Origin of the sequence: Sphingobacterium rhinopitheci, assembly GCF_022627575.1 — a bacterium.
Taxonomy (GTDB): Bacteria; Bacteroidota; Bacteroidia; order Sphingobacteriales; family Sphingobacteriaceae; genus Sphingobacterium; species Sphingobacterium rhinopitheci.
Window position 1 is genome coordinate 1 of record NZ_JADEYQ010000008.1, and the last position, 57,671, is coordinate 57,671.

The window sequence follows — 57,671 nt, forward strand, 5'->3', positions numbered from 1 at the left end:
GACGCCAACAGAATTCCTGTTGAAATATGGAAAACTCTCTGAGTTTCCAACATTCCAACAGGATAACAATAGCAATTCTGATTGGAATTCTTTAGTTTTGAATGTAGCTAGTTAGGGTAAGATTACACATCAAAGAGTTGATAGTTTAAAGGAGCAGATTGCTACAGAAGAAGCTACAAAGAACGCATTTAAAAACTACGAATAAATATTGAATTGTCGTTTAGAGAAATGCTACCGAATAGATGTACAAAAGGGAACAATTTGTCAATTGTTCCCTTTTGTTTATGATAAAAAAGAATCAATGCAATACTATAATTGGTCTAGAAATCAGTATAATCACCAGAACCTAAGCCTCCCGTGTTGATGCCAAAAAATTCCGCATTGATAACTGCCCAGGACATGATATTTGCAAATACCACTGAATTCCAAACTAATGTTGTATTTGCTACAATTCCATTCCCAGCATATCCATATAGCTTTGGTATTGGGTAGTTGGTATAATTTAAAGCAGGATTCGTGTTATTTGATCCGCTAGCAGTATTTACCGTTGCAAAAGGTTCTATTAGATAATTGTTATAAATCCCTGCCGTCAATTGATTAGATAAAAAACCACCGTCACCAATCCAAAAGAAGTGTCTAGTGTTGTGCTTAAACATCGTGATGCCATTCGGAGCTACTGTTCCATTTGCAGCTTTTGAATCACTATAGGTCGTTATCATAGACTCCGGTACATTTGTTAATGATGTAGTAGCTGAAGCATCTTCTCCCCAGTATTTTTGTCGGATATCACCAAATGGACCATTTAGTATTTCATCATCAATATTTCCCATTTGATACAAAGCACCTGAACTATAACCATTATTTTGTAAAGTTATTGCAGGTGTCGGGTTCCCAAATAGCAAGTTGAAAAATGGCTGTTGAGCTATTCTGTCGTTAGCATCTATACCGTCAGTCATTAGCAGTACCACTCCACCATTATCTATATAAGTTTTCAAGGATGTTATATCATCATTATTCATTCTGTAATAAACAGAAATGATTACAATATCTGGTTTTGAGGCCGCATCGAGGAATGTGTTTAACGTTCCATTTAAATAACATCGTTGATGGCTAAATCCACCACTTCGTACTATGCTCGTGGATAGTAAGCCATAATTTTTTTGCTCAGATATCATATTATAAGAAGCACGATTGTTTGTTCCTCCAGGGAAACTAGTGCCATTAGAAGACCAAGGTTGGGCCGCATATCCGTAATTATCAGCACCTATTCGTGTAACATGAAGGATTTTCCTTTCTTTAAATTTGTACCACAGCTTAAATTTTGCTATTAATTTTTTTCCGGGCTCTGTGGGTACAGGTCCAAAAATCCTACTAACAGTTGTAGCAGGTACTAATTCTACCACTGTACCTGTAGGTGTATTGGGATAGACAATATTTAATTTTTCAATTTCTACTCCAAAAGTTTTATTTGTAGAGTTGTTATTTGCTGGTTGAACTATATAACATCGTGCTATTTTTATTTTTTTAATAGTAGGATGATCTTGTATAATATCATTCAGATTAACGCTATAAGGTTGTGGATTAGTGATTGTGCCAGTAGTCAACGAAAGTGTCCCCTTATACAGAAAGTCTGGATTGGATGTGAATTTCCAGCTAAAGTTATTGGATATTGATTGCTCTGTTGGGTTACTTGGGTTGTTGGTTGGTATTTTTGCAAATAACCGATCATAATCTAACTCTATGGATACTAAAGCTAATTTGTGCTCAAATAAAATCGCAATAGGGTTGTTGCCTGCTACTGCTGTAAATATTTCGCTTCCTTTAGCATACATCAGGCTCTTGTTTGTCGGAGTTTCTAGTGTTTGTGCTGCCGTTGGCACAGGTATATCTTCCGTATCATCATATGAATAGGCATACCAGTTATATTTTTGGCCTTTTACTAAATCTATCGTAATAGGTGAGCCTGCTACTGCTTGGACTGTATTTATCACTTGGCCAGATTCATTTAATAGTACTACTCTGTACTTGTGGCCTGTTGTCATCCCAATATTAGCAGCTAGTTTGTTATGTATTTTTGTATTCCAATTCTCTACAGCATTTGGGTCATCAAATGATGATTCCATCAATTCGGTAATTGAAGACATTTCTATATCATTATTTGCATCTAGTATTTTATGTTCAATGGAAGGATTCTCTGATACTTTATTACCTACTATTGTGGGATTAGTAGACGCAATTTTACTATCGTCAGATTTAACACCTTTTATGGTAAAGGTGATTTGTGCAGCACTTGTATCATTTGTGGTTGTATTTATTTCTTTTTTACATGCTGTAAAGAGTAATAAGAGTAAAAGTAAGCAAGTAGGATAGGTTGGCTGAGTTGTTGGCATATTCTTTTTCATGAGCGTTAGTCTTTAATCGAATGAGTATTAATTAAATTCTATATTAATGCTGTCTACTGTAGATTCCCAATCTTTAATTTGAAGTGTGCTTTCTGAAGAATCATTCAAAATAATGAAGGATGAGCTTTGCGCTAAGCATTCTTCAATTTCTATCTTCTGTACCTCAATGATGGGTTTAGTATAAATTGATTTTTTCATATATTTTTTATTTCTAACATTGATGATTGTCGCTTTTTTTTTATTAAGTACTTCTTTACTGTAGTGATTGTTAACTAAACAATTATTTTTAACAATTGTTTCTTTAGGATTAATTTTTTTGTCATCCAGTGATTAGTATTGTTGCTTTATTATCGTTCTGATGTTTATTTTTGAATCACATGGTTGCATTATTTCTTTGAAAAGAAAATTTATTTAACAATCGTTTGATTGGCGCTTCAATGAAGTTAATTGGTTAATAGTCAATTGAGCTGCTTATTGCTGTTTTTAAGTTTGTTTAAGTTTTATTGATTGTAATAATTGTTAACTAAACAATTTTATTAAACAATTGTGTGTTTATTGTTTAATAGTTGATTATGCTGTTGATCGTCATTTTTATGTTTTCTTTATACTTTTTAATGTAGCTCTTTCGTACTTCATTCACTTAGAGTGCTGCTAATCTGTTGTTTAAGCAAGTAGTGAAAAATATTTATTTCTGCTATAATTTACCGTTAGGTCTTGAATAGGGGATTTATGAATATGGACAAGCCTATTCTCTTAGGAAGAGAATTTGGTTATTTCAAAGTTTATTAATGCTTTGGTTTTGACCTTCTCTATAATAATCCTTATGCTTAAAAATGTAGTTTTATTAAATTAGGATGCTGAAAAAGAGTAAACTCAGCGAGGCTTATATCACGAAGATTTTAACCCAACAAGGCTAATGCTAATCTGTTTCGGTTTCCTGCCGAGAACATGATTTCAGCCTATGAATGTTTTATGGTTGGAAGAGTAAGTATTTTGATAAGGCATCAATATTTGTTTTCTTCTATTGTATAGCTTATGCGCTATTTTAGTGTAAAGGCTCGAGGGGAGCTTTCACAAAAGGTTGTTCTCACTATTAATACGCTAATATTCCGCTGTCATACGAAGGCTGATGACCTCAAGGTCGATGATAGCAGGAGATCAGCGCGGAAAGGGTAATAGCCTATCTGTTGTTATTTTCTAAAGACCTCCAATGTTCATTGGTAATATGCTCTTAAGTTGTTCATTTTAAAGTGTTTTGTTGTAAATGTAATTTATTGATTAATAAGGGAGTGAATAACTTATCCTTTGCTTTTTTATTCCTAAATCATAATGCAGAACATGTTATTGTATTAATAAATCAATAATTCTATTTCTTTGGGCTGTATGCACTACGTATACCTGATGATTTATTCCTGTGGAATACGGTATTGTTAATCTATCATTTAATAATTTTTTGCAATAATAAAGGAGCTTCAATTTATGGAAGCTCCTTCGTATTTTAATTAGTTTTTTGATCCTTTACATGGGTACATATACGACATATTTTGTGTCGAAGAAATCTTCTTTAAAATAAGAAGATAATGGGTGTAGCTCTGCTTTCAATTTTGACTCTTTGATCTCTTCTTTTAGATCGCCTCCTTTGAGGTATAGAATTCCATTTGGGATAGCATTTTTATCCTTTTTCTCAAATTTATTTCTTATCCAAGGGGTAAAGTCCGCTAATCTTGTGACAGCTCTAGATACCACAAAATCATATTTGTAATCTATCTGCTCCGCACGCATATGATCAGCCTCCACATTGGTAAGACCTATAGCTGCTGCTACTTCACGTACTACCTTTATCTTCTTGCCGATAGAATCTACTAAATGGAAATGTACTTCTGGAAATATAATCGCCAATGGAATACCCGGAAATCCTCCGCCTGTACCTACATCCAATATACGTGTGCCTGGCGTGAATTCAGTAACGAATTTAGCAATGCCTAAAGAATGTAGTATATGTTTTAAGTATAAGCTCTCAATGTCTTTACGAGAGATTACATTGATCTGATCATTCCAAAAAGGATAAACCTCTGCCAGCTTAGCGAATTGCTCTTTTTGCTTTTCGCTAAGTTTCGGGAAATATTTATAAATGATATCTACTGATGGATTCACGATGTTTTGATGTTATAGTAAATAATAAATGGAAACTACTTCCATGTTTTGATCTTCTTTTTTCTATTGAAAAGACCATTTAAGCAGATGTAAAAATAAAAAAATACATCCAAAATTGGTAGCCATATTAATAAGTCTTTGACGGCTAGCTTTATAAATATAGGTCTGAATACTAAAAGTTGAATGATATAGCGTACGAAGTATAGGATAGCTGTGATATACCAAACCTGAGGGAATACAGCTATATTGATTCCCAAAAAGATGTAGAATAAAATGGAGGTAATCAATTGTGTAGCTAGCATCCATTGATGCGGTCTTTTATAGATGACAGAGGCACCAGCATGCCTGCCTTTTTGTTTGTAATAACTCTGCCACGTTTTCTTAGGTACCGAATATACGTGTGCATTAGGGTGAATGGCAATATTGACATTACTTGCTGTCGCATTTTGGTTGACAAAAAGATCATCATCACCAGATTTGATATGCATGTGTGAATTGAAGCCTTTTCCTTTAAAAAATAAGGTTTTAAGGTAGGAAAGATTTCTTCCCACTCCCATATATGCATCTCCTTTGATAGCATAAGATAGGTAGCTCATAGCAGTATGGGTCGTTTCAAATCGGATCAGTTTGTTGAGAAATCCTTTTTCTTTGAAATATGGGGAGTAACCCAGTACGATCTCTGTCCCTTGTTTATAGGCGCCGACCATTTCACGCAACCAAAGATTACTTTCTGGTTGACAGTCTGCATCAGTCATTACTAGCTGCTCATATTTGGCGGCTTTGATGCCTAATGTCAGTGCAAATTTCTTTGAGTTTTTTATGCGTAGATGTGCCTTTATTTCTACAACATGAATATTGTTGTATTCACTTTTGTATTTTTCTAAAACCCATTTCGTATCATCTGTAGAATTGTCATTGACAACAATAACCTCAAATTGTGGATAATCTTGCTGTAATATGGTGGATAGGAAGCTTTTAAGATTATCTTCTTCATTGCTTGCACAAATGATAACACTTACCGGTGGTAAATCATCTTGTTCTTGGAAAGAATGAACTTTGAAACGTGATAATTTGCCATATACGAAGAGTATATAATACAACTGGAATAGGAATAGTATTCCTAATATTCCATAAAGTATAAATATAGAATCAGTTGTGATGTTGAAATTTAGTTGCATAAGAATACTCAAAGATAAGGTGTTATTTTAATAATATGTCTTTTGGGTGTTAATTATTGCTAATATAGGAATGGAAATGCAGTAGGCTCAAAATTTTGTCGTATTTTTGCGCTGAATTTATTACATTATGAAATTTACGCTTACAGCACAAGATAAACATTCTAGCGCCCGCGCTGGGGTTATGGAGACTGCTCACGGTACGATTGAGACTCCAATTTTTATGCCCGTTGGTACAGCAGGTACAGTAAAGGCTGTTCATCAACATGAGTTGGTTAACGATATTCAAGCTCAGATTATATTGGGTAATACATACCATCTATATTTAAGACCAGGGCTTGATGTCTTGCACAAAGCAGGTGGTTTACACAAATTTAACGGTTGGGATAAGCCCCTTCTTACAGATTCGGGTGGCTATCAAGTATATTCTTTGACAGAGGTACGCAAAATTAGAGAAGAAGGTGTGACGTTTCGTTCGCATGTTGATGGTTCTAAACACTTGTTTACACCAGAGAATGTAATGGATACACAGCGTATCATTGGTGCTGATATCATTATGGCATTTGATGAATGTACGCCTTATCCATGTGATTATAACTACGCTAGACGTTCGATGGATATGACGCATCGTTGGTTGAAAAGATGTTGTGATAGATTTGATAGTACTGAGCCATTGTATGGTTATGATCAGACTTTATTCCCTATTGTCCAAGGATCCGTTTATAAAGATTTGCGTGCAAAATCTGCCGAGACGATAGCATCATTTGAACGTGAAGGTAATGCAATCGGTGGACTTTCGGTAGGAGAGCCTGCAGAAGAGATGTATGCTATGACCGAAGTGGTTACGAATATTCTTCCGAAGGAAAAACCGCGTTATTTGATGGGCGTTGGTACACCGATTAATATTCTAGAAAATATCGCTTTAGGTATTGATATGTTTGACTGTGTGATGCCTACGCGTAATGCGCGTAATGGTATGTTATTCACGCGTAATGGTACAATCAATATCAAGAATGAAAAATGGAAAGATGATTTCTCTCCTATTGAAGCAGAAAGTGACTTGATGATGGACCAAATCTACTCGAAAGCATATTTGCGTCATTTAATCCGTTCAGAAGAAATACTAGGGGCTCAAATTGCGTCTTTACATAATTTACACTTCTATCTGTGGTTGACCAAAGAAGCACGTGCAAAAATTATCGATGGTACATTTTATGATTGGAAAGAAAAAATGGTAAAAGTATTAGGACAACGTCTATAATATTTTGACATTTGATAAATTCCCATTTAATTTGATTCTATGAATATTATAGACCGTTATATCTTTAAAAAATACATGACAACATTCCTATTTACCGTAGGAGTGTTTATTGTTGTTATTGTGATTTTTGATATTTCGGAAAAATTAGATGATTTCTTAAAGAATAAAGCTTCTTTCACGGATGTATTATTTAAATATTATGCCTTAGGGTCCGTTCCATTTTTTCTAAATATGCTTACACCGCTGATGAATTTCATTGCGGTTATATTTTTTACCTCAAAAATGGCTGACCAGACGGAAATTGTTCCTATTCTCAATGGAGGAATGAGTTTTAACCGGATGTTAAGGCCCTATATGTATGGTGCTTTTGTCATCTTTTTATTTACATTGATTTCTAATCTATATATATTACCATTTACGAATAAGCTTAAGGTTAATTTTGAAAACGTATATGTCAAGCCGCATAAAATCACGACCGATACACGTGCTACGCATATGCAGATTGATAGTAATACATACGTCTATATTGATAATTTTGATACTAGATCGTCTATCGGATATGGTTTTGTGTTGGAAAAATTTAATGACAATGAATTAACGGAAAAATTAATGGCTGATCGTATTACCTGGGATTCCGTATCCAATAAATGGCGTATAGAAAATTATACCAATCGCCTAATTGTTGGATTAACGGAGAAGATGGAGAAGGGCGATTCTAGGGATACCACGCTTGATATGAGGCCTAAAGATTTTGAGGTTTACGAAAATATTTTTACGGCAATGACGACTAGTGAGTTGAATTCACGGATCGTTAAAGAAGAAACGCGAGGTACGGGTATGATGACGGATTTGTTGTTAGAGAAGTATAAAAGGTGGATTCATCCTTTCTCTGTGTTTATATTAACAGTGATGGCCGTTGCACTATCTTCCAAAAAGGTACGTGGTGGGATTGGCTTAAGTTTAGGAATTGGTATTGGCCTTAGCTTTGCATTTTTAGTATTCAATCAATTTTCAACTATGTTTGCGCTAAAAGGAGGGTTGTCTCCTATAATAGCGGTTTTAATACCTAGTTTAACATTTCTAATTTTAGGACTTATCTTATTAAAGAAAGCTCCAAAGTAACATTATGTCATTTTTCGAACGTAACCGTAATGTAATATTGCTACATTTTACGGTATTAATATGGGGCTTCACGGGAGTACTAGGTGAACTTATTACAGTTTCTGCATTACAATTAGTATGGTATCGCGTCTTGATTGCGGCGGTAACCTTATTTTTCTATTTAATTTTCACCAAAAAGAAAATCACTGTTCCGATTAAGGATATGGTAAATTTTTTAGGGGTAGGTGCTTTGGTAGGTTTACATTGGATATTTTTCTTCCACGGTATCAAGATAGCTACGGTCTCTGTTGTATTGGTTACACTTTCTTCATTGACTTTATTTACCGCCATATTAGAACCATTATTCTATAAGAAACGTATTTCTGCCGGGGATGTGGTTGTGGGATTATTGATTATTTTAGGGATTTACCTGATATTCAAATTTGAATTCCAATATTGGAAAGGTATTGTTTTTGGCCTGTTAGCAGCTTTGTGTGCCAGTATCTTTTCTATACTAAACGGCAAGATGGTCAAAGATAATAGTCCTACTATTATTACCTTTTACGAAATGATAGGAGCATGGGTTAGTGTTTCAGTTATCATGCTATTTGCAAATGATTTTAATAGTAGTATGATTTTATCCTATGCAGATTTGTTTTACTTATTGGTATTAGGAAGTGTATGTACAGCGTTAGCTTATGTTTTGGGGGTAGCCGTAATGAAAGAATTATCCGCCTTTACAGTTGCGCTTACTACAAACCTGGAGCCTGTATATGGGATTCTTTTAGCGATGCTTATCATTGGTCAAAAAGAAAAGATGAGTATAGGGTTTTATACTGGTGCTCTTATTATTTTAGGGGCTGTATTTGTTTATCCTGTGATACGTAAAAAGCTTCAAAATCGAAAGAGAATTGGTTAATTAACAAAGGGCTTAAATATTTTTAAGCCCTTTGTTATTACTTTGTTTCATCTTCGCTGTCTGCGATTTGTTCTTTTTCTACCGAAATGGGATCATCCGTTTGGCACTCATTTTTCAATTCATGTGTTTCTTTATCATATTTCCCTGATAATTCATCAATAATCGTTTCTTTCCACAATGGTGTTCCTGTGAAATAGGCCGCACGACCAATCATATGAGCTGCAATAGGAGACGTGATAATTAAAAAGAATATAATAGCAAATGCTTTTGTGGTAACAGATATATCAGGGAATAATATCGCTGCGCACAATAATAATAGACCTACCCCTAGGGTTGCTGCTTTGACAGTAACCGAAAGACGTAAGTAGAAATCAGGCATTCTCAAAATCCCTAAGGAAGCAAAAAATATAGCTAAAGCACCAATGGTACTTAATATTGCAATTAATAAATCAATCATCTTCTTGTTTTTCTATGTAAAAGGAAAAGGCTACCGTACCCAAAAAGGCAATTAGTGCCAAGATAATAGCTACATCCAAAAATACTTTCTGATTGGAGCGAATGGTAAAAATCGTTATAATACCGATACCAATAGTAATGATTAGATCCAGAGCAATCACACGATCTACTACACGCGGTCCCTTGATCAATCGTATGAATACCAATAATACGGATATCGTAAGTATAGGTAATATAAAATAGTCAAAATATGTTTCTAATGTCATTATCGTATGGCTTCTAATAATCTACGTTCTAAACCTGATTTTGTATCGCGTACAAATTTTTCAGGATCTTGAAGGTACATCACATGGATATACATTGTTTTTTTATCCTCACTAATATCCAGTATCAACGTACCTGGTGTAAGGGATATCATCGTCGACAATAAGTTTATCTCCATTTCTGTCTTTGCATTTAATGGATATTTTACTATACCTGGACGCATAAAATATTTTGGTGTCATTACATCATAGGCTACCTGTACATTAGCTTTAATCATTTCATAAAGAAAATAAAATATAAAACTAATGATCCGTGGTACTTTATTAAAGTATCTACGATCCGTATCATTCCTATTCATGATCCACAAGATTCCAAACCCGATCATAAAACCAAATACAAAGTTGGTATAATACATGGAACCTGTTAATGCTACCCAAATAAATGATAGCAATAAGTTCATCAAAAACTGCTTAATCATATTGCTAATTTTGTTTACCTAAGACTGCCTCAATATAGGGTTGTGTAGATATCAACTGATCTGATATCTTATCAACTAATACAATGATTGCCTCAGCATTTAATCCTACATATAATGTTACACAGCCCAAAAGTCCTATTGGTAATACCAGTAAGATCTTGCGAAATAAGGGCATGGGTTCAAATTTATTATCTACTTCAACTCCCGCAGGTACATCTTTCCAAAATACTTCAGACCACATGTTTGCGATGGTATAAAGGGTTACAAAACTTCCTAATATTAAGGCTGCCGCAAATATATATTGTCCATTGGTAAAGGATGCTTGAAACAAGTATACTTTTGGCCAAAATCCTGATAATGGAGGAATACCTACTAAAGAAAATAAAACGATAGCGATTAATAACGATATTTTTGGATATTGTGCATATAAACCACCAAGGGATTTCATGTTCATCGTCCCTCTCATTTGGCGGATTAATCCGGCTATTAAAAACATATTCGTTTTTACGAGGATATCATGAAAGAGATAGAAAATAGTACCCATTAGAGCAACTTTCGTAAACATAGCGATACCACCCACCATAAAACCAATGTGACATACGATCAAGTAGGAGAATAAGCGACGGATATTGACTTTTATTAAAGCGCCCAAACTACCCGTTACAATGGTAAGGATCGCAAGTGCCATTAATAAATTCTTAGTAAATTCATCGGGTATAAATATCAAACTAAATACGCGAATGATGGCATAGATACCTACCTTGGTCAGTAAACCTCCAAAGGTTGCAGCAACAGCTGATGGCGGCGTATGATAAGATGATGGAAGCCAATAATATAATGGAAATACCGCAGATTTGATACCAAAGCCTATCAAAAAGAAACAGGCCGTAATACCTACTAATGATTGGTTCTCTACTAGTTTTATTTTTAAGGCTAGATCGGCCATATTTAGCGTACCTGTGATACCATATAATATACCTATCCCTGTCAGGAAAAATGTAGAAGCCAATATATTCATAGCCATATATTTTACGGCTCCTTCTAATTGTGCTTTTCTTCCTCCTAAGGTCATCAATACAAATGAAGAGATAATAATAACCTCAAACCATACATATAGATTAAATATATCTCCTGTCAGAAATGCACCATTAAGACCCATTACCAAGAAATGGAAAATTGGGAAATAACCATATAGCATCCGTTGCCTACTGAGTCCGGTTGCGGAAAATAACGACACAGCCAAAGCGGCCAAAGAGGTGATTAATACTAATGTCGAACTCAGTAAATCCGCCACGAATACAATCCCAAATGGGGCATCCCAATTGGACGAATTCATCGTTAATATGCCGCTATGGTATACTTTCGTAAATAGACGTATCGCTAATAGTACACCTAAAGAGCTACCAATAACACTCATGACACGTTGGGTAACGGTCTTCCGCCAAGCCATAAGTTGGGCTATAGCAGTGAAAAGATGGATGAAAACGGGGGCTAAAATGTAATTGTCAATCATATGTCTTCTTCCTCATTCGTGTTTAAATCGTCCAAATCATCCGAATTTACAAGTGCATAAACTCTTTTAAGCAATACGATAGCAAAGGCTGTTAGTGCAAAACTGATAACAATGGCCGTTAGTATCAATGCTTGTGGAATAGGATCTGCAAAAATATCTTGAAAAAGCTTTGCTTTTTCATCTATTACAGGGGGTTTACCTTTAGTAATACCTCCCAATAGAAAGATAAGTATATTGGCACCACTGCCTAATAACATGATACCTAATAATAGTTTTACCATACTTCTGCGAAGAATAAGGTAAACGCCGGCCCCATATAATAGGCCAATAAGAATAATAAGTAGTAATTCCATTAATTTTTTTCCTCCAAATTATTCAATGATATCGTAAATAGAATAGTCAATACTACACCTATCACTACCAAGTAAACACCTAAGTCAAAAAATAAAGATGAACCTATCATGCCTATTACAGGGATTGGTTCTTCTAACCATAATCCTGTCATTGCTGGCAAGCCAAATAACATAGGTATTGTTACGCTGACCGTTGAGATGGCTAATCCAACAGGGATTAAGGATAATGGCTTATGTTTTAATATTTTCATGGTCGCTTCTGTACCATTTGCAAAGCTGTGTAGTACAAATGCAATAGATGCAACTAAGCCTCCTACAAAACCACCACCAGGATAATAATGCCCCCGTAGCAACAAGAAGAAAGAAAACAACAACAGAATAGGTAGTAAATATTTTGTCGCTGATTGTAAAATTGGACTTTTCATTATTCTTTTTCAGATGATTTTAAACGTAAACGAATCATACTATATACTCCTATAGCAGCAATACTAAGTACTACGGTCTCAAACATAGTATCAATTCCTCTGAAATCTACTAAAATAACGTTAACAACGTTTTTTCCTTTAGCCAATATGTATGCATTTTCGCCATAGAAATTTGAAATATCTTTATTGATGGGCTCTGCCCAAATTTTGAAAGCCGTTAAAGCGATTATTATACCAAAACTAATTGCAACTAAGGCATCTCTAAATAATACTTTTTTGTTTGTCAAATTGACAAAACCTGGAAGTTTGTACAGTACTAATACAAAGAGAACAGTAGACAATGTGTCAATTGTAAACTGTGTCATTGCTAAGTCGGGAGCACTGTAAATAACAAAAATTAAACAGATACAATAGCCTATAACACTCATGCTTACTACTGCAGTTAGTCTTGATGGTGTCGTCAGTATGAGAAAAAGAGCACCTATCAGGACAAATACGATAGCTACTTCATATAAGTCTGGGTATGTCAATGACCAAAAGTCAATGTAAATAGGGCCACTTACCCATAGCTTATAGGCTAAAACTGCTTCTGCAAATAAAATAATCTTCAAATGATAGGAACGAAGATAACCATTATGCATTCTGTCTGTATACCAGCTTGAAAATTGCATAATCTTTGATCCAAGCCCCATTATAATAGTTTTTGGAGAAATAACATTGAATCGCTCGATCGCAGCAAGCTTTGCCATACTAGGTTTATTGAGGATATATAGTAGGCTTCCTACAGCTAAAGTTCCTAAACTTAAGAATAATACTAATGTCCATCCATGCCATACCGCTAAATGTGAATTTGTATTTGCTCCAAATATGGTATTTGCAGTTTGATTTGTAATTAGTTCACCTACAACAGCAGGGAAGATACCTAAAATAATACCTAGTAGCGCCAATACAAGTGGTGGAATCCATAAGCCTTTGTAGGGGATATGAATTTTTTCGAATTGCTGTGGTAATTTACCTACGAATGGTGTTATACCTGCCATGAATCCTGCTGCTACTAATCCAATATTCGTAACGATCGCTAATCCAGTAAGTGTCCATATAAGTGTAGGATTTGAAAAAGTTAAGGTAGCTTCATAAATTAAGTCTTTTCCTATAAACCCAAGTGTTACCAAAGGAAAGCCTGCACTTGATAAGGCCGCTAGAATTCCTGCTAATGCTACAGGAGGTAATACTTTTCGTAAACCCGACAATACAGTAATATCTCGAGTATGGGTTTCGTGATCTATAATACCTGTAACTAGGAATAATGTTGCTTTGTAAAGTGCATGCGCTAGGATGAATACCGATACTGCTATCATAGCTTCTTTAGTTCCTAATCCTATCAAAAATGTTAAAATCCCTAGAGCCGATATGGTTGAATAGGCTAAAATACCTTTTAGATCTGTTCGAAATAGTGAATGTATAGACGCATACAACATTGTTATACCGCCAACTATTATTAATGTATAATTCCAATAATCTGTTCCTCCCAATATAGGTGAAAACCTAGCCAAAAGGTATATACCGGCTTTTACCATAGTAGCAGAATGTAAATATGCTGAAACTGGGGTAGGTGCCTTCATGGCGCCTGGAAGCCAAAAGTGAAAAGGAAATTGCGCTGATTTCGTAAATGCACCAATAAATAATAATCCAATAATTAATGGGTATAATGGATCTTTTAATAATAAATCGCGTGAATTTATTAATTCTGATATGGTATAAGTACCCGCAATATTTCCTATTAAAATTAATGATGCTAAAAGAAAAAAACCGCCTAATCCAGTTATGCTTAATGCCGTAAGGGCACTTTTTCGGGAATCTGCATTATCGTTGTTAAAGCCTATCAGAAAGAAAGAGGATATGCTCGTTAGCTCCCAAAAAATAAACAATAGTAAAATGTTATTCGAGAGTACCACACCTAACATGGCAGACATGAATAAAAAGAGGTACCCAAAGAATCGATCAAAATAGGGATGTCCTTTTAGATACTTACGTGCATAGATAAAAATTGCAGTCCCTATACCTGTTATCATTAAGGTAAATAGTAGGGAAAGACCATCTAATTTGAAGTCAAAATTTATACCTAAGGATGGTACCCAATTGATATGTTGCAATTGGATATTTCCACTGGAAATAAAGGGTATAAATGATGCGAAAAATGTAAATAGTACGGGTGGTAAAACTAAAAGTAAGGGGCTCCATTTTGCTTTTAGTCCCTTTCCAAAGAATACCATTGCAATCGAAAATAGTAACCCTGATAATACAGCTAGCAGCATTTAATGTTGTTTTGAATTTTGTGAATCCTTTAAAAATAATAAAAAAAATGTGTTTTTATGATGTTTAATTAGATTATTGTTGATTTTTGACCATTTTTCGGTATAAAGTTTTGTAATGTAAAAAAAAGGTCATTTATTATAAAGCGTTTAGTGGAGATGCTTAATGGAGTATAAAAATATATCCTTGTGCTTTTGCAGTGTATTAATATAAAAAAAACGAAGCCGTATTAGGAGTACGGCTTCGTTTTTTATAGTTGAGATTTATTATTTTCTTATTTCCTCAGCTCCTTTAACTATAGCCTCCACTACTGTGGGGTCTTGTAGGGTTGAGATATCACCTAAATTACTTAAATCATTTTCGGCTACTTTACGTAAAATACGTCTCATTATTTTGCCCGAGCGCGTTTTTGGTAAATCTGTCACAAATTGAATAATATCTGGTTTTGCGATAGCACCAATTATACGACTTACCGTTTGCATGATGTCTGCTTTTGTTTTTTCGGCGTCTAGATGATGATTAGCGATTACATAAGCATAAATACCTTGTCCTTTGACTGGATGTGGATACCCTACAATTGCTGACTCTACCACATCTGAGTGCATGTTGATCGCATTCTCTACTTCTGCAGTACCGATGCGGTGACCAGAGACGTTCAGTACATCATCTACACGTCCTGTGATTCTATAATATCCTTCAGGGCTACGATAACAGCCATCACCTGTAAAATACATATTTTCATAGGTGGAGAAGTAGGTCTGTTTACAACGCTCATGATCGCCCCATGTAGATCGTAACATTCCTGGCCAAGGGAATTTTATACATAGATTACCAGATACATCGTTACCTACTATTTCCTCGCCATTCTCATCCATCAAGCAGGGTTGAACACCAGGTAGTGGCAATAAGGCATAGCCTGGTATTTCGGGAGTTACTCCTGCAATAGGTGTGATTAAGTGACCGCCATTTTCAGTCTGCCACCACGTATCCGCGATAGGACACTTACCTTTACCTACTTTGTCGTGGTACCACTGCCATGCTTCTTCGTTGATTGGCTCTCCCACAGAACCGAGCACACGTAAAGATGAAAGATCTTTGTTATCGACAAATTCATCCCCAAATGCCATTAAAGATCGAATAGCCGTTGGTGCTGTATATAGGATATTTACTTTGTATTTATCTATTATATCCCAATATCTTCCCGCATCAGGGTAGGTTGGGATTCCTTCAAACATGAGTGATGTAGCACCTTGTGATAGCGGACCATATACAATGTAGCTATGGCCTGTTATCCAGCCAATGTCTGCTGTACAGAAATATACCTCTCCAGGTTTGTATTGAAAGGTATTGGCAAATGTATAACCTGTATATACCATATAGCCACCTGTTGAATGTACCACCCCTTTTGGTTTACCGGTAGATCCTGAGGTATATAATATAAATAAGGTATCTTCCGCATCCATTTCTTCAGCAGGGCATGCAGGATTACCTTGTGTTTCGACTTTTTTAATCTCATCCTCCCACCATACATCACGGCCTTTAAGCATCGCTATTGGTGTGCGTGAACGTGTAAGCACAATTACTTTTTCTACCGTATGGCACTGCATTAATGCATCATCAACAATAGTTTTTAATTCTAATACTTTATTACCACGGTAACCACCATCTGCTGTAATTACTAACTTACACGAAGCATCATTGATACGGTCTGCAATAGATTGTGCCGAGAATCCTCCAAATACTACAGAATGTATAGCGCCAATACGAGCACATGCTAATACAGCTATAACAAGCTCAGGTACCATCGGAAGATAAATACAAACACGATCACCTTTTTTTACATTGTTATTTTTTAATACCGTAGCAAATTGTTCTACTTTACTAAGTAATTGCTTGTATGTCAATATGCGATGTGCTTCATTAGGATCATTTGGTTCCCAAATAATAGCAGGTGTGTCACCATTTTTATATATGTGACGATCTAAGCAATTTTCGGTGATGTTTACTTTCGCACCTTCAAACCATCTAATGTCGGGTTCTGTAAAATTCCAATTCAGGACATTTGTCCATTTTCTTTTCCAAAAAAAATTGTCAGCAACTTCTCCCCAGAATTGCTCAGGATTTTCTATACTTTTTTTGTACACTTCTTGGTACTCTTCAAAACTTTTGATTTGAAAACTCATTGATTCCGCTCTTAATTTTTATTTATTGGTTTTAATTGTTTTATTTTATCTAAGTCAGTCATTTTCTTATTTAAATAAGAAAAAAGCCTTTCTACTATCACTAATTTATATTTTTTTGTGATAATTACTAATTTTTTAACGTTATTATAACGTAATATTTGTGTGCAAATGTGAATAAGTAATTGGCTTAATGGGATTAAATACTTCTTGGCGATTTATTATTTTTAGCAATCTGTTGATTGCAATGGCAGCGGCTAGTCAGAGCTTATTGACCTATCATCTACTGCATATACCATTCAATTTGTACATAATACTATTAGAATGGTCGGCAACACTTTTGCTTTATAATTTTAGTATGTGGCTATCAATGCCCAAAATGCAAAATAATTCGCCCTATTTACGAACGAGTTGGTATTTTGAAAATAGGCTTATTTTTATGTTCCTATCTTTGTTCGCGTTGGTGATTTTTATTTTCTCCTTGTTACAATTACATAGCTATACTTTCCTTTATTTGATATTTATTGGAATACTGAGTTTTGGCTATGCATTACCAATAATAAAAGTCAATGGAAAAGCAATGTCTTTCAGACAAATGGCTGGTGTCAAAGTCTTTTTAATAGCTTTGGTGTGGTCGCTCTCCACAGTAGGGATGCCAACGGTAGAATATTTTTCTACAGGAGGAATAGTAGAATGGGCTTATGTTGGTTATTGGGGACTTCTGGTGTTTTTATTTATATTGGCTATAACTATACCTTTTGATATTAGAGATCTAAAGCAAGATAAATATTATAATCTTCAGACTATACCTGTGATTTTGGGTGGGGCGAGGGCCAAGCTATTATGTTATAGTTTGTTATTTCTACATACGATGTTAGTAATCGTATTGTTCGGCATCACACAACCTGCAATATGGACACTAATATTTACTGATATAGTTGTATTTATTGTTCTTTATAAGATTATATTCCGACCAAGGGCCAATTACCAGCAAGTTTATATATTAGATTTAATACTTATCATACAGTTTTTACAGTATTATATTATTGCTGATCTCTAATGATTTTATCAGCCAAAATATCCGATAGCTTGTAATAGCTCTCAAATGTCCAACCTGCTACATGAGGACTAAATATTACATTGTTTCGAGCTATTAGATTATTATACCACGATTGTTCTCCCAATTTGGGGAATTTCTCTACAGGCAGAACATCAAATGCTGCGCCTAATATTTTGCCTTTATCCAATGCTTTTATTATTGCAGGAATATGGACGATACCTCCACGTGCCCCCATTAGGAAAAATATAGGTTTACGAAAGTGAAATAAATATTCGTCGTCGACAAGATTGGTAGTCTCTCGTGTCAAAGGGATATGGAAACTAAGTACATCCGCTTGTTTGACAACTTCCTCCATCGCTACTTCGGTAGCGTATTGATCTGTGAACCCCGTTTTGTATTTGTCATAAGCTATCACACGAACACCAAAACCGGATAGCTTTTGCGCCATTGCTTTGCCATTATGGCCATAGCCAATCAAAGCTACGGTTCTACCTTTGAGCTCATAGCCTCTATTTTCTTCCCTTTTCCAAATACCGTTTCTGATTTCCTCGTTACTGCGATTCAGATGATTCATTAAGCTTAGGAGCATACCTATCATATGCTCCCCTACGGCATCACAGTTGCCTTCATTGGCTGCGTAAAGGCGGATTCCTTTTTGTAGGGCATATGCTTCGTCTATATTATCTATACCAGCTCCAGATCGGCCGATATATTTTAGCTTTGTTCCCAAATCAATAAAGGAACTGTCTACCTGAAATTTGGACCTAATTATCAAGCCTTCATAAGAAGGGATTATTTTTTCCGCTTCTTCGCGTGTTATTGTAGGCATATAATCATAGCTAATACCTGCTTGATCAAATTTTTCCAACAATACTCCGTGTATATCATCAACAATTAGAAAGTTCATGTTTTTTAGGTGTTAATTTTCATGAAATCTACAGAAAGCAATTTTTGAAGATCGCGTTGTGTAAACTTTGAAGGTAGTTTTTTTAGAATCGTATTTCGAAGGAATACCAATGGTTTATTCTCCCATTGAGCAACCTCTCCAATAAATTTTGAGGTCTCTGTTATATATTTTGTACGTGCTAATCTTCTTTTTTCAAAGGATTGGAATGCCGCTATTACATCCTCTTTATGACCTAACTCATCTATCAGTACGGCTACATCTTCAAGTGCTTGACAGGCCCCTTGTCCCATATTGGGGGTAGTGGCATGGCCTGCATCACCGATCAAAAGTATATTAGCATAAGCAAGATTTTGAAGAGGTTTGATGTCAATAATATCATTCCAAATAAGATCTTTATCTTTTGTTTGAGCTAGTATCTGAGGAATGGGCGTATGATAATCCTTAAAGTCTTCGATTAAATTCGAAATAGTGTAATTTTTGAATTTGCTACTTTGTGCAGGGGCATTGATACAGGCATACCAATAAACACGATTTCCAACTAATGGTGTCATCCCAAATCGGCCTGCTTTACCCCATGTTTCAGATCCTTTATTCAACTTGATATCTGAATTATCTATCGTTGCACGCCAACAGGTGTAGCCCGCATAACGAGGTGCTGAAGATGGAATCAGCTGTTGACGCAATGGGGATTTGACACCATCCGCTATGATTAAATAGCGGCATTCATGTTGCGTGCCGTCTTCAAAATATAACGTAATTAGATCTTTCTGCTGTGTAAACTTTATTGCCCTTTTGTTTAAGACAATTTTTTCAACAGGGATTTTCGAATGCAGGTAGTGATGTAAGTCGGCACGATGAATAGTGAAATTGTCCTGCTTGTATTGGTCACTTAATGCGTTAGTATCCGGAGCTAATAAGATATTTCCTTGCTGATCGAGAATATTGTACGTACTAACATGGTGACCGATTTTTTCGATATCTTCTTTTAACCCCAAAAAATCCAATGCTTGCATCGCATTGGCAGCAAGACCAAAACCTGCGCCTATTCCTTTTACAAGAGCACTTTGTTCAAATAACATAAAGTCGCTATTAATGGATTGTAAGCCTATTGCTGCAGATAATCCAGCAACGCCTCCTCCAATAATAGCAAATTCACTATTCATATCATTTAAACTATGCGTTTGAAATTTCGTTTGTTAAAGTCACAAAATCAGCAACTGATAGGCGTTCAGCACGTAATTCGTACAATGGATTGTCACTCATTTTGTCTTTTGGTACTACCGCAGATAATGAATTACGTAGGGTTTTTCTACGCTGGTTGAAGCCTGCTTTTACCACTGACCAGAATAATTTTTCGTTACAGTCCAATTGAGAAACAGTATTGCGCGTCATGCGCATCACCCCAGATAATACTTTGGGTGGCGGGTTGAATGCGCCAGCTTTTACCGTAAACAAATATTCTACGTGATAATAGGCTTGTAGAAATACTGAAAGTATACCATATTCCTTAGTTCCTGGTTTTGCAACACAGCGTTCGGCTACTTCTTTTTGAAACATGCCAGCCATTTGTACTACGCGATCGCGCTCCTCTAATATTTTAAATAATATTTGTGAGGAGATATTGTATGGATAATTACCAATGATCGCCACTTTATCACCAAAATATTTTGAAAAATCTAAAGCAAGAAAATCACCGTGTATAAGTCTATGTTCTAGTTGTGGATATTTGTCTTGTAGGAATTCTATAGATTCATCATCTACATCGATTAGATAGGTCTCAAATTCATCCTTTTGTAACAAAAAATCAGATAATACACCCATCCCTGGACCTACTTCTAATACTTGTGTGAATCCTAAATCTGGATTTAATGCATCTGCGATACGTTTTGCAGCATTTTTGTCGTTTAAGAAATGTTGTCCTAGATGTTTTTTTGCGCGTACTGAATTCATTCCTCAAAAGTATAAAGTAAAAAGCAAAAAATGAACATTAGTCTGTCAAACTGTACAATTACTTTATAGCAAAGTGAATAATTTGTAGTTAAGGTAGTATAGCGTTGCCTAATTTTTCTTATTTTTGAATAACAAATAGCTTTTTGGTAATGAGTGAAAAAATAAAAGTAGGTATCAGCGTTGGTGATCTAAATGGGATTGGAATGGAAGTGATTATAAAATCCTTGATGGATAGTCGTGTTCTCGATTATTTTACTCCAATAGTTTATGGTAATACTAAGAACGCTTCATTTCACCGTAAAGCGAATAATATTAATGATTTCAGCTTCAATGTGATCAATGAAGTGGAACAAGCAAATCCGAAGCGCCCAAATATGATCAATGTTTGGCAAGAGGATGTTAAGATTACGCTAGGTGAAGATAATGAAATCGGCGGTAAATATGCATTCCTTTCCTTAGAAAAAGCAGTTGAAGATCTTAATGCAGGCAAAATTGATGCCTTAGTGACTGCACCAATCAATAAGCATAATATACAACAAGAAGGATTTAATTTTCCGGGACATACCGAATATTTACAAAGTAAAGTCAATGCTGATGATGTATTGATGTTTATGATTAGCGATGATTTGCGCATAGGTGTGGTGACGGGGCATGTGCCTTTGAAAGATGTTGCTAACCATATTACAGAAGAATCTATTCTAAAAAAGCTACGTTTGATGAATGATAGCTTGAAGAAAGACTTTTGGATTCAAAAGCCAAAAATTGCTGTTATGGGATTAAATCCCCATGCTGGTGATAATGGGGTGATTGGTACTGAAGATGACGATATTATTAGACCCGCTATATTGAAAGCTAAAGCCGAAGGAATATTGGCATTGGGTCCATATCCTGCGGATGGTTTTTTTGCTGGGGATGCCTTCAAAAAATTTGATGCCGTTTTAGCGATGTATCATGATCAGGGGCTTATCCCTTTCAAGCATATTGCGAGTCGCAAAGGTGTTAACTACACGGCTGGTTTGCCTATTGTACGTACATCACCGGATCACGGCACTGGCTATGATATTGCAGGGAAGAATATTGCATCCCATGAATCTTTCTTAGAGGCTATATTTGCGGCAGTTCATATCGTCAAAAATAGAAAAGAACAAGTCGAATTATCGGCCAATCCTTTAGCATTTAGAAAACTTTCAAGAGATAGAGATTAGTAAATAATATTTATTTGTACGCTAGTTATGGCGTAATATTTCTATAAAATAAGTATTTTTGCAAATTATTAGTGGGCTTTTTTAGTCTACATGCTTTACTATGTGCGAACACTTACAACACCCTATATTTTCAATTATTAAAAATTTGGCTACTCAAACTAACACCGAGTGTTATGTTATTGGGGGCTATGTCCGTGATCGAATCATGGATAGACCCTTCAAAAATGATGTAGATATATTGGTGATAGGTAGTGGAATAGAATTTGCTACAAAACTTGGAGAGCAATTGAAAACCAAAGTGGCGGTATATAAATCTTTTGGTACAGCGATGTTGGTTTTTAATGGTCTTGATGTTGAGTTTGTCGGTGCTAGGAAGGAATCTTATCGTAAGGAATCGCGTAAACCGATTGTGGAAGATGGGACGCTTGAAGATGATCAAAATCGCCGTGATTTTACGATCAATGCAATGGCTTATTCTTTGAATGAGGCCAATTATGGGGAATTATTAGATCCTTTTGATGGGCTGGCAGATATTCAAAATAGATTGATTCGTACACCTTTGGAGCCGAGTGAGACTTTTTCGGACGATCCTCTTCGTATGATGCGTGCTATTCGCTTTGCTACACAGTTAAATTTTAGAATTGATATCAAAGCTATCCAAGCTATCGTTGAAAATAAGGAAAGGATAAAGATTATTTCCAAAGAGCGTATTACAGATGAGCTAAATAAAATTATCTTATCTAAGAAGCCTTCAACAGGTTTTAAATATCTTTTTGATACCGGCCTATTGGAGTTAATATTTCCTGCTATGCATCATTTGTATGGTGTAGATATTGTCGATGGTAGAGGACATAAGGATAATTTTTACCATACGCTAGAGGTGCTGGATAATGTATGTGAGTTATCGGATGATTTATGGTTGCGTTGGGCGGCAATTATGCATGATATAGCGAAGCCTGCCACCAAAAGATATGACAAAAGAATAGGATGGACTTTTCATGGTCACGAAGATAAAGGCGCTAGGATGGTGCCCAAATTATTTGCCGAGCTGAAACTTCCTTTGAATGAAAAGATGAAATTCGTGCAGAAATTAGTACAATTGCATCTCAGACCTATTGTGTTGGCACAGGATATTGTGACAGACTCTGCCGTTCGTCGTTTGTTGTATGAAGCGAGTGATGATATCGACGCTTTGATGATGCTTTGTCATGCTGATGTGACCACCAAAAATGAATATAAGAAGACAAAATATAGACAGAATTTTGAGTTGGTAAAACAAAAACTCAAAGATGTAGAAGAGCGTGATCAACTGCGTAATTGGCAACCGCCAATTACTGGTGAGGATATTATGCGTGTATTTGGTCTAGGCCCTGGTAGACAGGTTGGTATAATAAAAAATGCTATTAGAGAGGCTATTTTGGAAGGGGATATTCCTAATGAAAAGGTAGCAGCATATGAATTTATGGTCCAAGAAGGTAAGAGAATGTCTCTTACGGTTAAAGAATCACTAACTTTTGGTTCTATAAATTAATTTTTACTTTTATATTTGATTAAGCTTTTGCTTATTTTTAGTTAACAATATGGCTGTATATAGATTTAGAGTTTCCTTTGAAGATTATGAAGATGTATATCGTGATATCGATATGCCTGCGAAGAGTACTTTTATAGATTTGCATGATGAAATTCATAAAAGTACAGGCTATGATGCTGAGGTGCCTTCTTCATTTTATGTGAGTAACGATCAGTGGAAAAAAGGCACGGAGATAGCACATTTGCCTATTCAACGTAAAATAGAGGCAGGAGTACTTTTGATGGAAGATATCCGTTTAAGCAAATTTATTGATGATCCGCATCAAAAATTTTATTACATCTATAATTTTGATCGTCCTTACGAATTTCACGTGGAGTTGGTTCGAATATTGAAAGAAGAAGAGGGTAAAGTGTATCCTTCTTTATTTAAATCTGTAGGTGTTGCGCCAAAATCCTTGGCGGCTTCAAATTTTCCTATTGCAGTTGATGACGATGAGGAGGAGGATTTTGTGGAAGATGAAATAGCAGAATTATACGGTGTCGACGAAGAGGATGAGTACAGCATCGATGAGGGTGAAGATGACGAAAATGAAGAAGGGGAAGAGAGTTCAGGTGAATTCGCATCGGGTGATGAAGATTATTAATCTAATTCCGATTATATAATATACTAATAGGCCATAACAATTGTTGTGGCTTATTTTTTAATTCAAATGGATAATCTTTACAAATGGAATAAACCAAGACCTGTGCGTACTGCTGTATGCAAAGAAACTAAAAGGGTTTCTATTGATAAGGTGTTACCTTAAAAATATAAACCTATTAATTTACCCATCAAATAAGCTATTCCACTTATTAGGGATGTATTATAAAATATACTTTCTATTGTATTCATGGATATGAATTGGTGTATCAAATTTAAATATATAAATAATATTTCTTTTTACGAAATTTTTCTTATGGATTTTAATATCCATTGGAAACAAAGAAATCATAAGGCTAATATTTTTATAATTGTTTTATTTCTCTAAGTTTGCAATTCATGAAATTTGGGATTGATGAAGAACAATAAGAAGACTTTAGTAGTGGTAGTTGGCCCTACGGCAGTTGGTAAAACGGCCGCAGCTATTAAATTGGCACAGCATTTTGATACGGAAATTTTGTCTGCTGATTCTCGTCAGTTCTATAAAGAAATGAATATCGGTACTGCTAAGCCCGACGAGCAGGAGTTACTAGCTGCTAAGCATCATTTTATTAATTCACATTCTATTCAGGAAGATTATTCTGCTGGCGATTTTGAACGCGATGCTTTGCAATTGTTGGCTTCTTTATTTGAAAAAAAGGATGTCGTGATTATGGTTGGTGGGTCAGGATTGTTTGTGCGCGCTGTATGTGAAGGATTAGATGATTTGCCTAAGGCTCCTGAAGGGGTGCGTGAAGCACTCAACAAGCAATTTGAAATTGCTGGCTTAGCGCCGTTGAAAGAAAGATTAAAAGAAATAGATCCTGCTTATTATGCAATTGCGGATATAGACAACCCACAACGGGTGATTCGCGCACTTGAAGTATTTGAAGCTTCGGGTAATACGATGTCATTTTATCAAAAAAAAGAGGTAGAAAAGCGTCCTTTTGAGGTGATTACAATAGGTCTAAATACTGATCGTCAACAATTGTACAACCGTATTAATTTGCGTGTCGACAAGATGATTCAGGGGGGATTGATAGAAGAGGTAAAGTCTTTATCGAATTATCGCACAAAGCCAGCTATGTTAACAGTAGGATATTCGGAGATTTTTCAATATTTGGATGGTGCAATAAGCTTTGAAGAGGCTATAGATAAGGTGAAGCAAAATTCTCGTAGATATGCTAAAAGGCAAATTACCTGGTTCAAGAAGTATGGTAACACCGTTTGGTTTGAGCCTACAGAAACACATGAGATTATTACTTTCTTGGAAGAAAAATTAAACTAGTTAATATAACTAAAAAGAGCCATTCACACGAGAATGGCTCTTTTTTATATTAGACGATAAAGTTCCAACCAAATGGATCTTGAATCTTACCGTAACGTAATTGATTTAAATAATCTAGTACCTTATTAGAAAATTCTCGCCCTTCTACAGGAGGTAAATTATAATCTTGACCTTCAAATCCAATACGGTCAATATGTGTAATTGTAGCTGCAGTACCTGCCGCAAAAGCTTCTGTTACTACACCTGCTTTGATACCGTCAATTAATTCTTCAACGGATACTTTACGTTGCTCTACCGCATAACCCCATTCTTCGGCTAACTGCATAATTGTACGACGTGTTACTCCATGAAGAATTGTTTCGCCATGTGGCGTGATGATTTTGTCACCAATACGAAATATTAAGTTTGCAGTACCAGCTTCTTCAATATACTTGTGCTCTGCAGCATCTGTCCACATGATTTGATCGTATCCTTCATTATTCGCCAACTGCGTAGGATATAATGACAATGCATAGTTACCCGCATTCTTAGAGAAACCAACACCGCCTTCTGCAGCACGTGTGTAATGTGTTTCTACTTTTAATGAGATAGGCTTGCTATAATATGCACCAACAGGACAAGTGATAATTACAAATTTGTAAGATGCCGAAGGGTGCACGCCTAATGCAGCCTCAGTAGCAAACATAAAAGGACGGATATATAATGCTGTTCCTTCTAAAGATGGAACCCATTTGTTATCAATCGCTAATAATTTTTTCAATCCGCCAATAAATATTTCTTCAGGCACTTCAGGCATTTGTAAGCGTGCAGCAGATTTATTAAATCTTTCCCAATTTTTGTCTGGTCTGAAGATACTTACTGTTCCATCAGCAAATTTGTATCCTTTGATTCCTTCAAATATTGATTGTCCGTAATGTAAAGCGGATAAAGATGGGCTGACTGTGATATCACCATAAGGTACAATACTAATGTCTTCCCATTGACCATTATTGTATTCTGCCACTAACATGTGGTCGGACATTATTTGTCCAAATTTTAAGTTATTGAAATCTACCTGCGAGAGTCTTGAATGTTGTGTTGGCTCTACGCGAAATGAAAACTGTTCTACCGCGCTCATATCAATTATGATTTTTAAAAGTGCAATTTAGGAAAAAATGAACTAAAATGCCTATTGAATTGAATTTAAAGTTGAGACACTTTAAACGGAGTATTTATTTGTAGAATTTGTGATAACAATGTTTTATTTTTTACGTGATAAGGTTAACTATTAGTAATAAAAGAACTATGTTTTATGATTTTTTGTTCAGATAATTATGTCAAGGAAGTACTATTTTGATGTAAGTATTATTTTGGTAGTATGAATACATAGTTCGTTAAGTGCCAATTTCTATTCTTAACGGAATCGTTATTTAATATTGAATAGAAGCTAAATACAGCGAGTATTATTTTTTTGATTATAGCTAAATATTTACAAAATAGTCTAGCAATAGTTTCATTTTGTTTTTTTACTTTTATATAATAAATAACCAATTAAATACATGCAGGTCAGAGCTGATAGCTATATGTAAAACAATACTTCTGTTATATTGTCTGTATATAATTAATGCGGTAAGAGGATTTTCTTGTCTTCGTGAAGCATAATTATGCTAAGTAATATGAAAGCTGTAATATTTTTTTTTAGATTTTTATAACTAATCAATTTTGATAGTAAACTTAATGGTGTATCTAGTATTTCTGTTTATTATGGTCTATTGTAGTACTAAGTCAGCTTGATTTATTCTTTGTATATATGTAAGTACAAATAGATAATGCTGATTTCTTATTAGGAGAATATAGGTGATTGTTTGACAACAGAGTTTTTAAAAGGTATGAATAAAATTTATGAAAGGCTGTAGGTGTTAATTAGCGGTATTTACCTAAAAAATGAAAGAATAAATAGTGTTGTGGTGGATTTTATAAATACATCTAATATAAAATAGTTTATTTTTTTTATTCAATATTTACTATCAATGTGTTAATAGTGTTTGAAGTATAAATTAATGGAAAATCATTCTGAAAAAATACAAGAGTATATAGATGGGCAATTAGACGGTGATGATTTGCTCCAATTTGAGGCTCAATTGGCTGTAGATGATGAATTAAGAAATCTATTAGCTTTACAAAAGGAAATACATGATATATTGAGCCAACGTGTTGTGAGTAAAGAGATGGAGTTCAGAGGAACATTGACTGAGGTAGCAAATAATTTTAGATACAATACGGCTTATAATGTTTTTAATATTAGGCGATTGGCGTCTGTTTTTATCATTGTTAGTATATTACTTATTGGTGCTTTATTATTTTTTTAATTATTCTATAAAATAATTTTTAGCACCTCGATAGCTCGGAAATTGATTATCTGAAAAGTTATTAATGGTATTATTTTACGTATTATAATGAAACAGAGCTGATCATCGTAGTAGATTGAGTCATTTGCTTCGTTTTAATTTGTAAATCAATAAATACGTATTTAATAGTGCATAGCATTATTTAGCTCGTAATAATGCTAATAATGGATCAAGGTATTCGCGATTATTGGATAAACGTGGTACTTTATTTTGACCACCTAATTTACCTCTAGATTTCATCCATTTATAAAATGTCTCTTGTGGTGCAACGTGAATAATAGGAGGGTTCAAAGCCATGTTTTTAAAGCGTTTGGCATCATAATCTGAGTTAATCTCGCGTAATGTACGGTCTAATATTTCGCTAAATAATACGAAATCACTAGGCTGTTTTTCAAACTCTATAATCCATTCGTGCGCACCTGCTTTTTTGTTGTCAAAATATACAGGGCCAGCGGTATAATCGCGGATTAAGGATTGTGTCTCGCGACAAGCTACTTGAAGGGCGTGTTCTGCATTATCAACAATTACTTCTTCACCAAAAGTGTTAATATATTGTTTGGTACGTCCTGATATTTGAAAACGATAAGGTGATTTGGACGTGAACTTTATCGTATCTCCTATCTTATAACGCCATAATCCAGCGTTTGTAGAGATGATAAGCGCATAGTTCTTACCGATTTCTATCTCATGTAATTCTAAAGTATCTGGATGCTCTTCTTCGTTGTTTTCTACAGGTAAAAATTCATAATAAATACCATAATCAAGCATGAGTAATAAATCTTCCGAGTCGGATTGATCCTGAATACCAAAGTAGCCTTCTGATGCATTATAATTCTCTATATAATACATGTTATCTGAAGGAATTAACTGCTTGAATTGGTCTTTATATGGTTTGAAGCTCACACCACCATGGCTATAGAATTCTAGATTAGGCCATATTTCCAAAAGATTATCTTTGCCGGTTATTTCCAATACTCTCTTGGCCATCACGATATTCCATGTAGGTACACCTGCTAAGCTGGTTACATCTTCCTTTATTGTGATCTGTGCTATTTGTTCTATTTTTTCCTCAAAATTAGGATTTAGCGTTACTTCTAAATTTGGCGTTCTTTTGAACTCCGCCCAAAAAGGAAGATTACGAATCAAAATGGATGATAGGTCTCCATAGTAGGAGTCTGGATTTAAGTTGTTTATTTGAGAAGAACCCCCTATAACAATGGTTTTGCCATTAAAAATTCTGTTTTCTGGTCTATTATGGCAAAAGATAGAGAGCATATCTTTTCCTCCTTGGTAATGACATTCTTCCAATGCCTCCACACTTACAGGGATAAATTTACTACGATCGGAGGTTGTACCTGATGACTTAGCAAACCATTTTATGTCTGTTGGCCATAATATATTTTGCTCCCCTTTGATCATGCGATCGATAAAGGGTTTCATACTGTCATAATCGCTTATAGGAACACGATTTTTGAACTCTTGAGGCGTTAAAATACCCTTATAGTCATATTTCTTCCCCCATTCAGTTGCTTCTGCGGCTGATATAAGATGTTGAAACCACTCATCTTGTACATCATGTGGATATTTCATGAAAAGCTCTATTTGATGGATGCGCTTTTTCATAATCCATGTAAAGAGTGAGTTTAGTATTTCCATAATTATTTACTATAACTTTTTACGTCTTAATACAAAGTTTTGACCTAAGTAGAATTTACGCGCCATTTCACTGTCTGCAATCTCTTCAGGTGTTCCCGTAAGCATTATTTTACCCTCGGTCAATAAGTAAGCTCTATCTGTTATTGAAAGAGTTTCTTGGACATTGTGATCGGTAATTAATACCCCAATATTTTTAGCTTTTAATTTGGCCACAATAGATTGAATCTCCTCCACTGCAATCGGATCCACACCCGCAAAAGGCTCATCTAAAAGGATGAAATTTGGGTTTGCAGCTAGCGCACGTGCTATCTCTGTACGTCGACGCTCTCCACCCGAAAGTAAATCCCCTCTATTTTTACGCACTCTATGTAAACTAAATTCTGTTAACAATTCCTCTAGTTTTGCTAACCTTTCTTGCTTATTAGGGTAGTGTATTTCTAATACAGCTAGAATATTGTTCTCTACAGAGAGCTTACGGAATACAGAGGCTTCTTGTGCCAAATAACCGATTCCTTTTTGCGCTCTTTGATACATCGCATCTTTTGTAATCTCTTCATCATTTAAGAAAACATGACCTTCATTAGGTTTGATTAGCCCTACGATCATATAAAAAGAAGTCGTTTTCCCAGCTCCATTTGGACCCAGTAAACCAACGATCTCTCCCTGTTCCACATAGAATGATACATCGTTTACAACGGTACGCTGTTTATATTTTTTGATTAGATTGTCTGCTCTAAGTATCATTTTTCTATAGTTCGCTTATTGCAAATATATTAATTTAATATCTAATGGATTTGATGTTTAGTTGTAGTTTCTTTTTTCCTCTCCAGGAGTTTTCTTCTATACTATAACAAATATCAAATGGTTTTTTACTGTTGATATAATTGGCATGCTCTGCAAGACCAAATCCTATACAGTCATACAATGGTGCGCCCTCTTGAAATATAGTCATCTTGAGGTGGTTGTTGCCAACAATATAAGCATTTCCATGCACTAGTATTCCTTTAGACATGAAAATAGGAGCCTCATTTTGTGGACCAAAAGGTTCAAATTGTTTTAATAGTCTATAGAATTTACTGTCGATTTGGTCTAAAGTGATTTCCATATCTATAGATACTTCTTGCTGGAGCATTTCGGGTTTGATAGTACGCTGTACTACATTTTCGAATTTCTCTTGAAATAAAGGTATGTTCTCCTCTTTCATCGTTAAACCCGCAGCATATTTATGCCCACCAAATTGTTCCAAAAGATCACTGCATTCACTCAGTGCTTCATATAGATCAAAGCCTATTACTGACCTTGCTGAGCCTGCAATATGTCCATTTGTATGGGTTAGAATTACAGTAGGTCGATAATATTTTTCTGTTAGTCGTGATGCTACAATACCGATCACACCTTTGTGCCAATCTGATTTATAGAGTACAGTAGATTTGCGCGCTTGATTACTCGCGCTATTTTCTATTATCGCTAATGCTTCCGTCGTTATTTGTAAGTCAAAATCCTTACGTTGATTATTTTGGTCATCCACAGAAGCCGAAAAATTAGCAGCTTCTTCTTTAGATTTTGAGATAAGTAAATTAACAGCATCTTTAGCATGTTCAATACGTCCTGCTGCATTGATGCGTGGTCCTATTTGGAAAACAATATCATTAACAGAGAAAATACCTGTTTTATTTGATGATAAATCTATTAAAGCTTGTAACCCTATAGATGGGTTAGTATTTAGTTTTTTTAAGCCATAGTGCGCCAATATCCTGTTTTCACCAGTGATAGGTACAATGTCTGAGGCTATACTCACCGCTACAAGATCCAAAAACTGATAAGCCTCTTCCATATTCATGGAATTTTTAAGGATGAAAGCTTGGATAATCTTAAAGCCTATTCCACAGCCAGACAGTTCTTTGTACGGGTAGGGACAATCGATACGCTTGGGGTCTAAGACAGCCACCGCTTGAGGGATAGTATCTCCTGGCATATGGTGATCGCCGATGATAAAATCTATTCCTTTACTATTGGCGTATTCAATTTTATCATTTGCTTTAATACCACAGTCAAGGGCTATTATTAACGTGAAATCATGCTTGGCCGCATAGTCAATTCCTTCGGTAGATATACCGTACCCTTCGAGATAACGATCAGGAATATAGAATTCGATACGGGAATGAAAAGCTCTGAAGAAACTATATACTACCGAAACAGCCGTTGTACCATCCACATCATAATCGCCGTAAATGAGTATTTTTTCGTTGTTTCCTATAGCTCTTTCAATTCTATGAATAGCTACATCCATATCTTTCATCAAGAATGGATCATGTAAATCTTCTAATGAAGGTCTAAAGAATAATTTGGCTTGTTCAAAGGTTTCGACTTCTCTTCCGACCAATAGATTGGCAATAATTGAACTTACATTAAGTTCAGTTTGTAGATTCTGTGTTTTATTGCTGTCATTTTTTGGTTTTAGGACCCACCTTTTTTGCATATCTTTGCGCAGTATTTGTATGTAAATATACATTTTCTAGGACTTGTTACCTAATGTTGTCTAAGTGAATTTTCGTTTAGATATTATAACTCTCATGTTTACAATAATATAAAGATGATACAAGCATATTCGCTCTACGAAGGCTCTTTTTCTGTAGATGCTTCCAAAAAATTTGTTCCTTTTGATCCGCTTACGGATGATCCTAAAAGTAGACCAGGATCTCTATTCGTACATGTTCATCCATTTTTGATAGAAACGAGTTATGGATTGATATTATGTGATACCGGATTAGGAAATAGAACCGTAGAGGATGAATTGTTAATACACCATAACATCAAAAAATTAGGATTTGATCCCCAGGATGTAAAGTATGTTTTGATGTCTCATCTACACAAAGATCATACGGGTGGTATGGTTGATTTTAGAGATGGATCAGCACGTATAGCATTTCCGGAGGCAGAATATATTATACAACGTGGTGAATGGGAAAATGCCTATACTTCAGAGTCACCTTCTTACCGTACGGAGGTATTTGATGTGCTGCAAAGAAGTGGTAACCTTGTATTGGTAGAAGGAGAGGGGAGCGTAAATAATGAAATTAGATTTGAGTTAAATGGTGGTCATACGGAGTTTCATCAAGCTTTTCATATTGAAGTAGGGGGCGAGCATTTCTTTTTTGGAGGTGATGTATTACCTGAACCTGAAGAACTGTTTAAAAACTTTATAGCAAAATATGATTTTGATGGGCGTTCATCTCGTGATAGCCGAATTAAATATTGGAATGAAGGGGCTCCCAAAGGGTGGGTTTATTTATTTTATCACGGTAAATCTTTAGCAATAGGACGTCCTAAGCGTAATGAGCAGGATAAATATATATTAATAGATGCTACATTGTAGTATATCGAGGGTATATTGTTTTATTTGTGTAAATTACCCTTGTTTTTTGATAACTAAAATTGAATATAATGTCGGTAGTTAGAGAAAGTGATCTGATCGGTATAGGAAAAAAGTATCAGATTGAAACTGAAGCTGGTGACAACATGGTTGTTGTTATTCATGATGATGGTAGACGGGAGTTATATCGTCATGATGAAGAAGAAAATGAAACCCACTGTGTGATGACACTGTCGGATGAAGAATCTAGACAAGTGGCAGGGATTTTGGGTGGACTATCTTATAAGCCTAAAGCTTTAGAAACGATAGAAGTAGCATTAGATGACCTTCGTATCGAGTGGTATAAGGTGGTGCCATTTAATGACGGCGTCAATAAGAGTATTGGTGAGCTTGGTGTTCGACAGCGTACTGGTGCCTCTATAATCGCAGCAATTAAAGAGGATGATACTGTTATCAATCCTGGTCCTGATTTTGTAATTGCTCCTGGAGTTACACTAGTGATTGCTGGAAAGGCAAAAAATATCAAATTGTTAAAAGAAATTTTACTGTAAGTATATATGTCGCATATCGTTATATTAGAAATTGGAATCGCTGTTCTGTTAGTAGCTTCTGTTGGTTTATTAGCAAACAAATTAAAGTTCTCGGTAATTCCCTTTTTTATTATCATAGGTATGGTGTTGGGTAATAAAGAATATCCATCATTTGTATCTGATGTGTTGGTCAGTATTGATAATGCGAGTTTTACGGCGGGATTTAATAAAGTTTGGGGCTTCTTTACATTCTCAGAAAGTAAACCTTTTATAGACTTTATGGGAAGATTGGGGGTTTTATTCCTACTTTTTTATTTAGGTTTAGAGTTCTCTGTTGGACGTCTTATCAAGTCTGGGAAATCAATAGTTACTGGAGGATCTCTTTATGTGTTATTGAATTTTGTGTCCGGTTTGTTGATTGGATGGCTGATGGATCTTCCTTTCAAAGAATTAATGGTGTTGTGTGGTTTGATGACCAGTTCATCAACAGCGATTGTTGCCAAAGTATTGACAGATCTCAAAAGAACTGCCAATCCTGAGACCGAAGTAATAATGGGGATGATTATGTTTGATGACTTATTCATCGCTATGCATATATCATTTCTATCAGGATTGATTTTGACAGGAGGAACTTCCGTGGGTGCAGTTTTAGGAACTTCTTTACTCGCTTTAGGGTTTATATTAGCCTTTTTGATTCTCGGTAGAAAATTGATTCCTTTCATAGATAAGCTTTTGCAAGACAAATCATCGGAGCTTTTTATTCTTGTTATTTTTAGTTTATTATTTGTGATAGCCGGTTTCTCTGAAACTATTCATGTAGCTGAAGCAATAGGTGCTTTAATGGCTGGTTTGGTGTTTGCAGACTCTAAGTATCTTAAAAAGATTGAACATATGGTATTGCCCTATAAAGATTTTTTTGGCGCCATGTTCTTCTTTAGTTTTGGGTTATCTATTAATATTTATACGTTAGGTGGAGCTGTCGCTTGGGCTGCATTAGCTGCTATAGTAACTATAATATGTAACTTGGCATCTGGATTTTTTGCTGCTCATTTTGCGAAGATGAAGCCTAAAGCATCCTTTGATATTGGTTTTACATTATCTGCACGTGGTGAATTTTCTATTATTATGGCAAATATTGGTAAGGCTGGGGGGTTACTTCCTGTTTTGCAGTCTTTTGTAGTAGTGTATGTATTGATCCTTTCTATCATCTCTCCATTATTGACAAAGGAATCTAGAAATGTATGGGACAAATTATTCGGGAAAGAAGAAAAGGTTCCCAAGCCAAAGAAAACTCTTGCTGAATTGGAAACCCGAATACCTAAAGAAGATTAAAGAAAACCTAAATCTAGCTTTGCTTCTTCACTCATCATATCTCTAGTCCATGGCGGATCGAAGGTTAACTCTACGAGGGACTCCTTAACACCATCGATACCTGCCACTTTGCGCTGAACCTCATCCATGATCTCTCCAGCAACAGGGCAGCCTGGCGCTGTCAATGTCATGACCACTTTGGCGATGCCTCCTTCTTTGGTGATTATCTCATATACTAAGCCTAAATCAATAATATTTGCCGGTTTTAATTCGGGATCATATACGGTTTCTAATACTTCTTGAATCTTAGGCGCTAAATTAAGATGATCTATAATTATTATGTTCATTTTCTTTAATTAATTGCTGATAAACCTCTTCTATTAACGATATATATATTTTTGCTGTATACTTATTTTGAAATTCATTGATACAGTTTTTACTAATTAATTCTTTTGTATGGATATCCATATTTGACCAAGTATCCAAAGCAGATATAATACTTGCTCTATTATATGGGTCAAATTGAATTCCTGTGTATAAAGGTACAACCATTTGTTTTAATATGCCAATGTTGCTACATATGATAGGTGTACCCATCGCAAAAGCCTCTATAATGGTCATCGGCATACCTTCGTAGCATACTGAAGGAACAATTAGTGCATTTGCGCTATTTATTTCTTTTTGTAATATTTCTTTATTTTGAAATCCTAAATATTCAATATTGCTATTAATATCTGCGTAATCCTGAACCTGTTTTTCCAAAGGGCCTGTTCCAAATATTTTGATCCTATAATCTGTTTTTGAAATTGCTTCTAGAAGTTGTATAATTCCTTTTTCTTCCGACAATCGTCCGATATAAATATAATAGTCCCTAAATACCTTTTCTGTGCTGGCTATAGTTGAATTTACAAAATTTGGCTTTACGGTAAATTTATTAGGATCAACGCCTAATGATGATTCGTTAAATATCGCTTTAGAAAAATTAGAAAATGTAAAATACCTATCTACTAATTGCCAAGTATTTATCTTTTTATGTATCCAATAGGTATATGCAGTGATAAATGTCTTTACTAGAGAATGATCTAATGCTTTGTTTTTTACGGCAGTCCATGGGAAATCTTCCTTTATGCTTTCGGTATGTACACTACCATTGTAAAATAATGTTGCCGATGGGCATATTAACCTAAAGTTGTGCAAAGTCATAACAATAGGATAGCCCTTTTTTTTGAGTTTTCTAATGAGAAAGGGCCCAATTCCATAGTGTAAATTGTGAACATGGATAATGTCAGGATTAAACAGATCTATTTCATTGGTTAACCGTTTAGATATTATAATATTTAATGGGTATAGAGCAAATTGTAATAGTCCTTGAAGGCCTTTTTTATTCTTTTCACTTATTATTTTTACCTGATGTCCTTGCTTTGATAGTTCATTATATTCTTGTTGTACCACAGTATCTTCTCCACCTGAATGTTGATAATAATTATGTAAAACAAGAATTCGCATGATAAGTATAATTTATACAAATATAATATTTATTACTTACCTAATTGTAGCGTATAAGCGCACTGGAAAAAATTAAATTGCTATCTTCGCATACAGTTTTATATTAGTATGTTTGGAAATCCAGTATATTCAGAAATTATCGATTCTGCATTAGAAAGTGCAGAGTTTCCTTCTTCTCCTGAAAATTTATATGCCCCTGTGCGTTATATTCTTTCGTTGGCAGGTAAGCGTATCCGTCCACAATTAGTTTTTCTTGGAGCTGATATTTTTGGACATACAGATGTCGCTAGTCTTTTACCCGCTTCCAAAGCAATTGAGTATTTCCATAATTTCTCTCTAATTCACGATGATATTATGGATAAAGCACCTCTTCGAAGAGGTAAACCTACGGTACATAAACGATGGAATGACAATATCGCTATACTTTCGGGTGATGCTCTTTTAGTGAAAGCTTATGAAGAGTTAGCGAATTGTCCGATTGAGGTTGTTCCTTCATTACTCAAAGCATTTAATAAAGTTGCGCTGGAAGTATGTGAGGGACAGCAATTAGACATGGACTTTGAAGAACGTAATAATGTATCTGAAGAGGAGTATATCGATATGATTCGTTTAAAAACATCAGTTTTGTTAGGTGGCGCATTGGAAATAGGTGCCATTATAGCAAAAGCGACATTCGAAAATACACATTATATATACAATTTTGGCGTAAATCTAGGTATTGCTTTTCAATTGCAAGATGATATATTGGATGCTTTTGGTGATCCTCATTCTTTTGGTAAACAAGTAGGTGGCGATATTATTGTTAATAAGAAAACTATCTTACATATTCTATTGAAAAAATCATTGCTTGAAGCAGATGTAGATAGTTTTAATGCTATTATGTCCATGAAATCTGATGTTTCCTCGCAAAAAGTAGAAGGTATGTTAGGCTTGTATGATAAATATGATATCCTAAAAGCTGCAAATTCACTTAAAGAGTATTATACGGCGCAGGCATATACAAATTTGAAACAAATTGATGTCCCTGAAGGTAGTAAATCACAGTTATTTGACTTAGCGGACAAATTAATGTATCGATCGCGCTAAATTACTTTCAGAAAATTACTTTTTTTTATTTATATTGGACTCAAACAAAACATCATAGTATTTAAATTATTAATGGAACCTATCAAAATCACTATATTTCAAGCTTATTTATTTTGGGAGAATGTCGAAAAAAATCTTCAAAATTTAAGCTTACGCTTATCTAATTTGAAAGAAAAAACTGATTTGATAATACTTCCTGAGATGTTTAATACAGGTTTCTCTATGAATGTAGAGAAATGTGCGGAGCGCATGGATGGACAGACGATGCGTTGGATGTTCAATACTTCTAAGTCTTTTGGCTGTATGGTAGCTGGTTCATTGATGGTGGAGGAAAATGGTAATTATTTTAACCGTTTTGTATGGATGTCTCCAGATGGAAGCTATGTGCATTATGATAAAAGGCATCTTTTCGGTCTAGGAAGTAGTAAAGAAAATGAAGTCTTTACAGCAGGTACTGATCGCATCATGTTGAAATTGAAAGGTTGGAAGATTTGTCCTATGATTTGTTATGACTTAAGATTCCCTGTCTGGTCTAGAAATCAAACAGAAGGATATGATTTACTTGTTTACACAGCAAATTGGCCTGATAAGCGCTCCTCACACTGGAGGTCTTTAATTCCTGCTAGAGCTATTGAAAATTTATCCTATGTGATCGGTGTAAATCGAGTAGGGCATGATGGGAATGAGATTTATTATTCTGGCGGTTCTATGTGTATATCTCCTGTCGGTGATGTTATTTATTATAAACCCGAAGATGAGGATTTATATACATTTACGTTGAATCCTAAAGATTTAATTCAAGCTAGAGAAACATTTCCATTTTTAAATGACGCTGATAAGTTTTCGATTTTATAATTAACGAACTGTTATTTATAAGGACGATCTAATATAGCGGCCTGTATTACTGCTTGTCTGAAATTGAATTCAAATGCTTCTTCCTCAACAGTCTGTTTTTCAGAAGTTATAGTTTGCTTCTGTTTTTGGGAAACCATAGCTCTTCTTACTTCTTCTGGGATTTCATCTGCTCTATTATCATAATTTCTATTAATATAAGAGTTATCTTTTTTATTACTTGTTACAGTATTAGGAATCATCGTTTTTGGATCCTTTTCCAAAACCGTCTCCATATAGGTTTGTGGCATCGGGATCGGCCGTTGATTAGGGATTCTTTTTTTAGCTTTTTTTATCTCTTCTTTATAATTCGAATATATTTTGTATATTATTGAACCAATAAAAATAATGACAATTAAGAAATTTTCCATTCCTAAAGATAATTAATAGGGAATGAATAAAAGAATATTAAAATATTATTTGGAAAATGGGAGATTATTTCTTTACTTGCATAAACAACCTAATTAATAAAAAATCTAAATATGATTAATATGGAAATTACAGATGAGTTTTTTTCATTCTTGTCCGGTAAAGCTTCTACTGCTATATCTAGACGTTTGCAACGAAATTTAAAGGTAACGGGGATGCCTTGTTGTATGACATCAGAGCAATGGAGTATAATGTATCATTTGTGGCAAGAAGAGGGACTGACACAACAGGAATTAGCGCATTTCACCTATCGTGACAAGCCAAGTATAACACGTCTTATTAATAACCTGGAGAAATTGGGCTTGGTAATTCGTGTTAATGATAAGCAAGATCGTAGATCAAATTTAATCTACCTAACGAAAGAAGGTAGAAAAATGAAAGATGTAGGCCTTGAACAAGCTAAGAAAACACTTTATGAAGCACTAGAAGGAGTTGAAGAGGAAAACCTAGTGATAGCTCAGCAAATATTAGGAAGAATATTTCAAAACCTTAAATAAAAAAATGCGCTAAATTAATTAGCGCATTTTTTATTTAGTCTAAAAACTCTTCTTTAGCAAAGGAATTTTCTTTCTTATTGAGTTTACCTGTATTTTTAAAATATATTTCTTGGAAACTAAGTGTTCGGATGCTATCTACTTTTCTAAAGAATTTGGATGCATTAACATCGTCCAGTGTTTTGAAGCCGCAAGCTTCCATTATTTCTACCGTAGCACGTAATGTATTACGATGAAATTGTGCGACACGTACATATTTATCTTCCACATCAAGGCCCTTATACAAATGAGGTTTTTGTGTTGCTACACCAACTGGACATACATCTTCATTACATTTTAAGGCTTGAATGCAGCCCAATGCGAACATCATTCCTCTAGCACTATAACATGCATCTGCACCTAAAGCAATAGATTTTAATAAATCAAAGCCTGTAACAATACGGCTTGAAGCTATTACTTTAATATGCTTTTTTAAACCAAAATTAATTAATGTCGTAGTAATAAATGTTAAGGCATCATATAATGGCATACCTAAGTTGTCGGTAAACTCAAGAGGTGCAGCACCAGTACCACCTTCAGATCCATCTACAGATATAAAATCTGGAAAAATCTGTGTAGTTTGCATCGCATTACATATCTCTATAAATTCTTGTTGATCACCAATACAAATTTTAAAACCTACTGGTTTGTAGCCTGATAATTCTCTTAATCGTTGAATGAATTCCATCATTTCTATAGGATTAGAGAATGCGCTATGTGCAGGAGGTGACATCACATCTGTGCCTGGTGTTACGTGACGTATAGCAGCTACTTCTGGTGTATTTTTAGCCGCAGGTAAAATACCTCCATGTCCAGGCTTAGCACCTTGCGATATTTTTAGCTCAATCATTTTGACGTAAGGGCGATTTGCCTTTTCCGTAAATAGAGCATCATCAAAATTACCTGATTCATTACGGCAGCCAAAATATCCGGTACCTATTTGCCAGATTAAATCTCCACCATTGATATGGTAGTCACTGATACCACCTTCCCCGGTATTATGTGCAAAATTTTGTAACGCAGCACCTTTATTAAGCGCAGTGATCGCTGTTTTACTAAGTGCACCATAACTCATCGCTGAAATATTATATACACTAAGGCTATAAGGTTGTTTACATAGGCTATTTCCCACCATCGTTCGAAGGTCGTGATTTTCAATATGCGTAGGGAAAATGGAATGGGCCACCCATTCATTACCTATCGCTTGTGGATCACTTTGCATACCAAAAGCAACAGTTTCCCTTTGGTTTTTTGCACGTTGATATACAAGAGAACGTTGTCTTCTGTTGAAAGGTCTACCATCGGTATCTGATTCCCAAAAGTATTGTCTTAATTCTGGACGTATTGATTCGAAGATGTAGCGAAAATATCCTATTAAAGGATAGTTTCTAAGAATTGCATGATGTGTTTGTATGCTATGATAAATAGCTATTAATAATAATGGGAATGGAATGATCAACAGCCAAAACCATTGTGGGGTAAAAATAATACCAAAAGATATGATTATTAAATTTACTATTGTTATTAATAATAGGATTAATTTTCTTACTGCCATAATATAAATAAGGTTTTATTCATAGTTAACATGATTATAATCTGTTTGTTTTCAATTTAGATGCAAAATTAGCAAGTAATTTTGGAATAAGTCAATCGTTTGAATTTTTAGTGTATTTTCAAATAAAGCGCTATTTCTGTCTGCTTTTTATAATTAAATCACTCATTATTTGATATATTTCAGATAGCGTATTTGAATAACTTAAGAATTTTAAATGCGTAGCCATTGTACTTTGATCATTTCTTGTTGCAGGGCCAGTTTGTGTGGCTCTAGGTGGATTTTTTTGAACCTTCATAGCAGTCTCCAAAATGATAGGTTTCATAAGATCAAAGCTCAGATTTTCTTTTTCAAGGATAGAATGTGCAACTTCAAAAAGAGCATTAGAAAAGTTGTTTACAAAGACAGCAGATATATGTAAGGCCAATCTTTGGTTACTATTGCATGGGAATGTTTTCGGTGCTATCTTTTGCATCAATGACAATAATAAAAGTTCTACTTCTTTCGTATTTCCCTCAATAGCAAATGGTATTTGTGCTAGGTCGTAAGGTATATGCTTATTTAGACTTTGGACGGGATAAATGATACCATGGTTAGTAAATCTATACAATACTGATAACGGAGTAGCACCAGAGGTATGTACTACTATACCTTTGATATTATTTGGCATCTCCTCTATTACAGTAGAGATATAATCGTCAGAAATAGCGATTATATATAAGTCAGCATCTAGATAAAGTTCATCTAATGAGTCAATGGCAGTAGATGAAACGACATCAGCCAATGCTTTTGCATTGGCTGATGTTCTATTATAAATTTGTCTAATTTCGTGGCCTAAGGCATGAAAAGCTTGCGCATAATGTGTCGCTATATTTCCAGCTCCTAAGATTACTATTGTCATATTTATGATTCTATATTTGCTTCTCGCTTGCCGTCTTTTACTCTTCTGTATATCGCCATACAGAAACCGACAGTCATTACAATTGTTCCAACCCAGAAGAAATTAATGTAAGGGAATTTAATAGCTTTAAAAACAATCCATTTTTTCTCTGGAAGTGGTTTTTGATAAACCATTATTTCTAACTTATCTTTAGCTGGTAAAATGTTAGAAAAGCGGAATTTTAATCCTTGCTCAGATACATCTTTGTTAAAGTCATATGCATGTCCATCTTTCAATAAGAAAATAGGTTCGGCATTATATTCTTTGTTATCACTAGATATTACTTTAATCTTTAATCCGACGATAACATCTTTTTCTGCTAAAGGTATATTTTCTAATTTGGCTGATTTGTTAACGCCCTCAATAATATATATACCATTTCTATAACGTAGAGTATCTCCAATATTTACTTGATATGTTGCAGGTTCATCATAATCTTCAAAGCCTGTTTTTTCTTCTTCATTTAAATTAGAAATGGGAGCCTGTGAATCAGCTGAAGCTGCTGTTATCAATGTGTATACATCGTGTGTAAAGTAGTGTTTTGTCGCAGGAGTACCTATTAAACCACCCATCGCTGGATTGTTTTGCGCAAATGGGCTCAATACAAATTCCTCTAACACTTTACCACTTTCTTCATCTATATTTTCATATTTGATATGGTAAAATACATTTGGTGGTGCTACACTATCACCTATATACGTAATTTTATAATTACCCATTTGTACAGGTTCTCCTTCTGTTAAGAAAAGATTCTCTCCAGGATCGGTAAACTTATCACCTTCTTTACCAAAGTTCTTAACACCTATATAGCCTGTTTCATTAAGTGAAATTACTTCATTGGTCGCCGCTGCTACCAAAGCACCTAACACTAATAATCCAAATCCAATATGTGAAACGGCTGAACCCGTTAATCGCCATTTTCCTTTAAATGCATCAGCTAAAATGCTAATATTAGCAATGATTGAAAATACAGCAGAAAATGTAATAAGAATGTACATTACATTAGTATATACTTTCATGACGTATATAGCTATTGCTGCTATTATAATACTTACAATCAGGGAAGCTAATGTTGCCGCCCAGAATTTTTTTGAATCTGTACGTTTGTATTTTAAGAATTGGGCAACTGCAGATAATAATAAAATAACAACTGCAAATGCTCCTTGCCATTTATTGTAGTGACTGATTGGATCAATTGGAGGAGCTACATCGGTCCCAAATATTGCATTAAAAACTGGAATAGATGTAGTAGAAATCATTTGAACACATGCTACAGTAAGTACCAAAGCACCTATAAATAGCCAAAATTCACGCGAGTATATATCCTCTTCTTTTTTTGTAGAAGGTAGTTCTTTACGTCTCCATATTAGTAACCCTATCATGATCACTAAGAATGTCAGGTTAAACCAAATCAATTGGCCTGACATACCTAAACTTGTAAACGAGTGTACAGATGTTTCACCTAATATACCAGAACGTGTTAAGTAAGAAGCATAGATTACCAATACAAAACTAATCAATGATAATAGCGTGGCCGAAAAATATCCGTGACCAGAGTGTTTATAAGCCAATATTACGTGAACAGCTGCGATCAATGTAAACCAAGGAATAATTGATACATTTTCTACAGGATCCCACGCCCAAAAGCCACCAAAGTTAAGTGCTTCATAAGCCCAGAATGACCCCATTATGATCCCTGTTCCCAATACCATTACCGCAAATAATGCATATGGTAATCCTGGTGTCAACCATTCTTTGTATCGTCTAGTCCAAAGACCAGCAGCAGCATACGCAAAAGGAACAATCATCGACGCAAAACCTAAGAATAAGGTTGGCGGGTGAATTACCATCCAATAGTTTTGAAGCAAAGGATTCAATCCTCTCGGTCTGATCATCGATAGGTAATTCGGATCACTAAATATAGGTGCTTGTAAAGCATCCCTTAATAAAATGAATGGTGAACTGCCTAAACGTGAACCAAATATTTCAACACCTATAAGCATACTTGCTAAGAATGTTTGACAAAGCATGACAAATGTCATTACTGGTGCTTCCCAACTTTTTGATCTAAATACCAAAACGGCACCTAAAATAACTTGCCAAAACATCCATAACCAAAAACTCCCTTCCTGGCCTTCCCAGAAGGATGATATGATGTAGTGTGTAGGTAAATTTTTATCAGAATGCGCAAAAGCATAGTGATATTCAAAAAGGTGATTGTAGATAATGTAAAATAGCGTAGCACCAATTACCAATATTGAAAAGGCATTAGTGAAAAAGCCAATACGACCGAGTGTTTTCCAGGATTTTTCCTCTGGATTATTTGTCGCAAAGAAGTAACTAACTAATGATAGAATAGCTGCTCCAAATGATAGTACTACAAAAAATTGACCTATTTGTCCAGGCAGAAGGCTTTCCCCAACGTAATTGACGTCCATGAATGATGATGATTAATAATTATAAAGAAGCTGTTGTAGCTTCGATTACTTCGACTTGATCTTGATTGTATTTTGAGGGACATTTCATTAATATTTTAGTAGCATGAAATTGATCACCTTCCATTTTACCTGTTAGAACTATTTGTTCTGAGCGCTCGATGTCTTGAGGTTTTGATCCATTGAACACAATTTTACATTCTGTACTGTCATTGTCATACATATAAAACGTAAAAAGATTAGCATCTTTCACTGGATCGTAATCTAATTTTTTCTCCTTGTTTAAGACTCCAACAACATATAGTTCCGTTTTTTTCTCTTTCGCTTCTTTAAAAGTCGAATATGTACTTGAGTCAGTATAAATTACCAAAATCATTGCTATGGCTAAGGCAATAATAGCCATTAAGATAATTGAACTTTTTTTCATATTTTTTTCGAACTAAACCAATTACAAAACTACAAAAAGGTATTCTAATGAAGGAATTTTACAAATATTACAAACTATTTAGAGTAATTCTAAATAATGTAGAACGGAAGTTATATCTTATATTTACATATTAAGTGTACTTTATGAAATTCCTTTTTTGTAATTGGCTATTAATTCTTTTCTTTTTGTCTTTTTCGGCTAATTCGCAGGTTAAAAATAGCTCTTTCCAATTATCGTTAAAAAATGATAATGATGTTTATTTATTGGAAAGATCTGATCGTTATTATACAAATGGAGTTTTTGTAGACTTTTTGATGAAGTTGAGTAAAGATACTTCAAAGTCTACTATGTTAGCTATTGAATTCGGTCATCGTCTTTATACTGGTGTTAAGAATGAAAAAGATAATAAATCGTATTGGGATAGGAAATTTGCTGCAAATATTGTATTGAAATCTAGTGTGTATCGATTTATTCAGGAAAATAAAATTGTGCGGTTCAGTATACAAGTAGACAAGGTCGGTCCTACAGCGTATGGTGAAGATGTTCAGAATTTTATTCATCATTTGTTTAGATTGTATGAGATTGAGGGTTGGGAAACGGAATTACCAAATTCTATAGGTATAGATCTGGGTATTCAATATGAACAAGAATTTTTTAAATCAAGAAAAGGAAACTTTGCTATTTCTACTAATTTAAGTGCAGTAATAGGCTCGCATAATAAGCAAGCTTCTGTGGGATTGCCGTTTAGATATGGTAAATTAAAAGCTTTTAATAAATCTACTTTTACGAAGGGAAATATTAATGATAATATGGGTAACAATGAATTTTATATCTTTTATATTCCTACATTGATCTACCAAGTTAAAAATTCAATTTTCGCAGATGGTTCTTTCTTAGTTGGAAATGCCATAAGGAAGAATATATTAGCACCTATTGTTTTTTCTAATCAATTGGGTGTTACATATGCTAAAAATAATTCAGCTCTATCCTTTTCTATAACAGGTTATAATAATGAAATTAAAAATTTGAAGTACAACTACCATCAATATGGTTCCTTAAGCTATAGTTATAGATTCTAGCCCTCGAATTCTAGCTTACTTTTGGTGAATCTATCGACAAGCATCGCTGCGACTGTATCTCCTGTCGCATTTAAAACTGTCGCCAAAGGGTCAACCAATGCACCAATGATCATAATAGCAGGTACCGCTTCATTAGGTATTCCATAAACCGAAATCATCAACATTTCACCTATAAAACCACCATTGGGAATTCCTCCTGCTACCATACTTACAAGTAAGGTAATACCAACGGCAGATATTAATGTCATCGGTTCAAAGAAGTTCCAGCCTAATATAGCAAAGGCTACATAGATTTTTAGAATGGACGATATGGAAGAGCCATTTTTATATAATGTATTTCCTAATGGGATTACCACATTAGCAACACTGTCAGAAATACCAATTTTTTTGGCTGCTAAAATATTAACAGGTAAGGTTGCTAGACTACTGCATGTACTGAGTGCCGTCAAAGAGGGCGTAATATTTGCCGTCCAATACTTTTTTATTCCTTTGTTTCCATTTGCCAAAAATGCATATAATGAAAAGATAATAAAAAAGAAAATAGTGCCAAATATGTAATAAAAGGCCAAAGGTTTAGCATAGAAGCCAAATAGTTGGGGCCCAAGATCATATACTTGATATGCGAAATACGCGCCTAATCCTATAGGACCTAATTTCATAATCAAGGCTAAAAGATTTTGCATAACTTCATTGCCCGCATTTAAAAAATTAAGAAAGGCTTGGCCCTTTTCACCGCTTTTACGTACCGATATTCCTATTAGAAATGAAAATATAACAAAGGCTAATATATTTTGTCTAGACAATAAATTGGCAAATTCACCAACACTAACAAAACGGACGATTCTGTCACCCCAAGGCTCATTATTAGTGGTCGAAATAGCCGTCGAAATAGCTGTAGGATCTTTTATTGCTGTAACTGGGAAAAGGTACAATCCGGCTATCGTTAAAATGGCTGCTATGGCTAATGTTACAATAAATACAGCAGACATGATACGCAATATATTGCCCAATTTATTGTTACTTTCAATATTTGCGATTGAAGATGAAATGGAAAAAAATAATAATGGGATAACAGCGACAAATAATAAGTTTAAGAAGATATCACCTAACGGTTTAATTAATGGGACAGCATTGGGGGCGAATAATCCAATAAGACTTCCTAATATAATACCGCCTAAAAGTAAAATAATACTACTATAACTCTCAATTATTGTTTTCATGACTATAATATCTTAAGCTAAAGTAATGCTTTTTTAATAAATAGTGTCTATTTTTATTATAGGAATGGGAAAATGCTCGCTTATATCTTGTAATTTTATCAAAAATTTGTAATATGGATTATGTAATTACTGGAGACGGATCGAAAACACTATACAATGAGCAGGTAGGGGAGCATTATCACTCCAAACATGGAGCATTGCAAGAAGCAAAGCATGTATTTTTGAAGTCTGGATTGCAATTTTCTCTAATTCAGGAGCCTAGAAATACTGTTTCTGTCTTGGAAATTGGATTTGGTACAGGGTTGAATTTTATTTTGACGGCTGATTATTGTGTTGCTCAACATATAGCATTAGATTATTGTGGAATTGAAGCTTTTCCGCTCGATTTATCTGTTATAGAGCAAATGGAATATAATAATTTTGTAGCTGAGAATGTATGGGATGACTTTGTTTCTAATTATAATATGGCACTCAAGGGTGAACATAAAATTAATCAAGCTGTATCCCTTCAGATAGCACACCAAAAAGTACTGGACTTTCAAATCGACAAGTTATTTGATGTGATCTATTTTGATGCCTTTGCGGCAGTCCATCAGCCCGAGATGTGGTCGGATGAAACATTGGCACATGTAGCTAAGTTTCTTAAACCGGGTGGTATATTTGTTACTTATGCTATCACAGGAAATCTAAAACGCAGTATGAAAGCACTGGGTTTCTCTATAGAAAAAGCACCAGGTGCACCTGGAAAAAGAGAAATGCTTAGAGCGATTAAGTACTAAGCATTTCATGGCCATTATATCTATGTGAGTCAAGATTCTTATTCGTGAATTAATTACGATTAGAATGTTGATTCACAGATTTCTTTCAATTTAGTTACTACATGGTCGATTTCCTCTTTTGTGTTTAATTTACTGAAAGAAAAACGAACAGAAGGTCTGTCTGGATCGGATTTTAATCCTTGTAATACGTGAGATCCAATCGCTGAACCCGAGCTACATGCAGATCCTCCTGATGCAGATATGCCTGATATATCTAGATTGAATAGTAACATATCACTCATGTCGGTGCATGGTAGGGATACATTCAATACCGTATACAATGAGTTGCTAGGATTGATATCTCCATTGAATTGCACATCAGGGATAGCCTTTTTCAATTCATCAATCATATATGTTTTAAGGCCCTGAATATAGTTATGATGTGCTTCCATATCACGATAAGCAATTTCTAATGCTTTTGCAATACCAGCAATACCGTATACATTTTCAGTACCTCCGCGCATATTACGTTCCTGAGCTCCACCATATATCAATGGTTTTATTTTGGTATCTCCATTGATATACAAGAAGCCTACGCCTTTGGGACCGTGAAATTTGTGCCCTGCTCCTGTAATAAAATTGATTTTTAATTCCGATAGATTGTGCGGATAATGTCCCATCGTCTGAACAGTATCAGAATGTAAAACAGCATTATATTTTTGACATATTGCAGATACTTTATGTAGATCTGTAATATTACCGATTTCATTGTTAGCATGCATTATAGAGACGAATGTTCTAGGATTTTGTGCTAATAACTCTTCTAAATGTGTTAAATCTATACTTCCTTTTTCGTCAAGGCGTAGTAAATCAAGATTAATCTTACCTTGTTTTTGCTGTTCTTCTAGCGTATGCAGTACAGCATGATGCTCGATAGGAGATGTGATAGCATGTGTAATACCTAAATCTTGGATAGATCTTACAATAGCCATATTATCTGCTTCTGTACCACCTGATGTAAAGAATATTTCTGATGGAGAAGCATGTAGAAGGTTGGCAATTGTTTTTCTTGCTTTTTCTACTATTGTTTTGACTTGTCTTCCATGGGAATGGATCGATGATGGATTACCGAAATCATTCTGCATAGTTGCTAGCATTACCTCAATAACTTCTGGGTCAATGGGGGTCGTAGCGGCATTGTCTAAATATACTTGCATAATGCAAAAATAAAGATTGTTATCTATTATTACTATTAACTTTTGATTTTGGTAGTATTATAAGCCCTAAAGCCAATAAACATCCTAAAAGGCCAATATAAACAACTAAATCTCCCGATTTGGTGTAAAAAGTGATCTCTTCGTTCAGATTTATTTCTTGACTAAGCGCAGTAGGAACCCACCATGATGTTTTTTGTATGATATCCCCCCTTTGATTGATAAATCCAGAGATTCCTGTATTTGCCGAACGCGCTACCCATCTCCGGTTTTCGATGGCGCGCAATTTAGCATATTCTAGGTGTTGATCCTTACCTGAGGTATTTTTCCACCATCCATCATTTGTAACAATAGCAATAAATTGTGCTCCTTGTTTTACGTACTGGGTCACGTAATCGCCCCAGATAGATTCATAACAAATGACGGGTGCTACACCAATACCACTTTGGCTATAAAATACGGAGGGAATGCTATCTGAACCGTAACCACCTGTTGTACCACCAAATTGAGCAAACAAGGGTTTCATAAAATCTAACGCTTTATTAAAAGGTAATTGTTCTACGCCGGGCACTAATTTGGATTTATGATAGAACTGTAATTTACTCGATCCATCGATTAGGACAGCAGCATTATAACTTTCTAAGAATTTATCTGCAAATGGACGTGCTGTATTTGTTTTTTGATTAATATATAATTCATAACTTTCAATTCCTGAAAGTACATTGCCATTATGATAATTTTCTAAAAAAAACTCTATTCTATTATAAGCAGCATAATCCCTAAAGTCGGCTTCATTGATACCGCTTTCATTAGATATAGCTGTCTCGGGCCAGATAAAGAACTCTGTATTGGGCTTTGCTACAGATTCAGATAGCTGAATTAAATTTTCTATTTGTTCTTGTGAACTAATAGATCCAAATTTTTGATAAGGATCGATATTTGGCTGGACAACGACTACTTCCGAAGGATTTATATATTCTTCATAACTAAAATATTGTACCAAAGAAATGCCGATAGGGATAATGATAATACTTGCTACCGCAATATTTAGTTTTATAGCGGAGATAGCCTCGATCTTCTCCTTGTATTGCCAGTATGCAAGAAAAACTAGGACATTTGTTGCCCATATCCAAAGTGTACCACCATATACACCTGTAAAACTATACCATTGTATGAGCTGATGGAAGTTAGCAAAACCATTACCTAGTGTCATCCATGGGAAAGCTAAATCCCATGTTTGATGTAAGTATTCATAACCTATCCATAAAGAAATCAGTCCTATAAAACTCCATGTTATATTTCTCGTTTTGCGTAACTCATAATATAATCGGAATACTAACCCCATTAATAAAGGAGCAAGACAAAATGGAATCAAAGCAATCAAGAGGGCAACAACGGTTGGTAAGAATGCATTCATAGCATTGAAAACCCAATAAATAGAAGCTGTATTCCAAACAACACCCGTTAGGAAGGAAGTCCAAAATATTTTGGTTCCTTTTTTTTCATAGTTGCTACGAATTATATTTTCTATAGCAATCAGCAAAGGAACAAAACCCACTAATAGCAGTAAGCTACTATAGGGGATAGGAGGCCAAGCCAACCAAAGAATAAAGGCACTCAAGAGTGCCAATAGATAATTTTGTTTCACGTGATAATTATAACTGTTCTAAAATATCTGCTTTTTTATTTTCATATTCAGACTGTGTAATCAGCTGTTTGTCGTAAAGATTCTTCAGTTTTTTCAACTTGATAGTAATCTCGTCTTCAACCTCTTCTAAAGGTATTTGTGGTCTTGCTATTTCTACTTTAGCTTCTACAATCGGGCTTTGGATTGGAGTGCTGGGGGTAGGATTTACAACAGGCCTAACAGGGGCAATAGGTGTAGGCTCTTCTACCTCCATTGTGATCTCCTGTTTTGTTTGTTTATATTGTTCTTGAACCGTAACAGCAGGCTTAGGCGTTCCCTGTGGAGGAGCTATTGGCGATTTATGGATAAATGAACCTTGATTTTCTTGCTTACTGCTTTCTAATGCATCTTTTATCAGTTGAAAAAGTTTTCTAGCTTGCGTCTTTGGTATATAGTCAATACTCAAGTTTTCTCCTGTAGAAGGGATGACAGTTACTTTAGAGCCAAATATTTCTTCTTTGAAAGCGATATCTTTAATTTCCTTCCAACTGAATATTTCAAAATTAGTACTTAAACCTAATTTTGTAAATTCACATAAGAATATTCTACGGTTACTAATGATGATAGAATCTGGTAAAAGAGTCACAGCAGGTTTTTTCTGCATAGCGATATATTTTATAGACTCACCATTGGTAAGCATATCTTCTATTTTACCATATATCTTTTCTACCACTTTAGGGTCTTGCCCGTCTTGTATATAGTTGTCTAAACTCATTGTTTCTACAGTATATTATGTTTTATAATAAAGATAATTATTCTAAGCCAGCTACACAAAAGACAAACTCTCCTTTAACAGGATTGTTTTCAAAGTGCTCTTTTAGCTCAGTAAGTGTACCACGTACATTCTCTTCGTACAATTTGCTTAGTTCGCGAGAAATCGAAGCCTGTCTTTCTCCACCAAAATAACCGATAAACTCTTCTATTGTTTTCAGAATACGGTGTGGCGATTCGTAAAAAATCATAGTTCTTTTTTCTTCTACCAATTGTTTCATACGTGTTTGTCTTCCTTTTTTAACGGGAAGGAAACCTTCGAAACAAAATCTGTCATTGGGCAATCCTGAATTTACCAAGGCTGGAACAAAGGCTGTCGCACCAGGTAGACATTGTATATTGATACCTTCTTTTATGGCTTCACGAACCAATAAAAAACCGGGGTCTGAGATGGCAGGAGTACCTGCATCAGATATCAATGCGATCTGTTGCCCTTCTTTCAGAAATTTGATGATTTCGGATACCGCTTTATGTTCGTTGTGTTGGTGATGTGCAAATACCTTTTTATCTATACCAAAATGCTTTAACATAGGTGCAGATGTACGGGTATCTTCAGCCAAAATTAAGTCGACTTCCTTCAATATGCGTATCGCACGGAATGTCATGTCTTCTAAATTACCTATCGGAGTGGGTACTAAATATAGCATATTTCAAAGGTAAGGATTTTTTAGTTTATCAAATTCTTTATTGAAGAATATGATATTTCATTTATAATTAATCATCTTGCGATCTAATATAACCACCCTAAAACACGAACTATTCTATATACTATGCTAGTAGAGTTATTATGATGTATGACTACAAAATTGGTTGCCAAAAAAACAGCTAATTTCATTAGCCTTAGCCTGCTTCTTGCAATAATTTTAACAAATGTCCGAATAGATTATTAAGTATACGCAGCGCATTTTTGCGTATAGCTAGTACGGTAACTTCGACTGTAGAATACGGAAAGCATAAATAGTATTATGTACTTATAATGTTATACTTGGAAGATGTTTATTACTAATAATAGGTTTACACATCGCTTTTTATGGTTACAAAATCATATAATCGTCTATTTTGTACTTTACAGTTCTTATCTTTGTGTTAGTAAAACTCAAAATTATATGTTGCAGTTAAATTATATCCGTGAAAATAGGGATGCGGTGATTGAAAGATTAGCCGTTAAAAATTTTAAAGATGTAGCTTTGGTTGACGAAATCATTAGCTTGGACGAACAACGCCGTAAGATTCAAAATGAATCAGACGCCATTGCTGCTGAAGCAAATTCCTCCGCTAAGCAAATTGGTGATTTGATGCGTCAAGGCAAAAAAGATGAAGCAGAAGCTATCAAAGCGAAGTCGTCCGGATATAAAGAGCAAATAAAGCAATATACAGAACAATTGAATGAGGTGGAAACAGCATTGAATGACAAGATTGTTCAATTGCCAAATTTGCCACACGCTTCAGTTCCGGTAGGTGTGTCGGCTGATGATAATGAAATCGTATTGACACATGGTACTGTTCCTGATTTAGGAGACAATAAATTGCCGCATTGGGAGTTATTGACAAAGTATGATATTGTTGATTTGGAGCTAGGTGTAAAAGTCACGGGAGCAGGTTTCCCTGTGTACAAAGGTAAAGGTGCGCGTTTGCAACGTGCTTTAATAAATTTCTTCTTGGATCAAGCGGCTGAGGCAGGATATTCGGAAGTACAAGTGCCTATCATGGTCAATGAAGCATCAGCTTTTGCGACAGGTCAGCTACCTGATAAAGAAGGACAAATGTATCATGTCGGTAATGATGATTTGTATTTAATTCCTACAGCAGAAGTACCTGTTACCAATTTGTATCGTGATATAATCGTAAAAGAGGAGCAATTCCCGATTAAGCACTGTGCATATACACCTTGTTTCCGTCGTGAAGCAGGATCATATGGTGCGCATGTACGTGGATTGAATCGTTTGCACCAATTTGATAAAGTGGAGGCCGTACAAATAGTACATCCAGATAAATCTTATCAAGTGTTAGAAGAGATGAGTTTATATATTCAAGGCTTGTTGCAAAAACTAGAATTACCTTACCGTGTATTACGTTTGTGTGGTGGCGATATGGGCTTTACTTCGGCATTGACTTATGATATGGAGGTTTATTCTGCTGCACAAGAGCGTTGGTTAGAAGTTTCTTCAGCATCAAATTTCGAAACATATCAGTCTAATCGTTTGAAAGTACGTTTCAAAAATGAAGAAGGCAAAATGCAATTAGCACATACATTGAATGGTTCTGCATTAGCATTGCCACGTATTGTAGCTTCTATATTAGAGAACAATCAATCCGAAAAAGGTATTAAAATACCTGCGGTATTAGTGCCTTATACAGGATTTGAGTATATTGATTAATATTATCTTTTAGATTTTTAATAATAAAAAAAACGAGATGCTTTAATTTGCATCTCGTTTTTTTATGTTAATCTTTATTTTTTTGTTGTTCTTTCCATTGTTTGGTGAAAGATTTATCTGCAAATTCAGGTAATTCTCTTTTATCTCCCCAAGCTTTTTTGAAAAAATTGCGCATGATAAAATTCTTAAAACGGCCACCAAAAAAATCCAACCAGCGACGCTTTTTTACAACGGTAGTATATCCTTTCCATATTTTTTCTTCCGAAGCAGGTGCTAAGCCTTCGTCGACTGCGTCTTTACGATTCAATAATAGCATCTTTTGGATATCAATATTTACAGGGCATACTTCTGTGCATTTGCCACACAATGTAGATGCATTCGATAGGTGTTTGAATTCCTTCATACCATTCAAATGTGGTGAGATAAGTGAACCTATCGGACCTTGATAGGTGGTCTCGTAAGTATGGCCACCAATGTTTTGATAGATTGGACATACATTGAGGCACGATCCACAGCGTATACAATACAAACCTTGGCGTTGTTCTTTTTTAGCCAATAGATTGGTGCGCCCATTGTCTAATAGAACGACGTACATTTCTTCTGGGCCATCTGTTTCATTAGCTTTACGAGGACCTGACAATATGGAGTTATATACCGTTAGATTTTGCCCAGTACCATGTGTAGCTAATAAAGGCCAAAATAAATCCAAATCTCCAATAGAAGGAATGATCTTCTCTATCCCAACGACAGCAATATGTACCTTTGGAAAGGTCGTTGTTAGACGTGCGTTACCTTCATTTTCAGTAATAGCAATACTACCTGATTCAGCAACTAAAAAATTAGCACCAGTGATGCCAATATCTGCAGTGTTGTATTTATCACGCAACAGCTCGCGCGCTTTCATCGTAAGCTCTTCGGCAGTAGCTTCTAGTGGGGTGTCAAATTTCTCATGAAAAAGCTTGGCAATGTCTTCTAAGCTTAAGTGCATTGCCGGGGTTACAAAATGATAGGGCTTGTGGCCCAACAATTGTATGATATATTCACCAAGGTCGCTTTCTACCGAATCAATACCTTTTGTTTCAAGAAATTGATTTAACTCAATTTCCTCCGTAGCCATTGACTTTGATTTTATAACGGAAGATGCATTGTGTTTTTCGAAGATCTTCCAAATTTCTTGACGCGCTTCTTCTGCATCATTAGCCCAAATCACTTTTCCGCCTTGTGCGGTAAAATTTGTTTCAAACTCGACTAAGTAACGGTCGAGATTTTCCATTACTTTCCATTTGATTAGATTCGCTTTTTTCTTGGCATTTTCTAAATCGTGAAATTTACTTTTACCCTTTTCAAAGGCTGTATTATATTTGTCAATATTATTAGTAATAATATCGCGATGACGCAAATCAAAGGAAATGGTCGAGCTATCTTCTAAAAATTTATCTGCATTTGATTGCGACATGTTTTTTATCTTCTTATTTAGATGCGAAAAATAAAAGTTAGTGATAATTAAACTAACTTTTAAAGATAAATTAAATCCTATACAAATTTATACTATAAATATCTATTATTTGATTTAATCAGCGACTTTTATATCTCTATTTTTTAAATAGTATGGTATAAAGTATAACTTCTGAAAACTGTTATGTGCCTAATAAATTGTTTTATTGGCTTGTTTTTGAATGACCTAGAATGCTGTAATTTGCTTTAATAAGATTTCAATAAAAAAACGGATAAGCTTTTAAGACTTATCCGTTTTTTATAAATTGAAATTTATGTTATTTCTTAGCTAATGCTAAGCTTAATTCTTGCAATTGTACATTGTCTATAGTCGCAGGAGCATCAATCATTACGTCGCGACCTGAATTGTTTTTAGGGAATGCAATAAAGTCACGGATAGTTTCTTGGCCACCCAGAATAGCAACTAAACGATCCAATCCAAACGCTAAGCCTCCATGTGGTGGTGCACCATATTGAAAGGCATTCATTAAGAAGCCAAATTGATCCTGTGCTTGTTCTGGAGTAAATCCTAAATGTTTGAACATCAATGCTTGCATCTCTTTGTCGTGAATACGAATAGAACCACCACCGATTTCATTACCATTCAATACTAAATCATACGCATTTGCACGTACTTTCCCAGGATCGGTATCTAATAAGTGCATGTCTTCTGGTTTTGGTGAAGTGAATGGGTGATGCATAGCATGGAATCTTTCTGATTCCTCATCCCACTCTAATAATGGGAAGTCAATAACCCATAGTGGAGCAAATTCGTCAGGTTTACGTAAGCCCATACGGTTTCCTAATTCCATACGTAAAGCAGATAATTGACCACGAGTTTTGTTTGCAGGACCTGATAATACTAATATTAAGTCTCCTTCTTTAGCGCCTGTTACTTCAGCCCATTTAGCTAAATCTTCTTGATCATAGAATTTATCTACTGAAGATTTGTACTGTCCATTACCTTCGCATTTTACATAAACCATGCCTGAGGCACCTACTTGAGGACGTTTTACCCAATCAATTAAACCGTCGATTTCTTTGCGTGTATAAGAAGCAGCACCAGGTACAGCGATACCAACGACTAACTCTGCAGCATTGAATACAGGGAAATCTTTGTGTTGTGCAACTGTATTTAACTCACCGAATTTCATACCGAAGCGAATATCGGGTTTATCATTTCCGTAAGAACGCATTGCTTCGTCAAATGTCATACGTGGAAATTTCTCGATTTCGATATTGTGAATTTCTTTCAATAAATGACGTGTTAAGCCTTCGAAAACATTTAAGATGTCTTCTTGTTCGATGAATGCCATTTCACAGTCAATTTGTGTGAATTCAGGTTGGCGGTCAGCACGTAAATCCTCATCACGGAAACATTTTACGATTTGGAAATAACGATCCATACCACCCACCATCAACAATTGTTTGAATGTTTGTGGGGATTGAGGTAAAGCGTAAAATTGTCCCGGATTCATACGTGAAGGCACGACGAAATCACGTGCTCCTTCAGGTGTAGATTTTATTAAATATGGTGTTTCTACCTCACAAAAGTCAAGGTTAGAAAGGTAATTTCTTACTTGTTGTGCTACTTTGTGACGAAATAATAAGCTATTTTTAACAGGGTTACGACGGATGTCTAAGTATCTATATTTCATGCGGATATCTTCGCCACCGTCCGTGTCATCTTCAATAGTGAATGGAGGTAATTGAGCTGCATTAAGGATCGTTAATTCTTTAACTAAAACTTCAATGTCACCTGTTGGAATATTTGAATTTTTAGACTCACGTTCGATTACCGTACCTTTTACCTGTATAACAAATTCGCGACCTAATGATTTTGCTAATTCCATAACAGAAGATTCTGTACGTGCTTCGTCAAATATAAGTTGCGTAATGCCATAGCGGTCACGTAAATCAACCCATATCATAAAACCTTTATCACGTGATTTCTGGACCCAACCTGACAGGGTTACTTCTTTATTTACATCGGAGATGCGTAGCTCACCATTGGTGTTACTTCTGTACATTGTATATTATGTGAATAATAAATAAATTTTAAACAATAATACAATCCTTTTATCATAAAAGATTGATTCTACAAAATTATCGGATTTGAGGGAGAATAACGAATTGAAAATTGATATTCTTTTCAATCTATTGGTATTTAATAAAAAATCATAATATCTATTATTTTGATAAGATTTATTACGATTGTGAATCTTTTGTTTAACCCCTACCACTTTGTCCCACGAGGTGCTTTTTTAATGCTTTTTGGATGATTTTTTGGTAAAAATGATTAAAAAAGTGACGTTTTTGAATTAAAAATACGTATTTTTTAATTTGTTGAATATCAACATGGTTGTTGTTTTTTAGCTCTTTTGAGCTACTTTTTATTTGG

The 57,671-nt window shown here is 35.0% G+C and carries 51 protein-coding genes; 18 read left to right on the forward strand and 33 right to left on the reverse strand.

Annotated features, from left to right (window positions below; genetic code table 11):
* Positions 1-320: 320 nt before the first annotated feature.
* The 4 genes from IP023_RS09520 to IP023_RS09535 all read right to left on the reverse strand — a co-directional run bounded on the left by IP023_RS09520 (position 321) and on the right by IP023_RS09535 (position 5,734).
* Complete coding sequence (locus IP023_RS09520) at positions 321-2,402, reverse strand: fimbrillin family protein (protein ID WP_241790043.1); 2,082 nt, start codon at positions 2,400-2,402, stop codon at positions 321-323.
* A gap of 27 nt (positions 2,403-2,429) precedes the next feature.
* The gene (locus IP023_RS09525; protein WP_241790044.1) at positions 2,430-2,600 is read right to left on the reverse strand and encodes a hypothetical protein; all 171 of its coding nucleotides are present in this window, start codon (positions 2,598-2,600) and stop codon (positions 2,430-2,432) included.
* A 1,320-nt stretch (positions 2,601-3,920) separates the two neighbouring features.
* Positions 3,921-4,556, reverse strand: coding sequence for a 16S rRNA (guanine(527)-N(7))-methyltransferase RsmG (gene rsmG, locus IP023_RS09530; RefSeq protein ID WP_241790045.1), 636 nt, complete (start codon positions 4,554-4,556; stop codon positions 3,921-3,923).
* A gap of 35 nt (positions 4,557-4,591) precedes the next feature.
* Complete coding sequence (locus IP023_RS09535) at positions 4,592-5,734, reverse strand: glycosyltransferase (RefSeq protein ID WP_241790046.1); 1,143 nt, start codon at positions 5,732-5,734, stop codon at positions 4,592-4,594.
* Positions 5,735-5,861: 127 nt separating this feature from the next.
* Here IP023_RS09535 and tgt point away from each other — a divergent pair, with 127 nt between their 5' ends.
* The 3 genes from tgt to IP023_RS09550 are packed head-to-tail and all read left to right on the forward strand — an operon-like array spanning position 5,862 to position 9,012.
* Positions 5,862-6,992, forward strand: a complete 1,131-nt coding sequence (gene tgt / locus IP023_RS09540; protein WP_241790047.1) for a tRNA guanosine(34) transglycosylase Tgt — start codon at positions 5,862-5,864, stop codon at positions 6,990-6,992.
* A 39-nt stretch (positions 6,993-7,031) separates the two neighbouring features.
* Positions 7,032-8,114, forward strand: coding sequence for an LptF/LptG family permease (locus IP023_RS09545; RefSeq protein WP_241790048.1), 1,083 nt, complete (start codon positions 7,032-7,034; stop codon positions 8,112-8,114).
* 4 nt (positions 8,115-8,118) lie between these two features.
* Entirely contained in the window at positions 8,119-9,012 is an 894-nt protein-coding gene (locus tag IP023_RS09550; RefSeq protein ID WP_241790049.1) for a DMT family transporter, read from the forward strand.
* 37 nt (positions 9,013-9,049) lie between these two features.
* On the opposite strand, the gene mnhG is transcribed toward IP023_RS09550, so the two are convergent.
* From mnhG to acs, 8 genes are all read right to left on the reverse strand, one after another.
* Positions 9,050-9,469, reverse strand: a complete 420-nt coding sequence (mnhG, locus tag IP023_RS09555) for a monovalent cation/H(+) antiporter subunit G (protein ID WP_241790050.1) — start codon at positions 9,467-9,469, stop codon at positions 9,050-9,052.
* The gene (locus tag IP023_RS09560; protein ID WP_241790051.1) at positions 9,462-9,734 is read right to left on the reverse strand and encodes a monovalent cation/H+ antiporter complex subunit F; all 273 of its coding nucleotides are present in this window, start codon (positions 9,732-9,734) and stop codon (positions 9,462-9,464) included. Before IP023_RS09560 ends, mnhG begins: the two co-directional genes overlap by 8 nt.
* Positions 9,734-10,210: a Na+/H+ antiporter subunit E gene (locus tag IP023_RS09565; RefSeq protein ID WP_241790052.1), complete on the reverse strand. Its 477-nt coding sequence runs from the start codon at positions 10,208-10,210 to the stop codon at positions 9,734-9,736. The genes IP023_RS09560 and IP023_RS09565 overlap by 1 nt, the downstream gene beginning before the upstream one ends.
* Before the next feature lie 4 nt (positions 10,211-10,214).
* Positions 10,215-11,660 (reverse strand): proton-conducting transporter transmembrane domain-containing protein, encoded by a 1,446-nt coding sequence (locus IP023_RS09570; RefSeq protein ID WP_241790053.1) that lies wholly within the window; start codon positions 11,658-11,660, stop codon positions 10,215-10,217.
* Positions 11,661-11,719: 59 nt separating this feature from the next.
* The gene (locus tag IP023_RS09575) at positions 11,720-12,076 is read right to left on the reverse strand and encodes a Na+/H+ antiporter subunit C (RefSeq protein WP_241790054.1); all 357 of its coding nucleotides are present in this window, start codon (positions 12,074-12,076) and stop codon (positions 11,720-11,722) included.
* Complete coding sequence (locus IP023_RS09580) at positions 12,076-12,501, reverse strand: Na+/H+ antiporter subunit B (RefSeq protein WP_241790055.1); 426 nt, start codon at positions 12,499-12,501, stop codon at positions 12,076-12,078. Before IP023_RS09580 ends, IP023_RS09575 begins: the two co-directional genes overlap by 1 nt.
* Positions 12,501-14,816 (reverse strand): hydrogen gas-evolving membrane-bound hydrogenase subunit E, encoded by a 2,316-nt coding sequence (mbhE, locus tag IP023_RS09585; protein ID WP_241790056.1) that lies wholly within the window; start codon positions 14,814-14,816, stop codon positions 12,501-12,503. Before mbhE ends, IP023_RS09580 begins: the two co-directional genes overlap by 1 nt.
* 264 nt (positions 14,817-15,080) lie before the next feature.
* Complete coding sequence (gene acs / locus IP023_RS09590; RefSeq protein ID WP_241790057.1) at positions 15,081-16,997, reverse strand: acetate--CoA ligase; 1,917 nt, start codon at positions 16,995-16,997, stop codon at positions 15,081-15,083.
* A 190-nt stretch (positions 16,998-17,187) separates the two neighbouring features.
* Between acs and IP023_RS09595 the strand changes: the two genes are divergently transcribed.
* Positions 17,188-18,054 (forward strand): UbiA prenyltransferase family protein, encoded by an 867-nt coding sequence (locus IP023_RS09595; RefSeq protein ID WP_241790058.1) that lies wholly within the window; start codon positions 17,188-17,190, stop codon positions 18,052-18,054.
* Here the strand turns inward: IP023_RS09595 and IP023_RS09600 are convergent.
* From IP023_RS09600 to rsmA, 3 genes are read right to left on the reverse strand one after another with little or no spacing between them, the layout of a single operon-like run.
* Positions 18,038-18,961 (reverse strand): NAD(P)-dependent oxidoreductase, encoded by a 924-nt coding sequence (locus IP023_RS09600; protein WP_241790059.1) that lies wholly within the window; start codon positions 18,959-18,961, stop codon positions 18,038-18,040. The genes IP023_RS09595 and IP023_RS09600 overlap by 17 nt on opposite strands.
* Before the next feature lie 5 nt (positions 18,962-18,966).
* Complete coding sequence (locus IP023_RS09605) at positions 18,967-20,124, reverse strand: FAD-dependent monooxygenase (RefSeq protein WP_241790060.1); 1,158 nt, start codon at positions 20,122-20,124, stop codon at positions 18,967-18,969.
* A gap of 10 nt (positions 20,125-20,134) precedes the next feature.
* Positions 20,135-20,911: a 16S rRNA (adenine(1518)-N(6)/adenine(1519)-N(6))-dimethyltransferase RsmA gene (gene rsmA / locus IP023_RS09610; protein ID WP_241790061.1), complete on the reverse strand. Its 777-nt coding sequence runs from the start codon at positions 20,909-20,911 to the stop codon at positions 20,135-20,137.
* Positions 20,912-21,060: 149 nt separating this feature from the next.
* Here rsmA and pdxA point away from each other — a divergent pair, with 149 nt between their 5' ends.
* The 4 genes from pdxA (at position 21,061) to miaA (ending at position 25,613) form a co-directional block, all read left to right on the forward strand.
* Entirely contained in the window at positions 21,061-22,116 is a 1,056-nt protein-coding gene (gene pdxA, locus IP023_RS09615) for a 4-hydroxythreonine-4-phosphate dehydrogenase PdxA (RefSeq protein WP_241790062.1), read from the forward strand.
* Positions 22,117-22,216: 100 nt separating this feature from the next.
* Positions 22,217-23,647, forward strand: a complete 1,431-nt coding sequence (locus IP023_RS09620) for a CCA tRNA nucleotidyltransferase (RefSeq protein ID WP_241790063.1) — start codon at positions 22,217-22,219, stop codon at positions 23,645-23,647.
* 49 nt (positions 23,648-23,696) lie between these two features.
* On the forward strand, positions 23,697-24,290 hold the full coding sequence (locus IP023_RS09625; RefSeq protein ID WP_241790064.1) for a plasmid pRiA4b ORF-3 family protein: 594 nt from the start codon (positions 23,697-23,699) through the stop codon (positions 24,288-24,290).
* Positions 24,291-24,701: 411 nt separating this feature from the next.
* The gene (gene miaA, locus IP023_RS09630; RefSeq protein WP_241790065.1) at positions 24,702-25,613 is read left to right on the forward strand and encodes a tRNA (adenosine(37)-N6)-dimethylallyltransferase MiaA; all 912 of its coding nucleotides are present in this window, start codon (positions 24,702-24,704) and stop codon (positions 25,611-25,613) included.
* Between the two features lie 49 nt (positions 25,614-25,662).
* Here the strand turns inward: miaA and IP023_RS09635 are convergent, their stop codons facing one another.
* Positions 25,663-26,730 carry a branched-chain amino acid aminotransferase gene (locus IP023_RS09635; RefSeq protein WP_241790066.1) on the reverse strand — a complete coding sequence of 356 codons (1,068 nt, stop codon included), beginning with the start codon at positions 26,728-26,730 and terminating at the stop codon, positions 25,663-25,665.
* Positions 26,731-27,652: 922 nt separating this feature from the next.
* On the opposite strand from IP023_RS09635, the gene IP023_RS09640 reads away from it, so the two are divergent.
* Positions 27,653-27,961 (forward strand): anti-sigma factor family protein, encoded by a 309-nt coding sequence (locus IP023_RS09640; RefSeq protein WP_241790067.1) that lies wholly within the window; start codon positions 27,653-27,655, stop codon positions 27,959-27,961.
* A gap of 177 nt (positions 27,962-28,138) precedes the next feature.
* Here IP023_RS09640 and IP023_RS09645 read toward each other — a convergent pair whose 3' ends face one another.
* From IP023_RS09645 to recJ, 3 genes are read right to left on the reverse strand one after another with little or no spacing between them, the layout of a single operon-like run.
* The gene (locus tag IP023_RS09645; protein ID WP_241790068.1) at positions 28,139-29,656 is read right to left on the reverse strand and encodes a GH3 auxin-responsive promoter family protein; all 1,518 of its coding nucleotides are present in this window, start codon (positions 29,654-29,656) and stop codon (positions 28,139-28,141) included.
* A 9-nt stretch (positions 29,657-29,665) separates the two neighbouring features.
* Positions 29,666-30,400, reverse strand: a complete 735-nt coding sequence (gene lptB / locus IP023_RS09650; RefSeq protein WP_241790069.1) for an LPS export ABC transporter ATP-binding protein — start codon at positions 30,398-30,400, stop codon at positions 29,666-29,668.
* A 34-nt stretch (positions 30,401-30,434) separates the two neighbouring features.
* A complete protein-coding gene (recJ, locus tag IP023_RS09655; RefSeq protein WP_241790070.1) occupies positions 30,435-32,135 on the reverse strand; it encodes a single-stranded-DNA-specific exonuclease RecJ in 1,701 nt (566 codons plus the stop codon).
* Positions 32,136-32,249: 114 nt separating this feature from the next.
* Between recJ and IP023_RS09660 the strand changes: the two genes are divergently transcribed.
* The 3 genes from IP023_RS09660 (at position 32,250) to IP023_RS09670 (ending at position 34,891) form a co-directional block, all read left to right on the forward strand.
* Positions 32,250-33,032, forward strand: a complete 783-nt coding sequence (locus IP023_RS09660) for an MBL fold metallo-hydrolase (RefSeq protein WP_241790071.1) — start codon at positions 32,250-32,252, stop codon at positions 33,030-33,032.
* Positions 33,033-33,100: 68 nt separating this feature from the next.
* Positions 33,101-33,580 carry a cation:proton antiporter regulatory subunit gene (locus IP023_RS09665; protein WP_241790072.1) on the forward strand — a complete coding sequence of 160 codons (480 nt, stop codon included), beginning with the start codon at positions 33,101-33,103 and terminating at the stop codon, positions 33,578-33,580.
* A 6-nt stretch (positions 33,581-33,586) separates the two neighbouring features.
* On the forward strand, positions 33,587-34,891 hold the full coding sequence (locus IP023_RS09670) for a cation:proton antiporter (RefSeq protein ID WP_241790073.1): 1,305 nt from the start codon (positions 33,587-33,589) through the stop codon (positions 34,889-34,891).
* Here IP023_RS09670 and IP023_RS09675 read toward each other — a convergent pair.
* Together IP023_RS09675 and IP023_RS09680 are read right to left on the reverse strand one after the other, a co-directional pair.
* The gene (locus tag IP023_RS09675) at positions 34,888-35,217 is read right to left on the reverse strand and encodes a metal-sulfur cluster assembly factor (protein ID WP_241790074.1); all 330 of its coding nucleotides are present in this window, start codon (positions 35,215-35,217) and stop codon (positions 34,888-34,890) included. The two genes, IP023_RS09670 and IP023_RS09675, sit on opposite strands and share 4 nt — an antisense overlap.
* A complete protein-coding gene (locus IP023_RS09680) occupies positions 35,189-36,376 on the reverse strand; it encodes a glycosyltransferase family 4 protein (RefSeq protein ID WP_241790075.1) in 1,188 nt (395 codons plus the stop codon). The genes IP023_RS09675 and IP023_RS09680 overlap by 29 nt, the downstream gene beginning before the upstream one ends.
* A gap of 108 nt (positions 36,377-36,484) precedes the next feature.
* Between IP023_RS09680 and IP023_RS09685 the strand changes: the two genes are divergently transcribed.
* A complete protein-coding gene (locus IP023_RS09685; protein ID WP_241790076.1) occupies positions 36,485-37,462 on the forward strand; it encodes a polyprenyl synthetase family protein in 978 nt (325 codons plus the stop codon).
* A 72-nt stretch (positions 37,463-37,534) separates the two neighbouring features.
* Positions 37,535-38,317: an amidohydrolase gene (locus IP023_RS09690; RefSeq protein ID WP_241790077.1), complete on the forward strand. Its 783-nt coding sequence runs from the start codon at positions 37,535-37,537 to the stop codon at positions 38,315-38,317.
* Positions 38,318-38,328: 11 nt separating this feature from the next.
* Here the strand turns inward: IP023_RS09690 and IP023_RS09695 are convergent, their stop codons facing one another.
* Entirely contained in the window at positions 38,329-38,724 is a 396-nt protein-coding gene (locus tag IP023_RS09695) for a hypothetical protein (RefSeq protein WP_241790078.1), read from the reverse strand.
* Positions 38,725-38,844: 120 nt separating this feature from the next.
* Between IP023_RS09695 and IP023_RS09700 the strand changes: the two genes are divergently transcribed.
* The gene (locus IP023_RS09700) at positions 38,845-39,279 is read left to right on the forward strand and encodes a MarR family winged helix-turn-helix transcriptional regulator (protein WP_241790079.1); all 435 of its coding nucleotides are present in this window, start codon (positions 38,845-38,847) and stop codon (positions 39,277-39,279) included.
* Between the two features lie 34 nt (positions 39,280-39,313).
* On the opposite strand, the gene IP023_RS09705 is transcribed toward IP023_RS09700, so the two are convergent.
* The 4 genes from IP023_RS09705 to IP023_RS09720 form a co-directional block, all read right to left on the reverse strand.
* Positions 39,314-40,870 carry an FMN-binding glutamate synthase family protein gene (locus IP023_RS09705; RefSeq protein ID WP_241790080.1) on the reverse strand — a complete coding sequence of 519 codons (1,557 nt, stop codon included), beginning with the start codon at positions 40,868-40,870 and terminating at the stop codon, positions 39,314-39,316.
* Positions 40,871-41,000: 130 nt separating this feature from the next.
* Entirely contained in the window at positions 41,001-41,768 is a 768-nt protein-coding gene (locus tag IP023_RS09710; RefSeq protein WP_241790081.1) for a Rossmann-like and DUF2520 domain-containing protein, read from the reverse strand.
* A gap of 2 nt (positions 41,769-41,770) precedes the next feature.
* Positions 41,771-44,245, reverse strand: coding sequence for a cytochrome c biogenesis protein CcsA (gene ccsA, locus IP023_RS09715; protein ID WP_241790082.1), 2,475 nt, complete (start codon positions 44,243-44,245; stop codon positions 41,771-41,773).
* 19 nt (positions 44,246-44,264) lie between these two features.
* On the reverse strand, positions 44,265-44,669 hold the full coding sequence (locus tag IP023_RS09720; RefSeq protein WP_241790083.1) for a cytochrome c maturation protein CcmE domain-containing protein: 405 nt from the start codon (positions 44,667-44,669) through the stop codon (positions 44,265-44,267).
* Positions 44,670-44,812: 143 nt separating this feature from the next.
* On the opposite strand from IP023_RS09720, the gene IP023_RS09725 reads away from it, so the two are divergent.
* Positions 44,813-45,748 (forward strand): lipid A-modifier LpxR family protein, encoded by a 936-nt coding sequence (locus tag IP023_RS09725; protein ID WP_241790084.1) that lies wholly within the window; start codon positions 44,813-44,815, stop codon positions 45,746-45,748.
* Here IP023_RS09725 and IP023_RS09730 read toward each other — a convergent pair.
* Positions 45,745-46,968 carry a dicarboxylate/amino acid:cation symporter gene (locus IP023_RS09730; protein ID WP_241790085.1) on the reverse strand — a complete coding sequence of 408 codons (1,224 nt, stop codon included), beginning with the start codon at positions 46,966-46,968 and terminating at the stop codon, positions 45,745-45,747. The genes IP023_RS09725 and IP023_RS09730 overlap by 4 nt on opposite strands.
* Positions 46,969-47,081: 113 nt before the next feature.
* On the opposite strand from IP023_RS09730, the gene mnmD reads away from it, so the two are divergent.
* A complete protein-coding gene (mnmD, locus tag IP023_RS09735; protein WP_241790086.1) occupies positions 47,082-47,747 on the forward strand; it encodes a tRNA (5-methylaminomethyl-2-thiouridine)(34)-methyltransferase MnmD in 666 nt (221 codons plus the stop codon).
* 59 nt (positions 47,748-47,806) lie between these two features.
* On the opposite strand, the gene IP023_RS09740 is transcribed toward mnmD, so the two are convergent.
* From IP023_RS09740 to rsmI, 4 genes are read right to left on the reverse strand one after another with little or no spacing between them, the layout of a single operon-like run.
* On the reverse strand, positions 47,807-48,943 hold the full coding sequence (locus tag IP023_RS09740) for a cysteine desulfurase family protein (protein WP_241790087.1): 1,137 nt from the start codon (positions 48,941-48,943) through the stop codon (positions 47,807-47,809).
* 19 nt (positions 48,944-48,962) lie between these two features.
* On the reverse strand, positions 48,963-50,588 hold the full coding sequence (gene lnt, locus IP023_RS09745; RefSeq protein WP_241790088.1) for an apolipoprotein N-acyltransferase: 1,626 nt from the start codon (positions 50,586-50,588) through the stop codon (positions 48,963-48,965).
* 7 nt (positions 50,589-50,595) lie between these two features.
* Entirely contained in the window at positions 50,596-51,342 is a 747-nt protein-coding gene (locus IP023_RS09750) for a PH domain-containing protein (protein WP_241790089.1), read from the reverse strand.
* A gap of 37 nt (positions 51,343-51,379) precedes the next feature.
* Positions 51,380-52,045, reverse strand: coding sequence for a 16S rRNA (cytidine(1402)-2'-O)-methyltransferase (rsmI, locus tag IP023_RS09755; RefSeq protein WP_241790090.1), 666 nt, complete (start codon positions 52,043-52,045; stop codon positions 51,380-51,382).
* A 459-nt stretch (positions 52,046-52,504) separates the two neighbouring features.
* Between rsmI and serS the strand changes: the two genes are divergently transcribed.
* Positions 52,505-53,776 (forward strand): serine--tRNA ligase, encoded by a 1,272-nt coding sequence (gene serS, locus IP023_RS09760; RefSeq protein ID WP_241790091.1) that lies wholly within the window; start codon positions 52,505-52,507, stop codon positions 53,774-53,776.
* A 67-nt stretch (positions 53,777-53,843) separates the two neighbouring features.
* Here serS and IP023_RS09765 read toward each other — a convergent pair whose 3' ends face one another.
* A complete protein-coding gene (locus IP023_RS09765) occupies positions 53,844-55,232 on the reverse strand; it encodes a LutB/LldF family L-lactate oxidation iron-sulfur protein (RefSeq protein ID WP_241790092.1) in 1,389 nt (462 codons plus the stop codon).
* Between the two features lie 316 nt (positions 55,233-55,548).
* Complete coding sequence (gene aspS, locus IP023_RS09770; RefSeq protein WP_241790093.1) at positions 55,549-57,300, reverse strand: aspartate--tRNA ligase; 1,752 nt, start codon at positions 57,298-57,300, stop codon at positions 55,549-55,551.
* Positions 57,301-57,671: the final 371 nt, after the last annotated feature.

Coding starts and splice junctions, on each gene's coding strand:
- IP023_RS09520 (WP_241790043.1), bottom strand. CDS start 2,402: ATGAAAAAGAATATGCCAACAACTCAGCCAACCTATCCTACTTGCTTA.
- IP023_RS09525 (WP_241790044.1), bottom strand. CDS start 2,600: ATGAAAAAATCAATTTATACTAAACCCATCATTGAGGTACAGAAGATA.
- IP023_RS09535 (WP_241790046.1), bottom strand. CDS start 5,734: ATGCAACTAAATTTCAACATCACAACTGATTCTATATTTATACTTTAT.
- tgt (WP_241790047.1), top strand. CDS start 5,862: ATGAAATTTACGCTTACAGCACAAGATAAACATTCTAGCGCCCGCGCT.
- IP023_RS09545 (WP_241790048.1), top strand. CDS start 7,032: ATGAATATTATAGACCGTTATATCTTTAAAAAATACATGACAACATTC.
- IP023_RS09550 (WP_241790049.1), top strand. CDS start 8,119: ATGTCATTTTTCGAACGTAACCGTAATGTAATATTGCTACATTTTACG.
- mnhG (WP_241790050.1), bottom strand. CDS start 9,469: ATGATTGATTTATTAATTGCAATATTAAGTACCATTGGTGCTTTAGCT.
- IP023_RS09560 (WP_241790051.1), bottom strand. CDS start 9,734: ATGACATTAGAAACATATTTTGACTATTTTATATTACCTATACTTACG.
- IP023_RS09565 (WP_241790052.1), bottom strand. CDS start 10,210: ATGATTAAGCAGTTTTTGATGAACTTATTGCTATCATTTATTTGGGTA.
- IP023_RS09570 (WP_241790053.1), bottom strand. CDS start 11,660: ATGGCTTGGCGGAAGACCGTTACCCAACGTGTCATGAGTGTTATTGGT.
- IP023_RS09575 (WP_241790054.1), bottom strand. CDS start 12,076: ATGGAATTACTACTTATTATTCTTATTGGCCTATTATATGGGGCCGGC.
- IP023_RS09580 (WP_241790055.1), bottom strand. CDS start 12,501: ATGAAAAGTCCAATTTTACAATCAGCGACAAAATATTTACTACCTATT.
- mbhE (WP_241790056.1), bottom strand. CDS start 14,816: ATGCTGCTAGCTGTATTATCAGGGTTACTATTTTCGATTGCAATGGTA.
- acs (WP_241790057.1), bottom strand. CDS start 16,997: ATGAGTTTTCAAATCAAAAGTTTTGAAGAGTACCAAGAAGTGTACAAA.
- IP023_RS09595 (WP_241790058.1), top strand. CDS start 17,188: ATGGGATTAAATACTTCTTGGCGATTTATTATTTTTAGCAATCTGTTG.
- IP023_RS09600 (WP_241790059.1), bottom strand. CDS start 18,961: ATGAACTTTCTAATTGTTGATGATATACACGGAGTATTGTTGGAAAAA.
- IP023_RS09605 (WP_241790060.1), bottom strand. CDS start 20,124: ATGAATAGTGAATTTGCTATTATTGGAGGAGGCGTTGCTGGATTATCT.
- rsmA (WP_241790061.1), bottom strand. CDS start 20,911: ATGAATTCAGTACGCGCAAAAAAACATCTAGGACAACATTTCTTAAAC.
- pdxA (WP_241790062.1), top strand. CDS start 21,061: ATGAGTGAAAAAATAAAAGTAGGTATCAGCGTTGGTGATCTAAATGGG.
- IP023_RS09620 (WP_241790063.1), top strand. CDS start 22,217: ATGTGCGAACACTTACAACACCCTATATTTTCAATTATTAAAAATTTG.
- IP023_RS09625 (WP_241790064.1), top strand. CDS start 23,697: ATGGCTGTATATAGATTTAGAGTTTCCTTTGAAGATTATGAAGATGTA.
- miaA (WP_241790065.1), top strand. CDS start 24,702: ATGAAGAACAATAAGAAGACTTTAGTAGTGGTAGTTGGCCCTACGGCA.
- IP023_RS09635 (WP_241790066.1), bottom strand. CDS start 26,730: ATGAGCGCGGTAGAACAGTTTTCATTTCGCGTAGAGCCAACACAACAT.
- IP023_RS09640 (WP_241790067.1), top strand. CDS start 27,653: ATGGAAAATCATTCTGAAAAAATACAAGAGTATATAGATGGGCAATTA.
- IP023_RS09645 (WP_241790068.1), bottom strand. CDS start 29,656: ATGGAAATACTAAACTCACTCTTTACATGGATTATGAAAAAGCGCATC.
- lptB (WP_241790069.1), bottom strand. CDS start 30,400: ATGATACTTAGAGCAGACAATCTAATCAAAAAATATAAACAGCGTACC.
- recJ (WP_241790070.1), bottom strand. CDS start 32,135: ATGCAAAAAAGGTGGGTCCTAAAACCAAAAAATGACAGCAATAAAACA.
- IP023_RS09660 (WP_241790071.1), top strand. CDS start 32,250: ATGATACAAGCATATTCGCTCTACGAAGGCTCTTTTTCTGTAGATGCT.
- IP023_RS09665 (WP_241790072.1), top strand. CDS start 33,101: ATGTCGGTAGTTAGAGAAAGTGATCTGATCGGTATAGGAAAAAAGTAT.
- IP023_RS09670 (WP_241790073.1), top strand. CDS start 33,587: ATGTCGCATATCGTTATATTAGAAATTGGAATCGCTGTTCTGTTAGTA.
- IP023_RS09675 (WP_241790074.1), bottom strand. CDS start 35,217: ATGAACATAATAATTATAGATCATCTTAATTTAGCGCCTAAGATTCAA.
- IP023_RS09680 (WP_241790075.1), bottom strand. CDS start 36,376: ATGCGAATTCTTGTTTTACATAATTATTATCAACATTCAGGTGGAGAA.
- IP023_RS09685 (WP_241790076.1), top strand. CDS start 36,485: ATGTTTGGAAATCCAGTATATTCAGAAATTATCGATTCTGCATTAGAA.
- IP023_RS09690 (WP_241790077.1), top strand. CDS start 37,535: ATGGAACCTATCAAAATCACTATATTTCAAGCTTATTTATTTTGGGAG.
- IP023_RS09695 (WP_241790078.1), bottom strand. CDS start 38,724: ATGGAAAATTTCTTAATTGTCATTATTTTTATTGGTTCAATAATATAC.
- IP023_RS09700 (WP_241790079.1), top strand. CDS start 38,845: ATGGAAATTACAGATGAGTTTTTTTCATTCTTGTCCGGTAAAGCTTCT.
- IP023_RS09705 (WP_241790080.1), bottom strand. CDS start 40,870: ATGGCAGTAAGAAAATTAATCCTATTATTAATAACAATAGTAAATTTA.
- IP023_RS09710 (WP_241790081.1), bottom strand. CDS start 41,768: ATGACAATAGTAATCTTAGGAGCTGGAAATATAGCGACACATTATGCG.
- ccsA (WP_241790082.1), bottom strand. CDS start 44,245: ATGGACGTCAATTACGTTGGGGAAAGCCTTCTGCCTGGACAAATAGGT.
- IP023_RS09720 (WP_241790083.1), bottom strand. CDS start 44,669: ATGAAAAAAAGTTCAATTATCTTAATGGCTATTATTGCCTTAGCCATA.
- IP023_RS09725 (WP_241790084.1), top strand. CDS start 44,813: ATGAAATTCCTTTTTTGTAATTGGCTATTAATTCTTTTCTTTTTGTCT.
- IP023_RS09730 (WP_241790085.1), bottom strand. CDS start 46,968: ATGAAAACAATAATTGAGAGTTATAGTAGTATTATTTTACTTTTAGGC.
- mnmD (WP_241790086.1), top strand. CDS start 47,082: ATGGATTATGTAATTACTGGAGACGGATCGAAAACACTATACAATGAG.
- IP023_RS09740 (WP_241790087.1), bottom strand. CDS start 48,943: ATGCAAGTATATTTAGACAATGCCGCTACGACCCCCATTGACCCAGAA.
- IP023_RS09750 (WP_241790089.1), bottom strand. CDS start 51,342: ATGAGTTTAGACAACTATATACAAGACGGGCAAGACCCTAAAGTGGTA.
- rsmI (WP_241790090.1), bottom strand. CDS start 52,045: ATGCTATATTTAGTACCCACTCCGATAGGTAATTTAGAAGACATGACA.
- serS (WP_241790091.1), top strand. CDS start 52,505: ATGTTGCAGTTAAATTATATCCGTGAAAATAGGGATGCGGTGATTGAA.
- IP023_RS09765 (WP_241790092.1), bottom strand. CDS start 55,232: ATGTCGCAATCAAATGCAGATAAATTTTTAGAAGATAGCTCGACCATT.
- aspS (WP_241790093.1), bottom strand. CDS start 57,300: ATGTACAGAAGTAACACCAATGGTGAGCTACGCATCTCCGATGTAAAT.